At 61.8% G+C, this 57509-nt stretch carries 50 protein-coding genes, 2 tRNA genes and 2 pseudogenes (2 of these 54 only partly in view); 8 read left to right on the top strand and 46 right to left on the bottom strand.

The annotated features are described in order from the left end of the window. From ACTQ1Z_RS02995 to rpsO, 4 genes are all read right to left on the bottom strand, one after another. Positions 1–690: the 5' end (the start) of a DNA translocase FtsK gene (locus tag ACTQ1Z_RS02995; protein WP_441858598.1), read on the bottom strand. It extends 1923 nt beyond the left edge of the window; 690 of the gene's 2613 nt are visible here — the first part of the coding sequence; it begins with the start codon at positions 688–690; its stop codon lies beyond the left edge, outside the window. Positions 691–777: 87 nt separating this feature from the next. After that, entirely contained in the window at positions 778–2436 is a 1659-nt protein-coding gene (locus tag ACTQ1Z_RS02990) for a ribonuclease J (RefSeq protein ID WP_320678567.1), read from the bottom strand. Between the two features lie 203 nt (positions 2437–2639). Next, positions 2640–4862, bottom strand: coding sequence for a polyribonucleotide nucleotidyltransferase (locus ACTQ1Z_RS02985; RefSeq protein ID WP_320678569.1), 2223 nt, complete (start codon positions 4860–4862; stop codon positions 2640–2642). A 177-nt stretch (positions 4863–5039) separates the two neighbouring features. Beyond that, on the bottom strand, positions 5040–5315 hold the full coding sequence (rpsO, locus tag ACTQ1Z_RS02980) for a 30S ribosomal protein S15 (protein ID WP_343005152.1): 276 nt from the start codon (positions 5313–5315) through the stop codon (positions 5040–5042). A 276-nt stretch (positions 5316–5591) separates the two neighbouring features. Here rpsO and ACTQ1Z_RS02975 point away from each other — a divergent pair, with 276 nt between their 5' ends. After that, positions 5592–6155 carry a hypothetical protein gene (locus ACTQ1Z_RS02975; protein ID WP_441858595.1) on the top strand — a complete coding sequence of 188 codons (564 nt, stop codon included), beginning with the start codon at positions 5592–5594 and terminating at the stop codon, positions 6153–6155. A 93-nt stretch (positions 6156–6248) separates the two neighbouring features. Beyond that, positions 6249–7031, top strand: coding sequence for an SDR family NAD(P)-dependent oxidoreductase (locus ACTQ1Z_RS02970; RefSeq protein WP_441858593.1), 783 nt, complete (start codon positions 6249–6251; stop codon positions 7029–7031). A 47-nt stretch (positions 7032–7078) separates the two neighbouring features. Here the strand turns inward: ACTQ1Z_RS02970 and ACTQ1Z_RS02965 are convergent, their stop codons facing one another. From ACTQ1Z_RS02965 to ACTQ1Z_RS02925, 9 genes are all read right to left on the bottom strand, one after another. Then, entirely contained in the window at positions 7079–7996 is a 918-nt protein-coding gene (locus ACTQ1Z_RS02965) for a putative manganese transporter (RefSeq protein ID WP_441858591.1), read from the bottom strand. 197 nt (positions 7997–8193) lie between these two features. Beyond that, positions 8194–8943: a DNA repair protein RecO gene (gene recO, locus ACTQ1Z_RS02960; RefSeq protein ID WP_441858589.1), complete on the bottom strand. Its 750-nt coding sequence runs from the start codon at positions 8941–8943 to the stop codon at positions 8194–8196. 1 nt (position 8944) lies between these two features. After that, positions 8945–9850 (bottom strand): GTPase Era, encoded by a 906-nt coding sequence (gene era / locus ACTQ1Z_RS02955; protein ID WP_320680526.1) that lies wholly within the window; start codon positions 9848–9850, stop codon positions 8945–8947. A gap of 12 nt (positions 9851–9862) precedes the next feature. After that, positions 9863–10246: a diacylglycerol kinase family protein gene (locus ACTQ1Z_RS02950; protein WP_293834555.1), complete on the bottom strand. Its 384-nt coding sequence runs from the start codon at positions 10244–10246 to the stop codon at positions 9863–9865. Between the two features lies 1 nt (position 10247). Next, a complete protein-coding gene (ybeY, locus tag ACTQ1Z_RS02945; RefSeq protein WP_320680527.1) occupies positions 10248–10781 on the bottom strand; it encodes an rRNA maturation RNase YbeY in 534 nt (177 codons plus the stop codon). Continuing rightward, on the bottom strand, positions 10778–11752 hold the full coding sequence (locus ACTQ1Z_RS02940) for a PhoH family protein (RefSeq protein ID WP_441858586.1): 975 nt from the start codon (positions 11750–11752) through the stop codon (positions 10778–10780). The genes ybeY and ACTQ1Z_RS02940 overlap by 4 nt, the downstream gene beginning before the upstream one ends. 39 nt (positions 11753–11791) lie before the next feature. Beyond that, positions 11792–13024, bottom strand: coding sequence for a MiaB/RimO family radical SAM methylthiotransferase (locus ACTQ1Z_RS02935; protein ID WP_441858790.1), 1233 nt, complete (start codon positions 13022–13024; stop codon positions 11792–11794). Positions 13025–13056: 32 nt separating this feature from the next. After that, the gene (dnaJ, locus tag ACTQ1Z_RS02930; protein ID WP_441858584.1) at positions 13057–14238 is read right to left on the bottom strand and encodes a molecular chaperone DnaJ; all 1182 of its coding nucleotides are present in this window, start codon (positions 14236–14238) and stop codon (positions 13057–13059) included. A gap of 65 nt (positions 14239–14303) precedes the next feature. Continuing rightward, complete coding sequence (locus ACTQ1Z_RS02925) at positions 14304–15428, bottom strand: DnaJ domain-containing protein (protein ID WP_441858582.1); 1125 nt, start codon at positions 15426–15428, stop codon at positions 14304–14306. Positions 15429–15616: 188 nt separating this feature from the next. On the opposite strand from ACTQ1Z_RS02925, the gene ettA reads away from it, so the two are divergent. Then, the gene (gene ettA / locus ACTQ1Z_RS02920; protein WP_441858580.1) at positions 15617–17338 is read left to right on the top strand and encodes an energy-dependent translational throttle protein EttA; all 1722 of its coding nucleotides are present in this window, start codon (positions 15617–15619) and stop codon (positions 17336–17338) included. Next, positions 17253–19031, top strand: a complete 1779-nt coding sequence (locus tag ACTQ1Z_RS02915; protein WP_441858578.1) for a hypothetical protein — start codon at positions 17253–17255, stop codon at positions 19029–19031. Before ettA ends, ACTQ1Z_RS02915 begins: the two co-directional genes overlap by 86 nt. Here ACTQ1Z_RS02915 and ACTQ1Z_RS02910 read toward each other — a convergent pair. The 20 genes and pseudogenes from ACTQ1Z_RS02910 to pyrR all read right to left on the bottom strand — a co-directional run bounded on the left by ACTQ1Z_RS02910 (position 18997) and on the right by pyrR (position 40497). Next, positions 18997–21072: a sulfatase-like hydrolase/transferase gene (locus ACTQ1Z_RS02910; protein WP_441858576.1), complete on the bottom strand. Its 2076-nt coding sequence runs from the start codon at positions 21070–21072 to the stop codon at positions 18997–18999. The two genes, ACTQ1Z_RS02915 and ACTQ1Z_RS02910, sit on opposite strands and share 35 nt — an antisense overlap. Beyond that, positions 21059–23020, bottom strand: coding sequence for a membrane protein insertase YidC (yidC, locus tag ACTQ1Z_RS02905; RefSeq protein ID WP_441858574.1), 1962 nt, complete (start codon positions 23018–23020; stop codon positions 21059–21061). The genes ACTQ1Z_RS02910 and yidC overlap by 14 nt, the downstream gene beginning before the upstream one ends. A gap of 156 nt (positions 23021–23176) precedes the next feature. Next, positions 23177–24406 carry a radical SAM family heme chaperone HemW gene (gene hemW, locus ACTQ1Z_RS02900; protein WP_441858572.1) on the bottom strand — a complete coding sequence of 410 codons (1230 nt, stop codon included), beginning with the start codon at positions 24404–24406 and terminating at the stop codon, positions 23177–23179. Then, positions 24403–25497, bottom strand: coding sequence for a tRNA dihydrouridine synthase (locus tag ACTQ1Z_RS02895; protein ID WP_441858570.1), 1095 nt, complete (start codon positions 25495–25497; stop codon positions 24403–24405). Before ACTQ1Z_RS02895 ends, hemW begins: the two co-directional genes overlap by 4 nt. Next, positions 25497–27305, bottom strand: a complete 1809-nt coding sequence (gene lepA, locus ACTQ1Z_RS02890) for a translation elongation factor 4 (RefSeq protein WP_320679364.1) — start codon at positions 27303–27305, stop codon at positions 25497–25499. The genes ACTQ1Z_RS02895 and lepA overlap by 1 nt, the downstream gene beginning before the upstream one ends. Before the next feature lie 125 nt (positions 27306–27430). Then, positions 27431–27694, bottom strand: coding sequence for a 30S ribosomal protein S20 (gene rpsT / locus ACTQ1Z_RS02885; RefSeq protein ID WP_293814128.1), 264 nt, complete (start codon positions 27692–27694; stop codon positions 27431–27433). Between the two features lie 234 nt (positions 27695–27928). Further along, positions 27929–28906 carry a DNA polymerase III subunit delta gene (gene holA, locus ACTQ1Z_RS02880; protein WP_441858567.1) on the bottom strand — a complete coding sequence of 326 codons (978 nt, stop codon included), beginning with the start codon at positions 28904–28906 and terminating at the stop codon, positions 27929–27931. A gap of 112 nt (positions 28907–29018) precedes the next feature. After that, positions 29019–29840 (bottom strand): ComEC/Rec2 family competence protein, encoded by an 822-nt coding sequence (locus tag ACTQ1Z_RS02875; protein ID WP_441858788.1) that lies wholly within the window; start codon positions 29838–29840, stop codon positions 29019–29021. 33 nt (positions 29841–29873) lie between these two features. Then, a pseudogene (locus tag ACTQ1Z_RS02870) lies at positions 29874–30731 on the bottom strand (ComEC/Rec2 family competence protein); the annotation flags it as partial. A 775-nt stretch (positions 30732–31506) separates the two neighbouring features. Further along, on the bottom strand, positions 31507–32133 hold the full coding sequence (locus ACTQ1Z_RS02865; protein WP_441858565.1) for a helix-hairpin-helix domain-containing protein: 627 nt from the start codon (positions 32131–32133) through the stop codon (positions 31507–31509). Positions 32134–32417: 284 nt separating this feature from the next. Continuing rightward, complete coding sequence (gene thiI, locus ACTQ1Z_RS02860; RefSeq protein WP_320680296.1) at positions 32418–33707, bottom strand: tRNA uracil 4-sulfurtransferase ThiI; 1290 nt, start codon at positions 33705–33707, stop codon at positions 32418–32420. A 4-nt stretch (positions 33708–33711) separates the two neighbouring features. After that, on the bottom strand, positions 33712–33999 hold the full coding sequence (locus ACTQ1Z_RS02855) for a DNA-directed RNA polymerase subunit omega (RefSeq protein WP_441858563.1): 288 nt from the start codon (positions 33997–33999) through the stop codon (positions 33712–33714). Between the two features lie 12 nt (positions 34000–34011). Further along, on the bottom strand, positions 34012–34578 hold the full coding sequence (gene gmk, locus ACTQ1Z_RS02850) for a guanylate kinase (protein WP_320680295.1): 567 nt from the start codon (positions 34576–34578) through the stop codon (positions 34012–34014). Beyond that, positions 34578–34886: an integration host factor, actinobacterial type gene (gene mihF, locus ACTQ1Z_RS02845; protein WP_293814121.1), complete on the bottom strand. Its 309-nt coding sequence runs from the start codon at positions 34884–34886 to the stop codon at positions 34578–34580. The genes gmk and mihF overlap by 1 nt, the downstream gene beginning before the upstream one ends. 202 nt (positions 34887–35088) lie before the next feature. Beyond that, positions 35089–35817 carry an orotidine-5'-phosphate decarboxylase gene (pyrF, locus tag ACTQ1Z_RS02840; protein WP_320680293.1) on the bottom strand — a complete coding sequence of 243 codons (729 nt, stop codon included), beginning with the start codon at positions 35815–35817 and terminating at the stop codon, positions 35089–35091. Positions 35818–35892: 75 nt separating this feature from the next. Next, entirely contained in the window at positions 35893–36819 is a 927-nt protein-coding gene (locus ACTQ1Z_RS02835) for a dihydroorotate dehydrogenase (RefSeq protein WP_320680292.1), read from the bottom strand. Then, positions 36813–37607 (bottom strand): dihydroorotate dehydrogenase electron transfer subunit, encoded by a 795-nt coding sequence (locus ACTQ1Z_RS02830; RefSeq protein ID WP_441858560.1) that lies wholly within the window; start codon positions 37605–37607, stop codon positions 36813–36815. The genes ACTQ1Z_RS02835 and ACTQ1Z_RS02830 overlap by 7 nt, the downstream gene beginning before the upstream one ends. A 91-nt stretch (positions 37608–37698) precedes the next feature. Continuing rightward, positions 37699–38988: a dihydroorotase gene (locus tag ACTQ1Z_RS02825; RefSeq protein ID WP_441858558.1), complete on the bottom strand. Its 1290-nt coding sequence runs from the start codon at positions 38986–38988 to the stop codon at positions 37699–37701. After that, positions 38975–39907 (bottom strand): aspartate carbamoyltransferase catalytic subunit, encoded by a 933-nt coding sequence (locus ACTQ1Z_RS02820; protein ID WP_441858556.1) that lies wholly within the window; start codon positions 39905–39907, stop codon positions 38975–38977. Before ACTQ1Z_RS02820 ends, ACTQ1Z_RS02825 begins: the two co-directional genes overlap by 14 nt. Continuing rightward, complete coding sequence (pyrR, locus tag ACTQ1Z_RS02815; protein WP_441858554.1) at positions 39907–40497, bottom strand: bifunctional pyr operon transcriptional regulator/uracil phosphoribosyltransferase PyrR; 591 nt, start codon at positions 40495–40497, stop codon at positions 39907–39909. Before pyrR ends, ACTQ1Z_RS02820 begins: the two co-directional genes overlap by 1 nt. A 225-nt stretch (positions 40498–40722) precedes the next feature. Here pyrR and ACTQ1Z_RS02810 point away from each other — a divergent pair, with 225 nt between their 5' ends. Next, a complete protein-coding gene (locus ACTQ1Z_RS02810; RefSeq protein WP_441858552.1) occupies positions 40723–42567 on the top strand; it encodes a glycosyltransferase in 1845 nt (614 codons plus the stop codon). A gap of 226 nt (positions 42568–42793) precedes the next feature. Here ACTQ1Z_RS02810 and ACTQ1Z_RS02805 read toward each other — a convergent pair whose 3' ends face one another. From ACTQ1Z_RS02805 to ACTQ1Z_RS02790, 4 genes are all read right to left on the bottom strand, one after another. After that, positions 42794–43744, bottom strand: a complete 951-nt coding sequence (locus ACTQ1Z_RS02805; RefSeq protein WP_320680286.1) for a glycosyltransferase — start codon at positions 43742–43744, stop codon at positions 42794–42796. Further along, positions 43744–44511 (bottom strand): ABC transporter ATP-binding protein, encoded by a 768-nt coding sequence (locus tag ACTQ1Z_RS02800; protein ID WP_320680284.1) that lies wholly within the window; start codon positions 44509–44511, stop codon positions 43744–43746. Before ACTQ1Z_RS02800 ends, ACTQ1Z_RS02805 begins: the two co-directional genes overlap by 1 nt. A 30-nt stretch (positions 44512–44541) precedes the next feature. Next, positions 44542–45387: an ABC transporter permease gene (locus tag ACTQ1Z_RS02795; RefSeq protein WP_414153565.1), complete on the bottom strand. Its 846-nt coding sequence runs from the start codon at positions 45385–45387 to the stop codon at positions 44542–44544. Positions 45388–45483: 96 nt separating this feature from the next. Continuing rightward, positions 45484–46683, bottom strand: a complete 1200-nt coding sequence (locus ACTQ1Z_RS02790) for an EpsG family protein (protein ID WP_441858549.1) — start codon at positions 46681–46683, stop codon at positions 45484–45486. A gap of 228 nt (positions 46684–46911) precedes the next feature. On the opposite strand from ACTQ1Z_RS02790, the gene ACTQ1Z_RS02785 reads away from it, so the two are divergent. Both ACTQ1Z_RS02785 and ACTQ1Z_RS02780 read left to right on the top strand, forming a co-directional pair. Beyond that, positions 46912–46986, top strand: a tRNA-Asn gene (locus ACTQ1Z_RS02785). A gap of 171 nt (positions 46987–47157) precedes the next feature. Beyond that, positions 47158–47934 carry a radical SAM protein gene (locus tag ACTQ1Z_RS02780; protein WP_441858547.1) on the top strand — a complete coding sequence of 259 codons (777 nt, stop codon included), beginning with the start codon at positions 47158–47160 and terminating at the stop codon, positions 47932–47934. A gap of 72 nt (positions 47935–48006) precedes the next feature. Here the strand turns inward: ACTQ1Z_RS02780 and ACTQ1Z_RS02775 are convergent, their stop codons facing one another. From ACTQ1Z_RS02775 to mscL, 4 genes are all read right to left on the bottom strand, one after another. Beyond that, entirely contained in the window at positions 48007–48540 is a 534-nt protein-coding gene (locus ACTQ1Z_RS02775) for a hypothetical protein (RefSeq protein WP_441858545.1), read from the bottom strand. A 44-nt stretch (positions 48541–48584) separates the two neighbouring features. Then, positions 48585–50444, bottom strand: coding sequence for an ABC transporter ATP-binding protein (locus ACTQ1Z_RS02770; RefSeq protein WP_441858543.1), 1860 nt, complete (start codon positions 50442–50444; stop codon positions 48585–48587). Further along, on the bottom strand, positions 50445–52205 hold the full coding sequence (locus ACTQ1Z_RS02765) for an ABC transporter ATP-binding protein (protein WP_441858541.1): 1761 nt from the start codon (positions 52203–52205) through the stop codon (positions 50445–50447). It lies immediately after the preceding gene. A gap of 131 nt (positions 52206–52336) precedes the next feature. After that, positions 52337–52774 (bottom strand): large conductance mechanosensitive channel protein MscL, encoded by a 438-nt coding sequence (gene mscL / locus ACTQ1Z_RS02760; protein ID WP_441858539.1) that lies wholly within the window; start codon positions 52772–52774, stop codon positions 52337–52339. Between the two features lie 231 nt (positions 52775–53005). Between mscL and ACTQ1Z_RS02755 the strand changes: the two genes are divergently transcribed. Next, positions 53006–53224, top strand: coding sequence for a hypothetical protein (locus ACTQ1Z_RS02755; RefSeq protein WP_320680272.1), 219 nt, complete (start codon positions 53006–53008; stop codon positions 53222–53224). 229 nt (positions 53225–53453) lie between these two features. On the opposite strand, the gene ACTQ1Z_RS02750 is transcribed toward ACTQ1Z_RS02755, so the two are convergent. From ACTQ1Z_RS02750 to dnaG, 5 genes and pseudogenes are all read right to left on the bottom strand, one after another. Continuing rightward, positions 53454–53521 (bottom strand) — tRNA-Gln (locus ACTQ1Z_RS02750). 64 nt (positions 53522–53585) lie between these two features. Further along, positions 53586–54079 (bottom strand): annotated as a pseudogene (locus ACTQ1Z_RS02745) (VG15 protein). Then, the gene (locus tag ACTQ1Z_RS02740; protein ID WP_441858537.1) at positions 54079–54282 is read right to left on the bottom strand and encodes a hypothetical protein; all 204 of its coding nucleotides are present in this window, start codon (positions 54280–54282) and stop codon (positions 54079–54081) included. Before ACTQ1Z_RS02740 ends, ACTQ1Z_RS02745 begins: the two are co-directional and overlap by 1 nt. A 289-nt stretch (positions 54283–54571) precedes the next feature. Then, complete coding sequence (gene rpoD, locus ACTQ1Z_RS02735; RefSeq protein WP_414153564.1) at positions 54572–55903, bottom strand: RNA polymerase sigma factor RpoD; 1332 nt, start codon at positions 55901–55903, stop codon at positions 54572–54574. A gap of 88 nt (positions 55904–55991) precedes the next feature. After that, on the bottom strand, positions 55992–57509 hold the 3' portion of the coding sequence (gene dnaG / locus ACTQ1Z_RS02730) for a DNA primase (RefSeq protein ID WP_441858535.1). Its footprint extends 381 nt past the window's final position; 1518 of the gene's 1899 nt are visible here — the last part of the coding sequence; the start codon falls outside the window, past its right edge; it ends in the stop codon at positions 55992–55994.

Raw genomic sequence — 57509 nt, 5'->3', positions numbered from 1 at the left:
AGGGGAGGATGAGCCGCGACGCAGGACGGACGTCTTGCGAGAACCGATGAACGATGTCGCAGGCTCTTCCGCAGGCGGCACCTCAGGCTCAGGAGAGACTTCCCACGGTTCGTCCTCGACCCAGGATGCCTGAGCCTGATTCGCGCGCTCGGTGCGACGACGAGTCGCTCCCCTCTCACGAGCTGCGACGAACTTATCGGCAGCAATTCCCATGGAGCGCTGGATACGAAGGGCGAGCTTCGAGATAGAGAAGCCGCACACCACGAGGCCGCAGATGGCGAGTCCCACGAGGAGGACCATGCCAACGACCTGCCCCATAAACGTAAGCAGGACCCAAGCGACACCCGACCCGACATAGCCGCCATATGCAATGGCAACGTCAGCGGAAAGGACCGCATCCGCGCTCGCGGCGGCACCGGGAGAGAGGATGGACAGCATCGAAAGAACCGAGAGCACGACCATTGCGAGGCCAGCGGCCACGCGCGCGACGATTGAGGAATCCGTAGGGAGGAACATCGTTACGGCAAAGAGGATGAGCGCGATCGGCACGAGAAGCGCACCCTCGCCAAAGCCAAGGCGCAGACCCTCCGCCACGGCACGAGTGAGGATCGCATCGCTCGTGGAGACGAGCGCGGCGATCATCGCGACCGCGACGACAATGATGATGACGCCGACGAGGTCGTTTGCCATACCGGAAGAGGCGCCCGCCGAAGCGGGCCCCCTCTGCGAGCTTCTGTTCTGTTGTGCGTTTGAGCTGCGTTTCGCGGGCATGCGGGGCTAGACCTCCATGACGACCGGAATGATCATCGGGCGAGTGTGGGTCTTGGACCAGAGGTAATTCGTGAGCGAGTTGCGGACAGCCTTGCGAAGGACGTCGACAGAAGGGCTGCCCTGGTTGTTCTTATCAACCGTGGAGCGAACAAGGTCCTCGATTCCGGCAAGGAGCTCGTCATCGCTCGAGAACGAGACGCCGCGGCTGGAGACATCGACATCAGCGACCTTGAGAGAGCGGCTCTTGAGCATGACGACGCAGGTGACAATTCCATCCTGGGCGAGCTTCTGACGGTCGCGAAGAACGACGGGGTCAGTATCACCGATACGAAGGCCGTCAACGTAGATTATGCCGGAATCGACGCTGGGGCCAAGCGTGACCTTGCCATCGCGCATCTGGAGAGAGTCGCCGTTGTCGAGCAGCCAGATGTTCTCGCGGGGAACACCTACGGATTCCGCGAGCTTCGCGTGAGCGCGAAGGTGGACGGCCTCGCCGTGGACCGGCATGAAGTTGCGCGGATGCACCATGGCGAGCATGAGCTTAAGCTCCTCCTGGCGACCGTGGCCAGAAACGTGCACGACGGCGTTTGACTTATCGAACACCTCGCAGCCGATCTTGGACAGCGAGTTGATAATGCCCTGAACGCTCTTCTCGTTACCGGGAACGGGCGTGGCGGAGATGATGACGGTGTCGCCTTCGCAGATGGAGAGGCTCTTGTGCTCGCCATTCGCCATGCGGGCGAGCGCAGAGAGGGGCTCGCCCTGGCTACCGGTGCAGAGAACGACGATCTTGTCATCGGGGATATCGCGGAGCTCGAACGCATCCAGGATGTCCTCGTCCGCAATCTTGAGATAGCCGAGCTGGCGGGCGATCTTGGTGTTAGTCACCATGGAACGACCGGTCACGACGACCTTGCGGCCGACCGCAGTGGCGGCATCGCAGACCTGCTGGAGACGGTGGATGTGGCTGGAGAAGCTCGCGACGAAAACGCGACCGGGGGCGTTCTTGATAATGTGCCTGAGCGCGGCGCCCACCGTGGCCTCGCTGGGGGTGAAGCCAGGGATGTTGGCGTTCGTGGAATCAGAAAGCAGCAGGTCGACGCCCTGCTTAGCAAACTTGTTGATGGCGTTGTAGTTGGGCGTGACGCCATCGATGGGAGTCTGGTCAAGCTTGAAGTCGCCCGTGTGCATGACGGTGCCGGCAGGCGTCTTGATATAGAGACCGAGCGCGCCGGGGATCGAGTGCGTCATCGCGAAGAACTGGAGCGTAAAGCAGCCGAGACTGATGCTGGAGCCATCAGTGACCTCACGGAACTTCGGGCTCTTGATGTTGTGCTCGGCGAGCTTGCCCTCGATCATGCCAAGCGTGAGCTTGCTCGAGAAGATGGGCACCTTGCGCGTGAGGTCCATAAGGAGGTACGGGAGCGCACCCGTGTGGTCCTCGTGGCCGTGAGTGATAACGATGCCGCGGAGCTTCTCCTCGTTCTCGAGGACATAGGTGTAGTCAGGAAGGACGAGGTCGATTCCAGGCTGATCATCATCGGGGAACATAAGGCCAGCATCGACGAGGACCATGTCATCGCCGCACTCGAACGCCGTCATGTTCTTTCCGATGCCATCAAGGCCGCCAAGCGGGATGATCTTGAGCGTCGGGGTCTTTGACATATGTGAGGAATTCCTCCTTGGTCTATGGACTGAAAAGGTATAGCGGCGAAGCCGCGTCTTCATGAGTGTGGGGAGAAGGCGTCGAACGCGCCTCCTGCAACCAAGTAATTATAACAGCGAAGGGAGGGTCCCAGAAGAGGACCCTCCCTTCACATGCGGTGTCAACCAGGAATTAATCCGTCTAACGTCCGCAATTCATACGATTAGCCCTCGTGGTGACGACGCGGTGCGCGACCGGCGTTACCGTTGTCGCCGGGGTGACGGCGCGGCTTGCGCTCGCCTCTCTCCTCGCGCTTGCACTCGTGGTGGGAAGCGGGCTTGGAGCCAGCGGGAGCCTCGGGCTTGTCGATGCGATCAAGGCTGATCTTGCCCTTCTCGTCGACCTCGAGGACGCGGACCTTGACCTCGTCGCCGACGGAGAGGACGTCCTCGACCTTGTCAACGCGACCCTGGGCAACGCGAGAGATGTGAAGCAAGCCGTCCTTGCCGGGAAGTAGCTCGACGAAGGCGCCGAAGGGCTGGATGCCGACGACGCGGCCCACGTACTCCTCGCCCACCTCGGGGACCTTGACGATGGCCTTGATGCGGGCGGCGGCATCCTCGGCAGCACCATCAGTGCCAGCGATGAAGACGTTGCCGTCCTCCTGGATGTCGATCGTGGCGCCCGTGTCGTCCTGGATACCGCGGATGACCTTGCCACCAGAGCCGATGACGTCACGGATCTTGTCGGTCGGGATCTGGATGGTGATGATCTGCGGAGCGGTGTCCTTCGGGGTCTCGCGAGGAGCGGGGATCTCGTCGAGCATGGCCTTCAGGATGAAGGCGCGGCCCTCGTGAGCCTGGTGCAGGGCCTGGGTCAGGATCTCAGGCGTGAGGCCGGTGGCCTTGTTGTCCATCTGCATGGCGGTGATACCGCGCTCGGTGCCGGTCACCTTGAAGTCCATGTCGCCGAGGAAGTCCTCGAGGCCCTGGATGTCAGACAGGACGACGGTCTTGCCCTCCTCCTGGATGAGGCCCATGGCGATGCCGGAGACGGGGCGCTTCAGGGGCACGCCGGCGTCCATGAGGGCGAGCGTGGAGCCGCAGGTAGACGCCATCGAGGAAGAGCCGTTGGACTCCATGACCTCGGAGACGACGCGAATGGTGTAGGGGAACTCCTCCTCGGAGGGGATCACCGGGAGAAGCGCGCGCTCGGCGAGGTTGCCGTGGCCGATCTCGCGACGCTTCGGGCTGCCCATGCGGCCGGTCTCACCAGTGCAGTAAGGCGGGAAGTTGTAGTGGTGGATGTAACGCTTGCCGTCGACCGGCTCGATGGTGTCAAGGCGCTGCCACTCGTTGAGCATGCCGAGGGTGCAGACGGACAGGACCTGGGTCTGACCGCGCTGGAAGAGGCCGGAGCCGTGAACCAGCGGCAGGTAGTCGGGCTTCACCATGAGCGGACGAATCTCGTCTGCGGCACGGCCGTCGACGCGCTCGCCGGTCTCGACGACCATGATGCGCATGGCGTGCTTCTCGAGGCTCTTGAGCTCGACGGGGATCTCGCGGCTGTACTCGGCCTGCTCCTCGGGCGTGAACTCGTCCTTGATGGCGGCCTTGAGCTGCTCGACCTTACCAATGCGGGAGAGCTTGTCGGCGTCCTTGAGGGCGGCGCTCATCTCGTCATAGTGGGCAAAGACCTTGTCGTGGACGTAGGCGACAGGCTCGTCATAGACGTACTCGCGCTTGACGATCGGGCCGTTGGTCTCCTCGTACTTGGCGAAGAACTTCTCCTGCTCCTCGCAGAAGGCGGCAATGGCCTCCTGGCCGAAGGCCATGGCGGCGAGCATATCGTCCTCGGAGATCTCGTCGGCGGAAGCCTCGAGCATGGAGATGTAGGTGGTGGAACCAGCGAGCTCGAGGTCGAGGTCGGAGGCGTCGCGCTCCTCGTAGGTCGGGTTCACGATGAACTCGCCCGTCTCGGGGTTACGGCCGATGCGCACGCAGGCCAGCGGGCCCTCGAAGGGCACGCCACCCACAGTGAAGGCGGAGCTAGCGGCCATGACGCACATGGTGTCGACCGGGTTGATCTGGTCAGCCACGAGAGAGGTGGCGACGACCTGGACCTCGTTGCGGAAGCCGGCCGGGAAGGACGGACGCAGCGGACGGTCGATCATGCGAGCGGTGAGGGTGGCCTTCTCGGACGGACGGGCCTCGCGCTTGAGGTAGCCGCCGGGGATGCGACCCACGGCGTACATCTTCTCGATGAAGTCAACCGTGAGCGGGAAGAAGTCGTAATCCTTGCGCTCCTTGGAGACGACGGCGGTGACGAGCACCGTCGAGTCACCCTGCTTGACGAGAACGGCACCCGTGGCCTGCTTCGCAAGCTCGCCGGTCTCAAGCACGTAGTGCTTGCCGTAGAGGTCAAACTCGTGTGTAACCTTTGCCATTTCTTTCCCTTATCTCCGCCTGCCACGTTGCAGACGGGCCGTCTGCGGACTCCAAGAACGAGTGGATCCCATTCTCGCTTGGTCTGGCGCGGCAACGTCGCGCAAGCCCGCCGTGCCCAGACCCTTGGGCACACGATATGAAAAGGGGCGCCTGAGGCGCCCCGTAGGTCCCGCTAATTAGATGTTGTCGCGGATGCCAAGCTTGGCGATGAGCTCACGGTACTCGTTAATGTCGTTCTTCTTGATGTAGGAGAGGAGACGACGACGCTTACCGACGAGCATGAGGAGGCCACGACGGGTGTGGAAGTCCTTCTTGTGGGACTTCATGTGCTCGGTGAGCTCACGGATGCGATCGGTGAGGATGGCGGCCTGAACGGCGGCGGAACCGGAGTCCTGCTCGTTCTTGCCATACTGCTTGATAAGCTCGGCCTTGCGCTCCTTGGAGATGGTCATGATGACACCTTTCTCTCTCGTTCGCCCTAAACTGGGATCGACGCCGGTGTGAGCGTTCGTCCAAGTGAGGGGTACTTACAAACCTGTAGAAGATTAGCACAGATACGGCGTGAGCACGACAAGAACACAAGTTAGAGCCGCTAAGAGAGAGGGTAACAGGCCACCCCCGTCTCGGCTTTCCGCCGGAACGAGCGATCCAACGGCGATGCGCCGCACCAAGTGCCGCTCAGAAGCGCAGTTATACTGTAATACTTCAAAGACGAGGAGGAGAGAACCATGGTAGATGTCGCTCGCTCACGCTTGCCAAAGCGAATCGCGCTTGTCACCGTTGGCGAAACGCGCACCCTCCCCTCTTTGATGGCAAATGACTTCGAGGATGCCCTGGGCGCGTACTCGGAGATTGGCGGGACAAGACCTCCCACAGTCCTGCACTCTCTCGAGGGTGAACCAGCGGTCGACGCCGTGGTCATCATATTCTCAGCCAGCGACACGCAATTGGCAGAAGACTTGCTTGCCAACCTCGAGAGCACGTGCCTTGTCTATGCCCTGGCGTCTAATGACGCCGAAGACGCCGAGAACGCGCTCAAGGCCCTTGACGCCCTTAAAGACGCGTGCAATAAGCAGGGCCTCTCTTGGATGGGCGGCCTCGCCGTTCCTTGCCGCGTGTGGTATGAGGCGCACATGGCCAAGCCCCGCATGGGAAGCGCACGGCGGCCTTTGTCCGAGGCGACGGATGACATCGTCCTTGCCCTCAGGTGTGGGAATTATGCCGGCGTATCGGTCGTGAAAGCGCCTCTAAGGGCTAGGATTTCCACTCCCAAGACGCCTGCTCACGGCTAGGCGCGTTTCCTAAGCGGCACTAGTCGATGCCCCAATCTGTCCCTCATAATGAAAAGACAGGCTGGGGCATCTATTCATTGGGAGTGATTCATCATGAGCGAAGCAGCCAAGTGGGCGCTCATCACGGGAGCAACGGGCGGGCTCGGCCACGAAATGGCAAGGCAGCTCGCAGCCAAAGGCTGGTCTCTCGTCCTCCATGGTCGCAACGCTGACGCCCTCATGGCCCTCGCCGGCGAGACGGCTCGCGAAGGAGCCATCGTTCGCACGGTAACCGCAGACCTCGCAACACCCGATGGCCCGGCCACACTCGTCGCCGAGGTGGACGCTCTTGGAATCGAGATCGAGCTGCTGGTGAACAATGCGGGGCTTGGCTATACGGCCCAGTTCGTCGAGAGTGACCTTGAGCGCCAACGCAAGCTCGTTCAGCTCGACGTCATAGCTCCGCTCGAGCTTTGCCATGCATTTGGCTCGCGCATGGCAGCGCACGGTCACGGCCAAATCATGAACGTCGCCTCCGTTGCAGGCGTCATGCCCGGACCTGGTATGAGCACATACTTCGCTTCGAAGGCCTTCGTACTCTCGCTCTCAGAGGCGCTTCATGAGGAGCTCTCCCCCAGGGGCGTGCAGGTCATGGCGCTTTGCCCCGGCCCGGTCAACACCCGATTTTGGGAAGTCGCGGAGAATGGGGCCACTCGCGCCCAGGCGCTATTCCTCACCCCCGAAGAGGTGTGCCGCATCGCCCTCGTTTCGCTCGCGCGCGGAAGGGCCGCCTGCGCCCCCGGGCTCCTGTCGAAGATCTGCTACGGATTCGGCCGTGTTGCCCCGTATATCGTGAGCAGGAAAGCGGCAGCGGCCCTTACCGGAAAGCGTGGTTAGAGGCTCAACCAAAGGGCAATTCGCGCGCGACCCATTCGCAAGCATCCCTACAAACCAAGGCCGAGAATAACGAGGCCCGACACGACGCCGATTGCGTAGAGCAAACCGAGGATCGCGGCGTTCTGTCGGGCATCCTCATTCGTGCTGAAAAGCACGAGGTAGCCGGCACCGCCAGCAACGAGCGTGCCCGCCATCATGGGCGCAAGCCCAAGAGCCCCGTCGAGATACAGCTGAGTGACGATGACACTCGCAGCGCAGTTGGGCACCATGCCAACGAGTGCGGAGCAGAACACCGCTAGCACGGCGTTGCTAGAGAGAAACGCGCTGATAGCGTCCTCCCCTACCCACTCAATAAGACCACCAAGAACAAGTGTGACGACGAAGATGAACGCGACCACCTGAGCCGTACGGTAAGCGGAGTTGATAAGCACCCATACGACAGCCTGGCCGCGAGTGAGGGGTTCGCCGCAGCCGCAATCGCAGGTGTATTGCGACGGATCGAAGTCATCCCCTTCGCTATTCTCCGCCTCGAACGATTCGGGCTCAGCAAGCTCTCCCCTGCCAAGGAGATGCAAGACTCCATCAACCGCAAAGCCAGCGACAAGGCCGATCGCCGCCTTACTAAGAAGGATACGGCCGAGGACAGCAGGGTCAACATGCTCGGCCACGAGCAGCGGCAGCATCTCGTCTGACGTCGACAGGATGACGGCAACAAGCGTGCCGAGCGTGACGAAACGGTCCGCGTAGAGCATGGCGCCAACGGCAGAGAATCCGCACTGGGGAATGACGCCGAGAACAGCGCCTATGGCAGGCCCGGCATGACCGGCACGCTGAATCGCGGAGGCAGCCTTGTCGCCAGCGAACAGCTCGAGAAGGCTAATGACGACGTACGTCACGAAAAGAAAAGGAATGAGGACGAGAGTGTCCTTCACGGCATCAAGCAGAACGTCGAGCACGAACTCCATTAATTAAAGCCCCTAATCCAGTAGGATTCAATTACGGATGGGCATGATAGACCCGTCAATATCTGAATGACTGCGCATATTTTTCACCGTGGAGAAGCGGTGACGAAGATATTGCGAAACGATAACGCGCGAGTTAGATAACTCTGTCGAATCAGTAACGTGCGCCCACGAGCGAGAGCAGGTCGTCAAACAAACGACTAGACGGAGAGCATAAACTCGAACGCCCGCAAACGGGACTCGAGGTGCGTTGCAGCCCATCTATGGCAAATGGCGAGCAACAGGGAGGAAGTCTGCACGTCGACAGGCACCTCGAGCAGCTGATCGAACGTGCTGCCCACGAGAGCCGCAAGCCAGCCAAGGGTGGCGGCATCCACCGGCTCCGCTCCTTCAATACTGCGCGCGCAGCTCTCACAGAGCGCCCCGCCTGCAGCGCAAGAAAATCGAGTCACCGCGGCGTCGCCACAAGCGACACACTCGTCAAAAACCGGCCTCCAGCCCTGGTGGGAGAGAACCTTGAGCGCATAGGCCCCTACTACGAGGTCGAGATGCGCTTGATCGGCGGCTTGTTCACACGCAAGTAGGGCTCGAGAGCAAATGGGGGCCAAGAACGGATCATGAGCGTCGGGAAAGCTCGTGAGCTTGGCGACCTCGCACACGACGCTCGCCGCACTCACGCGCTCTAGATCGCCGCGAAGGGCTTGATGCGGATTCGTAAGTTGTGCCTCGGCCACAACATCGAGGTTGCGACCCTGCGCGAGAAGCAAATCAAGCTCACAGAACAGCTGGACTCGTGCCGCGAGCTTGCCCCCGGGCTTGCGCGCGCCCTTCGCAACCGCGCGCCCCTGGGAGCCATCGTGCTCGAGAAGAGTGAGGATAAGATCGCTCTCCCCCAGCTTGGTCCTGTCGATAACTATGGCAGAGGTGTGCCTGGAACGACCTCGTGGCACGCTATTCCGCCGCCTCATAGCCTAGGCGGCGGATCTCGTTCTGGTCGCGGCGCCACTGCGGACGCACCTGCACGCGGAGCTCGAGGAACACCTTGCCGCCGAGCAGGCGCTCGATGTCGGGACGTGCAGTCATGCCGATCTTCTTAATCATCGAACCGCCCTTGCCGACGATGATGCCCTTCTGGCCATCGCGCTCGACAAGGATCGTGGCTGAGACGCTCGCGTGCCCATCCTTCTTCCAAACGATGTCGTTACAAACGACGGCAACGGAGTGCGGAACCTCATCCCTGCAGTTAAGCAGGACTTTCTCACGAATAAACTCGCTGACGAGGTCCTCCTCCGTGGCGTCCGAATCCATGCCCTCCGGGAACCACTTCGGCCCTTCGGGCAGTTTGTCGCTCACGAGACGGAGGAATGCGTCGACGTTAAAGCCCTCCGTGGCACTCGTCACGATGACGTCATCGAAATGCGCGAGCTTCTCAGCGGCCTCCAGCTGAGCCGCCATCTGCTCGGGCTTGGTGAGATCGGCCTTGGTGAGAACGAGGATCTTTGGCGCTCGGGCATGGTCGACATGCGCGCCAACCCACTCGTCACCAGTGCCGACGGGCTTGGTGCTATCAACAAGCATCGCGACGACGTCTACATCGGAGAGCTCGCCGAGCGCCGCACGGTTGAGCTCCTTGCCAAGGGCATCCTTCGGCTTGTGGAGGCCCGGGGTATCCACTATCACGATCTGGCTATCAGGCGTGTTGACAACGGCGCGAAGACGCTTGCGCGTGGTCTGCGCGACGGGGCTGGTGATGGCGAGCCTCTCGCCCATGCAGGCATTGAGCAGCGTGGACTTGCCAGCGTTGGGGCGACCGACGAGGGCGACAAAGCCACTACGGAATGGTTTGTTCTCAGACATGGGAATCACTCTCTAGAAGAACTTCTCGATTGCGGCGGACCCAAGAACGACAAGCCCCGCAATACCGACAAACAGGCATAAAATCCAAACCGCGGCAGCGGCGATATCCTTCGCGCGCCCGGCAAGCGGATGATACTCGGGACTCACGAGGTCAACGATGGTCTCGATGGCGGTGTTGAGCAGCTCGGCGCACAGCACGGCTCCGCAACACAAAAGAATGACGCCCCACCGTACGGGGTCAATCTCCAGGAACAGGCCACATACGACGGCGAAAGCGAAGCCTCCCAGCATGACCTTTATGTTGCGCTCGCTCGTGACAGCAAAACGAAAGCCCTGGAGGGCAAAGCCAAAGCTTCGCCAGAAGGTAGGGTGGTTGCGCTTTGACCCCGGAATCATGCTAGCCCTCCGAATTCTCAGGTGCCGAAGGGAGCGGGGTGTCGTCCGCATGGCGCGTGGTCGCGACGTGCCCGAGGTCGCGCCCGCACGCAAGAGCAAGGAGCCCGTCCTCGCGAGCCTCCATAACGCGAGCGTCCCCCTCTTCGATGTGATCATAGCCGAGAAGGTGAAGGAGCGAATGAATCGCCATGAGACGCGTCTCGTCCTCAGCCGAAGTGCCAAACTTCACAGACTGGGCCGCAAGGACGGCGGGAGCCATGGCGATATCGCCAAGCTCGCAGGGCTCTCCCGGAACAAGGTCTGGGTCATCCGGGCGTTCGCACTCAAGCGAGATGACGTCGGTCGGCGACTCAACGCCACGCCACTCTGCGTTGAGTTCCTGCATCGACTCCTCGCCCACGACACTCACGGAGACGGAGCAAGGCCGATCGATTCCCTCCTCATCGAGCACGAGGTTGAAGACTCGCTCGAGCTCTTCGCTCGAAATGGCAAGCTCGCTGCCGTCCTCCACGAACAGGGCAATGTCGACGCTCATGCAAGGCCTCCCTGTATACGAGACGAACGTGCCTCGGCGGCCTCATATGCTTCGACGATACGCGCGACGAGAGCGTGACGCACGATATCCGCGCGGCCAAGGTCAACGAACGCTATGTCCTCCACGCCTTCGAGGGCACGACGCGCACTCGTAAGGCCGCTGGGACCGTTGAGGTCGCGTTGAGACGCATCGCCGGTTACGACGAACTTACTGCGGAAGCCCATGCGCGTAAGGAACATCTTCATCTGCTCGGGCGTTGTGTTCTGGGCCTCATCAAGAATGACGAAGGCATCATTAAGCGTGCGGCCGCGCATGTATGCGAGCGGCGCTATCTCAATAACCCCCTGCTCGATGAGGGCGTTTCCCTTCTCCATGTCCGTCATGTCGAAGAGCGCGTCATAGAGCGGTCGAACGTAGGGGTCGAGCTTCTCCTGGAGGGTTCCCGGAAGGTAGCCGAGGGACTCCCCCGCCTCGACGACGGGACGGCAGAGCACGATACGGCCAACCTCACGACGCTTAAGCGCAGCCACGGCCATGGCCATGGCCAGGTAGGTCTTGCCCGTGCCAGCGGGACCAAGAGCGAACGTAAGCGTGTTCCTGCGGACGGCCTCGATATAACGACGCTGTCCTGCAGTCTTTGGCCTGAGGACACGGCCGCGATAGGTTAGGAGAATGTCATCGGCAAACGACGATTCCGTCTCGCCGGACGTTCGAGACCGCGAAAGGAGAAGGTCAACCTCGTCTGGGGAGGGTGTCTCCCCCAGAGAGACCATCTGGATAAGCTGCGAGAATATCGAAATAACGCGATTGGCCTCGACGGGCTCGCCCATGACGGAGACTTGATTGCCTCGCACCGTGATCGTTGCGTCCGTCATGGCCTCGATCCTGCGGAGGAGTGAGTCAGCAGGGCCCATGAGGGCTGTCATGTCGACGGAATCAGGAATGGTGAGTCTAACGAGAGACGGCTCCATGCTCCTCCTTTTTGTGCGTAGTCATCATCTAATGATACGTCACGACCTGGCGTCGAGAAGACCGGCGGGCGTAAGCCCACTTGGGACGACGCTAATAAGCTCGCCAAGGTGACCCTCGTCGACGACCACATCGACAAGCCCGCCCGTGACGCCGCGAGCATCATGCTCAACAAGAACAAGCTGCTCAGAACCTACGAGCGACTCGGCATACGAGCGACGAGACGCAGCCGCGCACTCGCGCATGAGACGTCCGCGCTCGGCACTCACAACGGGATCGACCTGACCATCCATACTCGCAGCCACGGTTCCCGGACGACGAGAGTAACGGAACACGTGCATCTTCGAGAAAGCGATCCTCTCGCAGGTGGCAAGGCTTTCAGAGAACTCCTCATCCGTCTCGCCAGGGAAGGCAACGATGAGATCGCAAGCGACGGCAACTCCAGGAAGCGCGGTGCGAGCGCGCTCGACGACCTCCTCGTACTCCGCAACCGTATAGGGTCTACCCATACGGGACAGCGTGGCGTCGCACCCGCTCTGGAGCGGGATGTGGAGGAATGGCGCGATCCTGCCCTCGCTGTTCGCCATTACGCGGAGAAGCTCGTCCGTGACACCCGCAGGTTCAATAGAGGAAAGGCGCAAACGGGCAACCTCGGTCTCTTCAAGGATGCGCACGAGAAGACCGGCGAGGTCGAGACCCTCGAACTCATAACGCCCGAGGTCAATGCCCGTAAGCACGATTTCTCGAGCACCGTCTTCGATGAGGCTGCGAACACCCGAGAGCACTTCGTCAGGCGAGACGGACCTTGCCGCTCCGCGAGCCTTCCAGACAATGCAGTAGGTGCAACGGTTGTCGCAGCCATCCTGAATCTTGAGACCCGGACGCATGCGGCCCGTAGGAGTCACGGAAGAGCCGTGAGAGCGCATGGCGCCAAGACCTCCCGAAGCGCAATCGACGCCAAGCTCGCTCAGGACTCGACCGGCGACAAGGGCCTTGTCTGCCTCGACGATGACGTTGGCGGCAAGAGCCTCGAGCTCGGGAGCAAAGAGGCTTGCCACGCATCCCGTGGCAAGCACGATTGGCTCCTGAGGAAGGCCGGCGGCATGGCGAACCGCCTTGCGAGCCTTTGCCTCGGCCTCGCCAGTCACCGCACAGGTATTGATGACAATGGCGTCCGCATCGTCCTCTTTGACGAGCTCGCAGCCGGCAGCCTCGAGTTCGCGCGCAATCGCATCGAGCTCGACGCGATTCACTCGACAGCCAAGGTTCGACATCGCCACGCGCGCTCGCGAGGAGCCGTTCCGCGTCACTTGCCGTGCCTTTCGCCGGACGCCTTCTTCGCAGACGCCGCGCGACCCGGACGCTTGCCGAAGAAGCCCTCATGGGAAGCCGTCTTGTCAGAGACGCGCTCGCCACGCGAAGCGGCGATGGCCCGCAAGGAATCAAGGTCCGCCTTCGAGAGATCCTGCGGCACGACGATGTTGACCACGACGACGAGGCTGCCCCTCTCGGAGCTGCCTTGACGCGGCATGCCGTAGCCCTCGACCTCGATGTGCTGTGCATGCTGACAGCCGGCAGGCACCTTTACCTCAACGGTCTCGCCCTCGAGAATACCCTCCACCTCGAGCGTGCAGCCACACATGGCCTCGAGCGCGGAGACGTCCTCGACGCAGAAGAGGTCATCGCCCTGGCGCTCGAAACGCTCATCCTCGCGAACTTCGATACGAACGACGAGGTCTCCAGAACGATCACCACGGATTCCAGCCTCGCCATATCCCTCGACCTTGAGGGACTGGCCGGAATGGACGCCAGCGGGGACATCGATCTTTACGGTCTCGTGATTGGGCGTGCGACCCTGTCCGCCACAGGTCTCGCAGGGGTGGTCGATGACCTTACCCGTGCCATGGCACTCCGGGCACTCGCTCTGGGTCTGCATCTGGCCGAGGATGGTGCGCTGGACGGTCACAACGCGACCGGTTCCGTGGCAGCGGGAGCACGTGGTGACCTTGCCACCTTCCGCGGCGCCGGTGCCATTGCAATCGTCACAAGGAGCAAGGCGATCGTAGGTGATGGTCTTGGTGACACCACGAGCCGCGTCCGCGAGGCTGACGCGAAGCGTGATGCCCATGTCGCGGCCCGCGGTACGAGCCGCCCTCCCGCCACCAGCAGAGGCTCCTCCCCCAAAGAACGAGGAGAAGATGTCATCCATGCCGAAGCCGCCGAAGATATCAGAGACGTCCGCGTAGCCACCACCGAAGCCGGCGGGGCCATCCGGGTCCCCGTAGCGGTCATAGTTAGCGCGCTTCTGCTCGTCAGAGAGGACGGAGTACGCCTCGTTGACCTCCTTGAAGCGCTCCTCCGCATCCGGGGCATCGTTTACGTCCGGGTGGAGGGTGCGTGCCTTCTTGATGTAGGCCCGCTTAATGGCTCGCGCGTCAGCGTCATGGTCAACGCCGAGGACCTCGTAATAATCAATCTTAGCTTCCACGCTCGTAATACTCGCTTCCCAACTCACTTGATCGAACCGAAGGCGGCACGCGCCGCCGAAGAAAACTAGCCAAGCCTCGCGGCGCCCGTATAGCCTGCGGTCCCAAGACCGCTCATGCACGAGACCATAAAGCTCATGAAGATGGCGACCGTCGCACCGTTTACGGCACCATTTACCAGATAGCTGACAGCGTTCTTCCACCAGCGGGAACCATGGTGCAGAAAGCCGCCGGACTTCAAGATCAGCCAGATGCCGATGCCACACAGAGGCAGCGAGAACACGACGGCAACCTCGACGAGCACCTTGACCGTGAGGCCGAGGATGATGAACGGCAACGCAAAGCCGATCATCTGGAAGCCCTGGGCCGCGCGAGGGCTGAGACGCTCGCTGGGCACGCCAACGCGGCAAACGAAGTCGCCGGACGAGAAGCCATTCGTGCCAGCGTTGCCCATGCCGCTCACGCGAACGGTGTCGCCGTCGTGGCTACCTGCGGGGATATCGATGACGACCTCGCTCGCAGAGAGGACGCGGCCGGAACCGCCGCAGGAGTCGCACGGATCCGCAACGACCTTACCCGACCCCTCGCACTCCGGGCAGACCATGTTCATGACGCCGATGCCAAAGAGGCTCGCGAGGTCCACCGAGATGTGGCCCGAGCCACCGCAAGTGGGACACGTCCTCGCGTGGTCAGTGTGCACGGAGCCCATGCCGTGACAGACCTCGCACGCGACGTAGCGCTGATAGGTAACGCCCTTGCGGCAGCCCTCCTTGGCCTGTTTGTCGTCGATGTCAAGCTGATAAACGACATCGCCGCCAGCCTGGGGATTGTAAGCGCGGCTGCGCGAACGAGCTGAGCGCTGCGAGCCAAACCCGCCGCCGAACGGGAAGCCCCAGAAGCCGCCCATGCCCCCAAAGGGGTCGCCCTGGGCACTGGGCGAGCCATAACCGCCGGAAGCGGCGAAGGGGTTGCCGGACTGCATGGCGTCATAACGGCGGCGCTTGTCGGGGTCAGAGAGCACGGCGTAGGCCTCGGAGACCTCCTTGAACTTCTCCTCGGCGTCAGGCTCCTTGTTGATATCAGGGTGAAGCTTGCGAGCCTTCTGCTGGAAGGCCTTACGAATCTGTTCCTCGGTCGCATCATGATCGACGCCGAGGATGGCGTAGTAGTCTTTATCGTTCATCGAGGCCATGGACTCGTGGTCTCCCGTCTCGTAGGCCCATCCCGGACTTTCCGGAAACACTAACGTTCAACATTCTACCCAAACATCACGGCAGCTCACAGACGATGCACGCATCTTCTGATAGTCTTGAAGCGTTTATGGCATAGCGCGGCGCGGCCGCACCCGAAACCAAGCCACCGCTACCAGGAGGTATCCAGATGGCAGAGTTCATTTATCAGATGTTCGAGGCTCGCAAGAGCGTCGGCGACAAGGTCATTCTCGATGACGTCACGCTCAGCTTCTTCCCCGGCGCCAAGATCGGCGTCGTGGGTCCCAACGGCATGGGCAAGTCCACGCTGCTCAAGGTCATGGCCGGCAGGACCGAGCTCACCAACGGCGACGCACGCCTCACCCCGGGCTACACCGTGGGCCTGCTCGAGCAGGAGCCCCCGCTCGACGAGAACAAGACCGTCATCGAGAACGTCCGCCTCGCCTTTGGAGACACCCTCGCCAAGATCGAGCGCTTCAATCAGATCAGCGTCGAGATGGCCGATCCCGATGCGGACTTCGACGCCCTCATGACCGAGATGGGCAAGCTCCAGGACGAGATTGACGCCGTGAACGGCTGGGACCTCGACTCCCAACTCACCCAGGCTATGGACGCCCTGCAGTGCCCGGATCCGGACATGCCGGTAAACGTGCTTTCCGGCGGCGAGCGTAGGCGCGTCGCCCTCTGCCGCCTGCTGCTCGAGGCCCCAGACCTGCTCCTTCTCGACGAGCCCACGAACCACCTCGACGCCGAGAGCGTCCTTTGGCTCGAGAAGTTCCTCAAGAACTATCCTGGCGCCGTCCTCGCCGTCACCCACGATCGCTACTTCCTCGATAACGTCGCCGAGTGGATCTGCGAGGTCGATCGCGGGCAGCTCTACCCCTACAAGGGCAACTACTCCACCTACCTCGAGACCAAGGCGGCTCGCCTCGAGGCCCAGGGCCAGAAGGAGGCTAAACTCGCCACGCGCCTCAAGAACGAGCTCGAGTGGGTTCGCAGCAGCCCTAAGGCCCGCCAGGCCAAGAACAAGGCACGTCTCGAGCGCTACGAGCAGATGGAGGCCGAGGCCCGCTCCGGCCGCACCGTCAGCGTGACTGACATCCGCATCCCCACCGGACCCCGCCTGGGCACGAAGGTTCTCGTCGCGGAGCACCTCTCAAAGAGCTTCGGCGACCGTGTCCTTATCGACGACCTCACCTTCGAGCTGCCGCGTAACGGCATCGTCGGCGTCATCGGCCCCAACGGCGTTGGCAAGTCCACGCTCTTCAAGATGATTGTGGGCGCCGCTGTGGCCGCTGGCGACAGCTCGCTCGCAAGCTCTGCCACCGAGGAGGCCACGAGCGGCTCCATCACGCTCGGCGAGACGGTCAAGCTCTCCTATGTCGATCAGATGCGCTCCGGCATTGATGGCGACAAGAACGTCTGGGAGGTTGTCTCAGGCGGCAACGACTTCATCATCGTGGGCAAGGACGAGATCAACTCCCGCGCCTATGTCTCCGCGTTTGGCTTCAAGGGCCCGGACCAGCAGAAGGCTGCCGGCGTCCTCTCCGGCGGCGAGCGTAACCGCCTGAACCTCGCCCTCACGCTCAAGCAGGGCGGCAACCTCCTGCTCCTCGACGAGCCCACGAACGACCTCGACACCGAGACCTTGGAGAGCCTCGAGGAGGCCCTGCTCGCCTTCCCCGGCTGCTCGGTCATCACCTCGCACGACCGTTGGTTCCTCGACCGAGTTGCCACTCACATCTTGGCTTGGGAGGGCACCGACGAGGAGCCTGGCCGCTGGCACTGGTTCGAGGGTAACTTCGATGACTACCAGCGCGACCGCGTGCGTCGTCTTGGCGAGGAGGCTTCCAAGCCCCACCGCATCCACAGGAAGCTCACCAGGGACTAGGCAAATCAGCATGGAAGGCAAGAGAGACCAGAGAAACATAAAGAGAGGCCGTTTCGCCTGGTTCCTCTCGCTAGGGTGTGTGCTTGTTGGCGCGATTAGCCTGCTGCTCGCGGTGGGCTCTCTCGTCATGACCGTCATGGGACCACTTGGAGCCATCGTCGGCGAGCGCGTTGCCTTCAACACGCCCCTGCAGCCAAAATGGGCAATAGAGATCGCAGGGAGCGCCCTTGTCACCATCGCCTATGCGTCTGCGTGCCTGGCTCTTGTCAGGCACGCAGACAAAGTGAGTGAGCGAGGGCTCATCTGCGCATTGTCTCTCATAGCACTGGTCTTTTGCACCTGGTGGATCTTGGACAACGCGACCGCCTACAACGGGTTCTCGGACTCAAGGCAGCTCACCCAATATGCCGAAGAGCTCGCAAAAGGCCAGTACTCTTCGTTCTTGCCCCGGGCAGACGCCTATGCAAATAGGCTTCCGGGAGACATGTACCTGTCCAACTATCCTTTCCAGTCTGGCATCCTGCTCATACTGGAGGGGTTCTTCAGGCTGTTCGGTACACGTGCCATCATGGCCTTCCAGTTCGCCAATGCGATCTCGTCCATCGCGACCTCGCTCGTAGTAATCGAAATGGCGAGGACCTCAGGCATGGATAAGCCCGCGCGGCTCGTCGTGGAGCTCTTGGCACTCACGTTCGCGGCGCCTCTCCTCTTCTGCGTGTTTCCCTACGGCAATGCATTGGGCCTCTGCCTATGCATGCTCGCGATGCTCCTATGGATGAAGTCTCAGTGCTCGAGCGGAGGAAAGGCAATCGCCCAACTCGTGTCAGGTGGATTGCTCCTCCTTGTCGGGCTCATCGCAAAGTCGACCTATATCCTGGTGGCGATCAGCTTTGTCATCGTCTTCGCCGTCGACTCGGCAAGGAAATCCCAATGGTGGCGCATCCCCGCGACCATCGTCCTGCTCCTACTGGCATCGCACCTCGCCGGCTCGATTCCCGTGTCGATTATGGAGTCAAGGTTGGGGGTCACGTTCCCAGACAACCAACCGAAGACGATGTGGATCGCGATGGGCCTCCGCCCGGACGGAGTCCTCGGAGAGGGCATGCCCGGATGGTGGAACACGTTCGCGCTCGACAGCCAGGTCAGAAACGAGGGCGATGTCGCGGCTCAAGAGCACGATGCAGAAGACTCGATTCGAGATTCTCTTGGCCACTTTGCGGAAGACCCAGCCTACGCCGCCTGGTTCTTCTCGAAAAAGGCTGCCTCCGAGTGGCTCGACCCAACATTCCAATCGCTCTACATCGCCTCAATCGGAACGATGAGGCCGGATGCCGCGCCGCAAGGCACCAATGCCCCGGACGGCCGCTACGATGCATGGGACGTCAGCTTCGCCCATGGTTGGATATGCAGGGCTCTTCTCGTCGTCATGGACGGTTTCCAGACGCTTATCTACGCTGGCGCGGCAGTCGGAGCGTTCTCGCTTGCAAAGAAGTCTAGAGAAGGAGGGCAGAGCGCCCTAGAATACGCTCTGCCCTGCACGTTCTTCGTTGGCTTCTCGGTCTACCTGCTCTGGGAGGCAAAGGGCATGTATGCCATGCCCTTCTTCCTCTGCCTAATCCCGCTGGCAGCACGAGGAATCATCTGCGTCGGAGAGGTCCTTACAAGTCGCCTTGCATCCAAACCTTGCCCGTAAGGGACCAGTTGGAGAAGTCGAGGGCGTCGCCGTTGATGACCCACTCGTTCATCTGGGTCTCTTGCACGCCGTCATAGATCTCATCAACGAAATAGCGCGGGCGATCGGCGTTTTCGGGGATATCGAAATACGTTGTCCCCTCGCCGTAGGCAGATCCGTCGCCACCCATCGCCTGAAGAACGGTCGGCTGGAAGTCGATGTGGCTCACGGGGGCCTCGGAGACCTTGAGGGGGCCGGTGGCTCTGGCGGGCTTCACCAGGCAGATGGGCGAGATGGGGTTGGTCAGGCCGTCTGCCCGCTTGTTGACGGGAGAGCCGTGGATGCCCGAGTTCCAGTATCCGTGGTCTGCGGTGACGATGATGGTGGTGTCATCATAGGCGCCGAGCCTCTTGAGCTCGTCGAAATACCACTGGAGGATCGTGAAGGTGCCGCGGGTCTGACGGACCATGTCCGTGCCGCCCTCGGGCTGGTTCATCTCCTCGTCATACGTGAAGGGTACGTGGGCGCCGTTGAGGTGGATGAACTTGAAAGAACCGTCGGACTCCGTGTCCTCGGAGACGGTAAGGCCGCGCTCGCAAAGCTCGCGGTAGTACGCGCCGTCGTCGAGAACGTACGGAGAGGACGCATCGCTCTCGGGACCCGTCCCGGAGGCCGAGCCACCAAGAACCGCCTGGTTCATGTCGTCCGTGTAATACCAGAATGCGGGCTTCGCGACCCATGGCGCGTTGCGATAGAGGGCAACCTTGTAAAGGATTAAGACCGTACCGAGGGCGTCAACCCTTCTGTCGCTCGAAGACTTGATGTTGACCGTTTGATCGCCGACGATCTGCTTGTCGCTGTAGAGGCAATCGGCGTAGAGCGACACCGAGTAATTCTGCGCACGCATGTCCGAGACGAAACTGCTGCGCGTGAAGCGCGTGTCGATGTAGTGCTGGTAGTCCTCGCCGCCCTGGAGCATCTGGCCGGAGACGAGGAAGGGGACGCCATAGGCCGTGGGGATCATGGAACCGACGGAGTTCCTGAAGTAGGTGAAGCCCTCATATCCCTCGAGGGTGTCGGGATACTGCTCGAGAACGCAGTCGAACTCCTGTGTGTCGACGGTGTCGATGCAAAAGACCACGACGTTGCTCTTGCCGGAGACCTCGAACAGGCCAGCCTTCGTGACCATGTAGTCCGAGGGCGTGCCGAAGACCGCGTGCTTGATGGGACGGGCGATGGAGATGCCCTGGACCAGGATGAGGACGACGGCGACGGAGGCGAGCGAGAGGCGGCCGAGCGCCGGGGCCCTCACGACGACCGCAACGGCTACGGCGACGAGGGTGCCCCAGACGATGACGCCGATAATCATCTTCGACGAGAAGCTCGCCCAGGCGACCTCGCGGCCGTCCGCCACCGGCAGGCCGCCGTTCAGGAGGAGCGCCTGTACGAAACCCGCGACGCCAAGCGCGAACACGATGGCGACGAGCACGTCATAGGCCTTACCGCGCGCGCAAGAGATCGCGAGGGCGATGACGCTCCCGATGACGAAGGCCGACCCCACGAGCAGGGCCCACACGTCGCGGATCGTGAAGAAGAGGCTGTCCGTGTTGCCGTCGACGAGCTCGAAGGAGGGGGCGACGAAGAGCGTGAACATGAAGAAGGCCATCGCGAGCAGCGCGACGGCAAAGCGCTTGGGCCAGGTGAGCGGGGCGCCGTCAAAGGCCCCGCCAGTCGGCTCCCTGAGCGTCGTGGGGGCAGACATCGCATAGTCCGGGAGAGAGGTGGCGTCTACCTCGCTCACGCGCGTCTCGACGGTCTTCCCGGCATTCTCGTCGACCTTGAGCATCCTCAGAACGACACGACGCAGACGCCTCCAGGCAACGCCAATCACAGCAGATAGCGCGACGGCGACACCAGCAAGCGCCTGGATCGTATAGGTCATGACACTCGGGTCCACATAGGCATACGCGGGAGTCGCGAGCGACGCAAACACCAATCCCGCCCCAAAGGCGAAGAAGAGAAGGTCAAAGCAAAAGACGGCAAGCCTCTTAGAGGTCCTCATCTCGCTCCTCCCGGGCATCGCGGGCGTCCTCTTCCTTAGCCTCAACGTCCTCGCCGGCGCGTGCATCCTGGCGCTCGAGGATCTTGTCGAGCAGGTAACGGCCGGCTGCCTCGCCGCCATGGCCGAGGTTGAAGATCATACGGGAGCGAACCTCCTCGATGCGGTCATGCCAGGCGTCGGGGTTAGCGATCATCTCCGCGATGATGTCAGGCAGCTTCGAGAGGTCATTCGGGGAGACGGAGCGACCAACCTCGTTGCGCAGCGAGATGTCCGTCGGCTCGATGCCGAGCTCCTGCCAATCCGGGTTGCTCACCTTCATAGGGGTGTCAATAAACACACTGGGCTTGAGCGTCACGAGCGAGAACTCGCAAAAGACGCTCGACCAGTCAGTCATGAGAACGTCAGCCTCAAGAATCGACTCGCTGGAAGAGAAGTCCTGCTCGAAGTAAAGGTCCTCAGCAGGAACATCCGCATAACGGGCCTGGAGGGCCTCCCAGCGAGCACGGAATCGCTTCGTGTACTCGGGGTGAGGGCGCACCACGACGCGCCAACCACGACCAAGCAGCGGGCGAATGACGTCGTCGGCACAGAGATCGAGGATGTTATCCTCCTGCCAAGACGGGGCGATGAGGATGCTCGGACGAGACTTCGCCTCGTGATCACGTGCCTGGTAGGCGGCAATCTGACGATCGAGCAGGTCATAGCCGATCTCGGGAAGCTCCTTGGCGGGCAGGTTGCGGAGCTTCTCCGCGGCACGAACCTCGTCACGCTGATGCGGGCCCACGCAAAGAAGAGCGTCGTAGTTGTCATATGCCTCGCGTCGAGCAGTGAGGATCGTCGAGGTCATATGGTGGAACATAAACGCGTAGAAGGCATCCTTCTTCACGTAGGAGCGCTTGATGTAGAAGTTATCGAGGTCCTCGAGCGTCATGACCACGACGTCCGCGTCCATCTTCATCATGAGGGTGATGAGGCGTTTCTCGCCGATGTAATACGGGAGAACGCGCGGATGGCTCTTCGCGTACTCGAAGACCTGATCGTCCGGGTCTCCGGTGACGTAGTGGATGCAGACATCAGAGTTCGAGAGAAGCCACTCGATGGCACCTTGGAAGTAACGCCAGAAGCCGCTGCGCTCGGAATAAAAGACGACGTGCTTGCCCACGATAGAGAAGAATCGCTTGTAATCCGCCTTCTCGCGCTTGGCGAGCGGGTCGGGCTTCCACCAGGGGCCCTTCTTCTTGGAGAGGTTGTTAAGCTCCGCGAGCTCGGCCTTAGAGGCAGCGAGATCCTCGTAGTCGACGTACTTCGCCGGACGGATGATGAGGTTGCACGCGGCCTGGACCACGACGGACAGTAGGTTGGAGCACACCCAGTAGAAGGCCATGCCCGCAGCGACGTAAATGCCCAAGAAGAACGAGAGCGCGATAGACAGGCCATTGGTCGAGTTCTTCTCGGCGGTGGACTGCTCGCGCTGGAGCGGGTTGATGTGGTTGGAGGCCACGCCCATGACGACGGCGGAAAGCGTCGCGAGGATGGGCATGATCCAGGAAGTTCCGCCGTCCTCCATGGGAACGAGGCCGAGGAACTCGGTACCAGCGGCACCCGAATCCGTGATGGCATGGATCACGTCCACGAGGCCGAACAGGATGATGACCTGCACGGCAAGAGGAATGAGCGAGAGCAGCGGGTGGTAGTGATACTCGCGGTTGAGCTCGCTCTGGCGCTCGCCGATCTGCTCCTGATCGCCGAAGTACTTCACCTTCACGCGGTTGAGGGCAGGCATCATGCGCACCATGATGATGGAGTTCCACTGGCACCAAAGCGACAGCGGCATGAGGACCACCTTCACAATGAGCGTGAAAAGGAGGATGGTGAGCCACCAGTTCTGCGTGAGGTCATAGCACGGACGCATGACGGCCATGAAGATGTCTGTGATCCACGAAAGCACGGCTATCTCCCAATTCGATGCCGGAATACCGGCAGCTTTTGACAACTTAATCAGAATAGCCGTTTATATTGTCCCAGGTTGTTCACGTGTTTACTCAAATCGGGCAGCGTGAACCGCAGCAATAGTCCTCAACATTAGGGACGCAGAGGACGACATCTAGCCTTCGCTCGCAAGGTTCCAAAGGGGACCATATAGCTCGTTGCCGAGCAACCACCCTTTTTTGGTCGGAACGAGCGAGCCACAATCGGCCGCAACGAGGAAACCGTTGCCGATAAGGGCGGAGAAGCACTCCCCCACACGGTCTTCTCCAAGAACATGACGGGCGCGCGCCTGAAGCGCGGTGGGGATTCCGTCAGTCATCCTCGCGGCTAGCATGAGGTCCTCGGCCATGGCCTCGGTCTCGGTCATCTGCTCGACTTCAAAGCTAAGCTCGGCAAGGGAACGCGCCCGTGCGTATGCGCGAACGTCATCCGACGACGTGAGCCTGAAGCGCCAGGCGCCATCCGAAGGAGCCGGAAGGGAGGACACCACAGCTCGAAGGGCTTCGTATTCGGGCAGGCTCAGCATGCTAGCCGCGGAGACTCCGAGGCCAAGGTACGGGACGCCCGTCCAATAGGCGATGTTGTGCTGGCAACGCTTCCCGGGCTGGGCGTAGCTCGCAACCTCATATCGCGAATATCCAGCGGACTCGAGGACGTCGAGCGCAGCCTCCATATCATCTGCCTCTGTATCGTCCGAGGGCCAGGGAACCTCGCCAGACTCGCACATTCGCTCGAGCGGCGTGCCGGCTTCGATCATGAGCGGGTAGCAGCTCACATGCCCGACGCCAAGCTCGACTGCCTGCGCGAGGGACTTGTGCCAGGACTCCGGAGTCTGGAAGGGAATTCCGCACATAAGGTCAAGGGACACGTCGAGACCCGAAGCCACGGCGGCGGCCACGCGATCAGAGGCAAGCCCGGCCGTATGCACGCGACCAAGGCCCCGGAGCTCGCGGTCATCAAAGCTCTGGATGCCGATAGAGACGCGCGTCGCCCCAGAGGCGACAGTGGCACCGAGGACTTCGACAGTCAAAGACTCGGGGTTTGCCTCAAAGCTCAGCTCGCAAACGGACGAAACCGAACGAACGGCCGAAACGAGCGAAGAGAGGCTCTTGGCACCAAGCATCGTCGGCGTGCCACCGCCCAGGTAGGCGGTCTGGCACTCCGCAAGAAATCCGAGCTCGCGGGCCTCTTCTACCAGGTTCTCGAGCGAGGACGCATAGGCCGCCATAAGCGGGTCATCATGACGGGTCGCCGCCGTCGAGAAATCGCAATAGCGGCAACGCCTCACGCAGAAGGGGACATGGAGATAGAGCGCGCCTACGCCGGCAGAGGGACGTGGCGTCACAGCGTTGCCTCGAGCTCGTCGGCGAGGGCAAGGTAGTCCGCGACGTCACGGCAGTGCATCGCCCTCTCGCGCCACGCCGCGGCTTCGGGAACGCCGCGGAGATACCATCCGGCCAGGCTGCGAGCGCGGGCCATATGCGCGCCCGTCGCAACGAGTAACCGGACATGAAGCCTGAAGGCGGCGAGCCGCATCCTAGGCTTGACCTCGGTCTCGCCCTCTCCTGCAAGCACGCGGCGAGCGTTGCCGAAAATCCAAGGGTCGCCATAGCTTCCGCGTGCCACGAAGCAGGCAGCAGCACCCGTATCAGACAGCAGGCGAGCGGCGCGAGCGGCGTCTAACGCGTCACCAGAAGCGATGACGGGTACGCTCACCGCGTCAACGACCTCCGCTATCGCGGCAGGATCTGACTCGCCGCGATACATCTGGGACGCCACGCGCCCGTGGACGGCAATGGCGGACGCACCAGCCGCCTCCATAGCGCGAGCAAAGTCAGGACCCACAATCTTGCCGGGCGTGCGACCAACGCGGATCTTGACGGTAACCGGAACGTCGAGAGAATCGACAAGCGTGCGAACGATCTTTGCGGCGAGCTCGGGCTCATCAAGAAGCGCAGAGCCAGCTCCCCCCTTTGTCACCTTGGGGACGGGGCAGGCCATGTTAACGTCGACGAGCGCGAGGCGATCGCCGACACGCTCGGCCACCAGAGGCGCCGCCTCGCGGAAGTGCTCCGGGTCAGCGCCGAAGAGCTGCACGGCAAGATCCGGCTCGGCCTGGTTGGGCTCAACGAGCTGCCAGGTCTTCTCGCTCTTATAGTGGATACCCGTCACGGAGACCATCTCGGTGTACGCGATGGCGGCGCCACCCGCGCGTGACATGATCCTATAGGCAGAATCCGTGACACTCGCCATGGGAGCCATGAGAAACGGGTTGGCGGAAAGCCGGTCCGCAAGGGAACCGGCCTCGCTGCCGGCAAAAGGAGCGGGCGGCCAGGACAGGCCCGCGGAAGCGGCGCCCTCCTCCATGACGCGAGCAGCGGCATCGCTCATCGCGAGCGCGCGCTGCTCGTCCGTGCGAACTGAAGAACGTGCCACTATTCGTCCACCTTGAGAATCGCCATGAAGGCCTCCTGCGGCACGTCGACCGAGCCGATGGCCTTCATGCGCTTCTTGCCCTCCTTCTGCTTCTCGAGAAGCTTGCGCTTACGCGAGATGTCGCCGCCGTAGCACTTGGCGAGGACGTCCTTGCGCATCGCCCTGACGGTAGAGCGCGCGATGATCTTGTTGCCGATGGCACCCTGGATAGGCACCTCGAACTGCTGGCGCGGGATGATCTCCTTAAGCTTGTCGCAGAGACCGCGAGCGAGCGTATAGGCCTTGTCCTTGTGGACAATGAACGACAGTGCGTCGACCTCGTCGCCGGACAGCAGGATGTCGAGCTTCACGAGGTCGCTCGGGCGATACTCGGAGAACTCGTAGTCAAGCGAGGCATAGCCCTTCGTGCGACTCTTGAGCTGGTCGAAGAAGTCGAGGATGAGCTCCGCGAGGGGCATGTCGAACTGCATCTCGACGGACTTCTGCGTGAGGTGGACCATGTTCGTCGTGACACCGCGGTGTTCGATGGCAAGCTGCATGACCGCGCCCGTGAACTCAGGCGGGCAGATGATCTTCGCCTTGAGGTAGGGTTCCTCGATGTGATCAATGCAGGTGACGTCAGGGAGGTCCTGGGGGCTGCGGACGCCCACCATCTCGCCGTCAGTCTTGTACACGTGATAGTCGACCGAGGGGCTCGTCGCGATGAGGTCGAGGTTGAACTCTCGCTCGAGACGCTCCTTGACGACCTCCATATGGAGGAGACCGAGGAAGCCAACGCGGAAACCAAAGCCAAGGGCCACAGAGGTCTCGGGCGTCCAGACGAGTGACGGATCATTGACGTGGAGCTTCTCGAGGGCGTCGCGAAGGTTCTCGTACTCTTTGTTGTCCACCGGGAAGAGTCCGGTGTAGACCATGGGCTTCGCCTCGCGATAGCCCGGCATGGGGGCGTCGCAGGGCCTCTCGGCAAGCGTGATGGTGTCGCCGACACGCACGGCCTCGGGGTCCTTGAGACCCGTGACGACGAAGCCGACCTCGCCCACGCCAAGCTCGCCGACGAGGGTCTCGGCGGGACGCTTGACGCCCACGCCATCAGCCAAGAAGCGCTCTCCGCCCTGCATCATGAGGAGGTCGTCGCCCTTGGCGATGTGACCGTCGAACACGCGCACGGTGGCAACAACGCCACGGTACTCGTCAAAGTAGGAGTCGAGAATCAGCGCCTTAAGCGGAGCGTTGTAGTCTCCCTTGGGAGGTGAGATAAGAAAGACAATCGACTCGAGAAGGTCATGGATGCCCTCGCCCGTCTTGCCAGATACGCAAACGGCGTCATCGGCAGGAATGGCGAGTTCATCCTCAATCTCCTCCTTGACCTCCTCCGGATGGGCGCTCGGGAGGTCAATCTTGTTGATCGCAGGAACGATATCGAGGTTGGCGTTCATGGCGAGGCTGGCATTGGAGACCGTCTGTGCCTCGACGCCCTGGGTGGAGTCGACGACGAGAACGGCACCCTCGCACGCGGCAAGGGAACGCGAGACCTCATAGGTGAAGTCGACGTGACCAGGAGTGTCGATAAGGTTGAACTGGTAGGTCTCGCCATCATCCGCGTCATACATCACGCGAACGGCGTTGCTCTTGATCGTGATGCCGCGCTCGCGCTCGATATCCATCGTATCGAGAAGCTGCGACTCCATGTCGCGCTCCTCAACCGTACGAGTGAGCTCGAGGATACGGTCCGAGATGGTGGACTTGCCATGGTCGATGTGAGCGACGATGGAGAAGTTCCTGATGTGGGATGTGTCTGTAGTAGTCATGTGGACGATGATACCGCATGCGCGCGAAAAGCAGCGGGAAGAGACCCTGCCAAGCGAATCTCGCACAAAAGAAGCCCCGCCGGCCAGCACGCCGACGGGGCTTCTACAAATCAATGAAACAGAAGTTACTTGATGGTGTTCACGAGCTTCTGGACGCCAGACTTACGCTGGGCAGCCTGGTTCTTGTGGATGATACCCTTGGAAGCGGCCTTGTCGAGCAAACGACCAGCCTTGTTGGCCTCAGCCTGAGCGAGCTCGGCGTCCTTAGCCTCAACGGCAGCGCGAACGCGCTTGACAGCCGTCTTGAGCTCAGAGCGGACGGCCTTGTTGCGCATACGAGCCTTCTCGGCGGTGATGATGCGCTTCTTCTGCGACTTGATGTTAGCCACGTGCAGATCCTTTCAATTTCTTCTATGTGAGGCCCCTGTTGGCAAGTGGAGTGGGGTTCCACAAGCCGGACACGGCAAGGTCAACCCCACCACTATAGCAAAACTACAAGGACTTGTGGCCGAAACAAGAGGAATCACAAGTTTCTGACGAGAATTAGTGGCCAGAAAGCCGCCGCGATGCCAGCCGGAGGCAATGCCGAGCCTTCCCGCATCAGCGAAGCACGAGCCCCGGCGTCAACGAAGCACGAGCCCCGGCGTCGTCATCGCAAGCAGGAGGCGCTCGAAGGCGGCGTCAGAGTCCGCGCTGCCCTTGAGCGCTCGCTCGCACGACGCCGCCTCAGAGAGGAGAGCCTCCAACTCGCCGGGAGCAAATCGAGACGCCCAGCGAGAGTGGTTCTTCACCTGCCAAGGAGCACGCCCGAGCTCGCCCGAAAGCGACGAGCCGGCGCCACGCGACGCGAGGGATTTCGCGCATATGAGCTCGCGAATGCGCCCAACGAGAACGGAGTGGAGAAACACAAGGGATGGGTTATCCATAAGGCGATACATGCGCAGGGCGCGAGCAGCGTCGCGCTCGCAGGCCGCGTCGGCGAACGCCCAGGGGCTAACCTCGGCAGTCTGCGCGACATTCGCCTCGACGTCAGCGAGCGTGATACGACCGCTGGCACGGAGAAGCTCAGCTAGCGTCGCAACCTGGTTATCGAGGGCGACGGTCGCCTCGCCGACGCGATTGACGAGCTCCTCCGCAGCAGCGTTGTCCATGGACATACCATGACCGGCGGCGAGCTTGACGACATAGGGAGGAAGCTCCCACCGCTTGAGCGGGGAACAGTCGATAACCGACTTCGCGCCCACCTTGGCGACCGCCTTGTACAGGCGCGTGTTCTTGGCGAGCTTCTCGGCGTCGAGGCAGAGGACGCAGGAAGGATTGGGGTTAGCGAGGTAGCTAACGACCGCTTCCGAGACGGCCTTAACGAGTTTATCCGCCTCGTGGACGATGACGAGGCGGAAGTCCGCACAGAAGGGCATCGTCTCGAGCGAAGACACGAGGACCATCGGGTCTTCGATCTGCGAGCCCTGGAGCTCGTCAAGGTTGAAATCCGCCATGTCAGACGGCACGCGAGAGCGTAGTCTCCGCACGGCGGTGTCACGCTTGAGCTCGTCAGCGCCAACGACGAGGTATGCGGCAAGCAACGCTGCCCCTTCAGCCATCTCTCCCCCAAACCGTTTTGTTTTCCGTGTCTGATTGTAGCCGCTTGATGCGATTCGCCCACCCCAACGCAACGCGAGATGTCGCCACGTAGCGCGCGGCCACCCGCCAATGTCACCTCTGACACACAACGCGAGGAGGCGCGTCATCGGGCGAGGGCTCGACTCGAACGTCCCCGTGCTCAATCGTGCAGAGAAACGTAGCGCCCGCAGACTCGAGGGTCTCTATGCACTCAGGTGTTGGATGCCCATAGGAATTGCCCTCCCCCGCACTTGCCACCGCGAACTCGGGACTCAAGAACAGGGCCTGATCGAGCGAGATTGAGACTCGAGACCCATGATGCCCAACCTTTAGGACATCGATATCGCCAACGTTGTTCTGATACTCCCCCAGCTGCTCTTGCTCGGCGTCACCCGTGAGCAGCATCTCTAACGAGCGACCGCCGCCATTATAAGAGAGGACGAAGCAAAGGGAGTCCTCGTTCTCCGATCCGTCTGTCGGGCCATGGGGCCAAACGCACCTCAACGAATAGGAGCCGAGGCACAGGACATCCCCATCCGATATCTCGCCGGGAGCAACCCCTGTAAGGTCTCGCACCGAGCCTTCGAGGTCATCCGGCAGGTTTCCGGAAGCTCCCTCGCCCACATATACCGCATCGGCCCCTATGAGGCCGACGAGGTCGTCGACGCCTCCGTAATGATCGTCATGAAGGTGCGTGATGACCACGGCATCAAGGTGATACACGTGGTTCCTCGCGAGGGCCGAGGAAAGGCTCCCCTCGAGGCCGCAATCGACGAGGATCGCGTGGGGACCTTGGCGAATGAGGATGGCATCCCCCTGGCCAACATCGAGAATCGTGACGCTAGGGCCCACAAGCACGCAGGTAAGCAATATATAGGTGCCGACAACGACCGTCGCAGCCGATATCGTTCCCAAGAGGGCATGCCGGGAAGGTTTAGGCCATGCAACCAGCATGACAGCCATGACAACCAGGGGCGCATACTCGGCCCACGCCGGCAAGCAAACAGGAATACAAGCGAGGGGCAGTTTTCCCAAGCCTCGAACGAACCAAATGACAATCTCGCAGAGCGTCGCATTCAGACTCAATACCAAGCTTCCGAGAAACGGTAGCCATGAAATCGCAACTCCCGCAAGGCCAAGCGACACAAGCGGGGTGAACAAAGGCCCGATCAACACGTTTGCGAGGGTCGAGACGAGTGATAGGCGTCCGAACGTCATCGCGCAAGTCCCCGCAGTCGCCAGCTGACAGACGAGAGAGGCGGCAATCGCGGAGCGCAGCGAGCGAAGTAACGCTCTCCCCCGCCTTCTGAGTCGATAGGGAATCCTGATTCCGCCCTTACGTAGGACCGGCACCAAGGAAAAGCGAGCGAGAAGGGCATCCGCATAAGAGCCGAACAAGGCAAGTGCGATAACGGACGAGACCGACAGCCTGAACCCAAGGTCACAAGAGCAATAGGGGTCCAAAGTGCACATCGCGAGGCATGCGACGGCGACGCCAGATGGGGAATGAGACCTCCTGCCTAGCAGCCTCCCACACCGAGACGCAAGCAACATCACCCAGGCGCGCACGGCACTTGACGGGCAAGCACAGAAAACGACGTAGGCAGCACTCGACGCAAGCACGGAGAAAACCCGAGCACGAAGGCCCACGCCCGCAAGGCCCAGCAGGGTCTCAACACCACTGGCCATTACCGCGAGGTGAGCACCGGACACCGCGATGAGATGAGATAACCCAACGGACGCGAACGCGTCATCAAGGCCTCGCTCCTTGAGGTCCGCTCTCGAACCCGCCACCAGGCCAGCCATGAGGGCACGGCCATCGCCAGAAGACGGGTCAATGGCACGAAGGGCCCATGAGCGAAGGGACGCAAGAACCCCTTCTACTCCGGTCGCCGGCACCACCTTCGTGACTCGAATCATCTTTACCTTGCCGCATAGCCCCTGGGACCTACTTGTCCGACCCCAATCATCATCGCCATTTGCCGAGAAGCGCCCAACGCCAGTCACTGTAGAGCCAAACTCGACCTTATCGGGAAGCGTGAGCCAGACTTTGGCGCGACCGCCATCTCCCATCACGGCCTCGGCACGGCACAGCCATCCGTTCTGGCCGCTCGTGCGATCAGACTGAACGACAAATTCGCACGCACTTACACTCGTGCCCTCAAGCGCAGAAGCAGCATCATCCACGCGAGCAAGCGCCCAGGCGCCCTCGAGTCCGCCAGCGACAACCGCGACCGAAAGCGCCAATGCTCCCGCAGCCAAGGACCATGATGCCCCAGCAAGCCGAATGGCCACCAAGGCGAGAAGGGAGACAATCGACGTGAATAGGAGCAAAAGCCTCATCACCGAGACGTCTTGCAAGGCCAGCGCCTGCGAGCCCGCAAACGCAAGGGCGGCGACGAGGACGAGAGGCACATAGGGGCGTTCCGGATAGGGCGGAAGGCCATTCTCCTCAACTGGGCAAGTCGACACTGGCCCAGCATCCTCGCGCGCACGAGAGGCATCGTCCTCAAGGCTAGGCCCACTCTTGTCACGGCCCCACGTAAGCGCCCGATCGCGCGATGAGGTCTCCAAAAGCCGCCTAAACACGGATTTGATCCTTGAGCTTGGAGAACTTCCCCTCGCCTATGCCGCTAACGCGCATAAGGTCCTCGGGGCTCGCGAAGGGACCGTTGCGTTCGCGGTCCTCTACGATTGCCGCCGCTGTGGAGGGACCGATGCCGGGAAGCGAGTCAAGCTCTTCCGCCGTCGCCGTATTGATGTTTATCACTCCGGACGAAGAGGCGCCGCCATCGGACCCCGAGGCAGGTCCCGAAGAAGCCTGCCCCGACGCTATCGCCTCCCCCTGCCTCGGCACATGAATCTTTTCCCCATCGGAAAGCACGGCCGCAAGGTTGAGCGCAGAGGTATCCGCATCCCCAGCGAGGCCACCAGCGGCTATGACGGCGTCATTCACGCGCGGAAGCGACCCCGTTAGCTCATAGACCCCCGGGGCCACAACTGCCCCGTCGATGTGGACGAAGATGGAAGCAGCGACTGACTCGGGTGTCGAAGCGGCAGAGGAAGTCTCCGTAGTTGTCGCAGCAGCAGTGGATGGCGCGTTCTCGCGCTCGATCACGACACCACCGCGGGAGCCTCCGAGAGCGGCGACGACAAAGAGAGCAAGAGAGGCCACCGCGACGAAACCCGCCGCCAACGCGAGCTTCATCTTCCCCCGGGGGCCATAAGGCCGCCTGGTTTTCTTTCGAATGAGTTGAGCCATGTAATCGCCTCCCACTCAATCGTGGAGGTAACTAGGCCCAAAGAGCGCCGCGAGGGCAAGAAAGTCCCGCACGCTCAAACCCAAATCAAACGCAGGCCTAACAGGATTTTGCAAATACATGCCAAACCGCGTCAAACAAACAAGAAAGCACGAGGTAAAAGAAGCGCCGGCACTCATGGTGTCGGCGCTTCAAATGAGCAAAAACTTTTTTGTCCCCATATGAGAAGAGGCTACTCGTTCACAGGCTCTTCGCTCTTTGCGGCTGAACCCTCGGTCTCGCCAGGCCACTCGGCGGGAGCGAGCTCACGGTGCCTCGCCCTCAGCTCACGCGGGGGACGATACGAAGCACAGGTGTTGAAGTCCACGTACTCGATGTTCTTCATCAGATACTCGACCATCGCCTCGTGGTCAAAGGTCTCCCACGCCTCGCGAACCATGCGGAGGTTCGCATGAGTCTCAGGACGACGCGGCATGAAGAGCGTGCAGCAATCGGGAGCGGTCTGCGCGCTGATGTCATACGTGCCGATCTTCTGGGCTCGATCGATGATCTCGATCTTGTCCGTGCCAATCAGCGGGCGGAAGACCGGAATCGTGGCGACGTCATTCGTGGCAGTGATGTTCTCGAGGGTCTGAGAGGCGACCTGGCCAAGAGACTCGCCCGTGACCAGAGCCTTCGCACCCTCAAGCTCGGCCACGCGCTGCGCGACCTCGAACATGAGGCGACGATACATGATGACGCGGAGCGCCTGCGGCGCCTTGAGCGATATCTCGCGCTGGCACTCGCCAAAGGGCACCACGTAGAGGCGGCCGATGATACCAGCAGGCTCAAGCGCGCGGACGATATCCTGCGTGAGCCACTCGGACTCATCGCTCGTCATCGGACGGCCGGAGAAGTGCACGGGCACGCAGATCGCGCCGCGACGGCCAACCATCCACGTGGCAACGGGAGAGTCGAAGCCGCTCGAGAGCAGCGTAACGACCTTGCCCGCGGTGCCTACAGGAAGACCACCCGCGCCGCGCTGTGAGGCGGCGTCCGCATACACGTAAACGTCAGACTGAACGACGTGGACGTTCACCGTGACATCAGGCTGGTGCATCTGAACGCGGAGGTCCGGAAAGGCCTCGCACAGGGCGGCTCCAACCTGGCGGTTGAGGTCGATGCTGTGGATTGGATAATCGGTGTTAGAGCGGCGACCGTGGACCTTGAAAGACTCGCAGCCCTTGCAGGCACGAAGGCTCTCGATAGCCGCGGCGTTGTACTCCTCAGGGTCACGGGCGCAGCGCCACGCGACGGATACGCGAGCGACACCAGGCACGGCGGCGACCATGCCGGGGATATCCTCGGGCATGCCACCATCTTCGAAGCTCACGCGAACGTACCCCGCAAGGCGCTCGACATGAGCCGAACGCCCCTTAAGGGCACGCTTGAGGTTGGTGATGAGCTGGCGCTCAAAGATAGAGCGGTTCTTACCCTTGAGGCCAATCTCGTGATAATGAACGAGGCAGACGCGATCAGCCACGGCGCTACTCGGCAATCGTGACGTTCGTGTCCTTGATGGCCTTGTCGAAGTCGTCCTGGACGTAACCGAGCTTACCGTCAGCAAGCTCATTCATGGCAATGGAGGTGGTGTCCTCACCGGAGACCATGGTGGTGATGTCGTCGACGTCCTGGATGGCAACGACGCGAAGGTGCTGGCCGCGAAGCATGTTGTTGATGTCGCAAGCGCGCTTCGACGCGACGGAGCAAAGCAGGAACGGGTTGTGCTCGGTCTTCTCGAGCAGGGTGTCGATTTCAGGCTTGATCACAGACATTGCTGAACTTCCTCAATTCATCTCGTGCGATTCGAGCACTTGGAGCAACTCCGAAGTGGCTCTCTCAAGGTCATCGTTGACGATTCGCTCGTCATAGCGCGGGGCGAGCTCAAGCTCGCCGGCCGCATCCGCAAGACGCAGGCGAAGGGACTCTTCACTCTCCGTCTCGCGACCGCGGAGACGCTGTTCGAGGACCTCCATGGAAGGAGGCTCGATGAAGACGAGGACGGCATCGGGAAAGACCTTGCGAACGTTGAGTGCGCCTTGAACGTCGATCTCGAGGATGACGGACTTACCGGCGCTCAGGTTACGGTCAACCTCGGAGGCAAGCGTGCCATAACGGTTCCCGTGGACGTTAGCCCACTCGAGGAACTCCCCGGCCTCGACACGACGGTCGAAGTCATCGTTGGTGAGGAAGTGGTAGGAAACCCCGTCGACCTCACCTGGACGTGGCTGTCTCGTTGTGGCCGAGACCGTCAGGCCCAGGTCCGGGCGCTGTTCCCTCACAAGAGAAACCAGCGTGCCCTTCCCTACGCCTGACGGTCCGGAAACTACGAACAGCTTAGGTGTGCGCGACACTACTTGGAGAGAATCTCGAGGAGGGCCTCACGCTGACGGGCACCAAGGCCCTGAACGCGACGGTTGTCAGCGACAGCGATCTCGTCCATGATCTTGGCGGCCTTGGCCTTGCCGTAGCCCGGAAGGGACTCAATGAGAGCGCGGACGGGCATGCGCTTGGCGGCCTCGTCCTCGGAGTTCAGGACAGACTCGAGGGTGACCTCGCCGTTCTTGATCTTCTCACGGAGCTCGGCGCGAGCGTGGCGGGCCTCGGCGGCCTTCTTAAGGTTCTGAGCGCGCTGCTCGTCGGAAAGCGTAGGGAGAGCCATATTTCCTCCAAATGTAAGTACTTCTCAACACAAGTTCCGAAGGGGCTTCGGGTGCCCCGCAAATCGGCTGTATGACACTATGGCAATGTAGCAGCCACTTTGCAAGAACTTTCACGCATTTACCCGCGTTTTATACCTCACTGCCCCACAAAAAGGCACCTTGGATACAAATACGCCGATTAGTGTCAGGACTCAGCGGGTTTTAGCGTGCCTCAATCTCCGCGACGATCGACTCGAAGGCGGCGACCGGATCCTCTGCCTGGGTAATCGGCCTGCCGACGACAATGTGGCTCGCGCCGGCATTGACGGCAGCGGCAGGGGTCGCGACGCGGCTCTGGTCACCCAGAGCGGCTCCAGCCGGGCGAACGCCCGGGGTCACGATAAGTGCGTCCGGGCCAAGAAGCTCGCGCATCTCGCGCGCCTCCATGGGCGAGCACACGATGCCGTCGAGGCCAGAGTCAACGGCGAGCTTCGCGAGGGCCGCAGCCTGCTCGGGAATCGGGCGCGTCACGCCAACCTTAGCCAGCTCCTCGGCGTCCATGCTGGTAAGCACAGTGATGGCGATCACATAGGGCTTGTGGCCAAACTCGACAAGGGACTGCTCGGCGGCCTCGTGACAGGCAACGAGCATCTTCTCGGAACCAGAGCCGTGAACCGTAACCAGATCCGCGCCAGAGTGGGCAGCGCTCATCACGGCGCCGCGAACCTGATGCGGGATGTCATGGAACTTGGAGTCGACAAAGATCTTGAAACCGCGGTCGCGGAGCTCCTTGACGAGCGGTAGGCCGCCGTCATAGATGAGCGTAATGCCAACCTTGAGCCAGGTGGCATGGCCCTCGAGCTTGTCAGCGAGGGCACGAGCCTCCTCAGGCCCGCAATCGAGCGCAACCATCACGCGGTCGCGAGCGGAGAGATCGTCAAAGCGGCCCATGAGGCCTCCTTCCGGGCGAGTCGCCCATCGAAAAAGGGGCGACCATAGAGGTCGCCCCAGAGAATCAAAGACCGACTAGCCCTCGAAGGCGCCAATAAGCTCGGAGATGCTGGAAACGCCCTGCGACTCAGCCCACTCGGTGAGCTCGCCGAGGATGCGAGGAGCCGCCATCGGATCGACGAGGTTAGCCATGCCGACGGACACGCTCGTGGCGCCAGCGAGGATGAACTCGGCGGCATCGGCACCGGTCATGACGCCACCAACGCCCACGATGGGGAGGCTCACGGCATTGTGAACCTCCCACACCATGCGAACCGCGATGGGGTGAAGGGCGGGGCCGCTCATGCCGCCAGTGGGGCGGCTGAGCTTGCTCCTGCGCGTGTTGACGTCAATGGCCATGCCGGGGATGGAGTTGATGACCGTAAGGGCATCCGCACCCTCGGCCTCGAGTGCCTTCGCGACATCGACGACGCGAGCGGGAGCCATCTTGACAAGAAGGGGCTTCTTCGTATGCGGACGAACGGCACGGATAACCCCTGCGGCACCCTCGGGCGTGGAGCCCATAGCGCAGCCACCTGCGGCGATGTTGGGGCAAGAGATGTTAATCTCGAGGCCGGCGGCAAACGGGGCGAGCTCCTCGAAGAGCTCGACGGCGGCGACGTACTCGTCAACGGAGTGGCCCGCAACCTGGCAGATGACCGCAGTGCCCTTGTCGGAAAGCTCCTGGAGGTACTCGCCGGAACCCTCGATGAGACCGCGGACGCCGGGGTTCTGGAGACCCACGGAGTTCATCATGCCGCTCGTGACCTCGGTCATGCGCGGGGCGGGGTTACCGGGCCAGGCCTCGGCGGCACAGCCCTTGGTGGTGATCGCACCGAGCTGGCTCACGTCATAGAAACTCTCGAACTGCCAGCCGTAGCCATAGGTGCCGCTCGCGGTGTTGATCGGGTTCTTGAGCTTGATGCCAGCGAGATCGACGGACATATCGACGTTGCTCACCATGCCACCACCTTCGAGTCGAAGACGGGACCTGCCATGCAGGCGCCCACCATGCCGTAGACGGTCTCGACGTTGCACGTGTTGCAAGCGCCAAAGCCGCAGGTCATCATGCGCTCGACGGAGACCTCGCACTTGACGCCAGCAGCCTCGGCGATAGCCGCAACGGCGCGCATCATGGGCTCGGGTCCGCAAGTGAAGACGAGGTCATACGCACCCGTGGCGAGCATAGGCTCGACCTCGGCCGTCACGAACCCCTTCGTACCAGCCGTGCCATCGTCAGTCGTGAGACGGACCTCACCGCACAGCGGCTCGAGCTCGTCGGTCCCACAGATCTTGGCGGCAGTGAGGGCGCCCACGACGGCGTCAACCTCGGCACCATTGTCAGCGGCGAAGCGAGCAGCGGCGATGACGGGCGTGATGCCGATGCCGCCCGCGGCGACGAGGACCCTCTTCGTGCCCTTGTCCATCTTCCAGCCGTGGCCGCCGGGGCCAAGCACCGTAGAGGTAGAGCCAGCACCCATGGCGGAAAGCCTGCGCGTGCCATCACCCACGACCGCATAGTACGTGGTCACAGTGCCGGCCTCGGCATCAGCGGAGGAATACGAGAGAGGGATGCGGATGAGCTGGCGGGTATCGCCGGGGACCTCGAAGCTCATGAACTGACCGGGCTCGAGGGCTGCTGCCAGACGCGGGGCCTCGATCGTGAGGCGATAGACGCCCTCGGCCACAGGCTCGTTCGAGACGACGGTGAAGTCGTGGATGCGAGCCGGCGACGGAGTGGGATAGGCCATGTCTCTCCTTTCGGGCAATGGGCCGCACGAGACGGCCGAATGATACGCGACGGCGCCCCGAGAGAAGCCTCCCGGGGCGCACGAGATGAAACTAGGCGAGCTTGCAGTTCTTCAGGACGTGCTTGCCGGCAACGACGGTGTCCGTCGCGCGACCGGTGAGCTTGGCGCCCATGAAGGCGGAGTTGTGCTGCTTGCCGCAGAACAGCTCCGGCGTGACCTCGAGCTTGATGGTCGGGTCGATAAGGGTGAGGTCCGCGGGGGAACCGGCCTCGACCTTAACGGCCTCGAGGCGGGCGACCTTGCGCGGGTTCACGCACATGACCTCGACGAGGCGCTGCCAGCTCATCTTACCGGTGGAGACAAGGTTGGTGAGCATGAGCGGGAGGCTCGTCTCAAGGCCGACGACGCCGAAGGGAGCGATCTCGAACTCGCACTCCTTCTCGTGGAGGGCGTGCGGCGCGTGGTCCGTGACGACGCAGTCGAGCGTACCGTCGCAGATGCCCTCGCGGAGAGCCGCGGTGTCGGCAGGGGTGCGCAGCGGCGGGTTCATCTTGAGGTTGGTGTTGTAGGTCTCGTCGAGAAGCTCCTCGTCGAGGAAGAGGTGGTGCGGGCAGACCTCAGCCGTGACAGGCAGCCCCTCGGCCTTGGCGGCACGGACGAGCTCGGCGCCACGAGCGGTGGAGATGTGGCAGATGTGGAGAGCGCAGCCCGTGAGACGGCAGAGCTCGATGTCGCGAGCGATCTCGATCTCCTCGCCGGCGGCAGGCCAGCCAGCGATGCCGAGACGGGTGCTCACGCGGCCCTCGTTGACCATGCCGTGCTCGGTCAGGGACCTGACCTCGCAGTGGCAGGCGACGGCACGGTCGAACTGACGGACGTAGTCCATCACGGTGCGGAGCATGCCGGCGCTCTGGACGCCGTGGCCGTCATCGGAGAACATGCAGGCGCCCTCGGCGACCATATCGCCAATCTCGGCCAGGGCCTCGCCGTTTTCGCCACGGGTGCAGGCACCGATGGGGCGGACGTGCACGAGGCCGGCGGCATCGCCCTTGGCGATCTGGTAGCGCACGCCCTCGCCCGTGTCGACGACCGGGTCAGTGTTGGGCATCGTGGCCACATCCGTGAAGCCACCGGCAGCGGCGGCAGCGGAGCCCGTCTCGATGGTCTCCTTGTACTCGAAGCCGGGGTCGCGGAAGTGAACGTGGATATCGGTCAGGCCCGGGACGAGGTACTTGCCCGTGCCATCGATGACCTCGGCGCCCTCGGGGGCCTTGATGTTCGCGCCCACGCGGGCGATGCGAGCGCCCTCGACGAGGACGTCGGTAACGGTGTCGAGGCCGACCTGCGGATCGACGACGTGAGCACCCTTAATCAGCAGCATTCTCTTCTCCTCCAAGCAGCAGGTACATCTCGGCCATACGGGTGTAGAGGCCCGCGGCGACCTGTCGGGTCACGAACGAGTTCTGGGCGTCGGCGGGGATCGAGTCGATCTCCATGCCGCGGTTCATCGGGCCCGGGTGCATGACGAGGGCGTTCTCCTTCATGCGGGCGTGGCGCTCGGCATTGAGGCCCCAGAGACGGTTGTACTCGCGCTTCGAGGGGATCGTGGCGCCCTCCATGCGCTCGAGCTGAACGCGGAGCATATACACGACGTCGGCGTCCTCGATGACGGAGTCGAAGTCATAGGTCTCCTCGGCACCGAAGACCTCGGGGTCGGGAAGCTGGAACGTCGGGGGACCAACGAGCGTGACCTTGGCGCCCATGGTGCGCAGGGCGGGAGCGAGGGAACCGACGACACGGCTGTGGAGCAGGTCGCCGACGATGGCGACCTTAAGCCCCTCGAGCTTGCCAAAGTGCTCGCGCATCGTGTAGAGGTCGAGCAGGGCCTGGGAGGGGTGGGCGTGCTTGCCGTCGCCGGCGTTGATGACGCGGGCGTCGGTGTAGTGCGTGATGAGCTCGGCGGTGCCGGCGTTGCGCGCGCGGCAGACGAACATGTCGACGCCGTAGGAGTTGAGCGTCTTGATGGTGTCCTCAAGGCACTCGCCCTTGGAGACGGAGGAGCTGGAGCCCTGGACGTTCAGGGAGTCCGCGGAGAGGCGCTTCTCGGCGATTTCGAACGAGGAGCGCGTACGGGTGGAGGCCTCAAGGAAGAGGTTCACGATCGTGCGACCGCGCAGAGCGGGCACCTTCTTGATCGTGCGGTGGTTAATCTCCTCCATGGAACGGGCCGTATCGAGGATCTGCGTCATGTCATCGGCAGTGAGGTCCGTCGTGTTGATGAGGTTGCGAACGGAAAGCACTATGCACCGACCTCCTTATTTGCGATTGCGGCCTTCTCGGCCTCGATGTCCCAAATCTCGACCGCATCGCGGCCGTCAAGCGACTCAACGAAGACGCGGACGTCCTCCTCGTGGGAGCTCGGGACGTTCTTGCCGACGTAATCCGCGCGAATGGGAAGCTCGCGGTGGCCGCGGTCGACCATGACGGCGAGCTGAATGGTCCTGGGCCTGCCAAGGTCCATGAGGGCATCGAGCGCGGAGCGCACGGTACGTCCCGAGAAGAGAACGTCGTCGACGAGGATGATGTCCCTGTGGTCGACGTCAAAGTTGATCTGAGTCTCGTGAATGACGGGTGCGAGGCGACGGGTCACGTCATCTCGATAGAAGCTGATGTCGAGCTTGCCCACCGGCGGGCGGATACCCTCGATGGACTCGATCTCAGACGCGAGGAGATCTGCGATGTTGGCACCGCGGCGGACGATACCCACGATCGCGAGGTTCTCCGCCCCCTCATTGTTCTCGATGACCTCATGCGCGATGCGGGTAAGGGCTCTGCCCATCGCCGCAGCGTCCATGATGGTCGCCTTGGGTCCCAGTCCCTGCTGTTCCATGTGGCTCCCTTCACAAAAAAAGACGCCTATGCCTGTTGCGGCACGGGACGTCATCCAAGGGTCTCGCATGAGGCTGGGAAACTCGCCAGCTTGTTCCTTGCCGGTGTCCCGCACCGTCTTAAAGGTTGTGATAACTATACTACTGATTACTAACTACTGGGCGAGAAACGCCCTTCACCGAATCGCCAAACGGTCGACTAAGCAACTGAGAAACCAGGAGCGCCCATGATCGAGCACAAGCTCTCTAACGTCCTTCTCAAGCCCGCGGAGCACCTCGCGGGACACGACGAGCTCTATGCCTTCTGCGCGAGCCCCCTCGACTACGACGAGGAGGCGGCTGCGCTCAGGCTCGCAGAGCCCGCTGACTTCATGACCTTCCTGAACGCGTGCTCCGCCTCGAAGTGGGCCAAGTACTGCGACATTACCACCGTGACGCTCAGGCTCGAGCTCTCCGGCGATGCCTGCGAGGTCATCATCAAGGGCATGCCCGAGGGCGCCAAGGCTGACTCCGAGAACACCATCGAGCTTGACCGAATCACCGTCGAGCCCGAGGCGGGCAAGGTCGCAAGCGTCTGCGCCACGTTCGATTGCTCGGGCATGGACCTCGTCGCGTTCGAGCTCCTTCCCTCCGGCACGACCCTCCTCCACACCGGCGCCTATTACGCCGAGGTCGACGAGGGGCGAATCCACCCGGTGCGGATCGCGCTTTCCACGACGACCTTCAAGAAGGAGCACTACATCGTCCCCAACATCGAGCTCATGCGCGACGCCATTCGCTCGGACGATGGCCCCATCCACGACGCCTTCCACATGTTCGTGGTCGATAACGGCTCGACGCTCGATGCCGAGGCCCTCTCTGACGACCTCGTGACCGTCATCCCCAACGCCAACGTCGGTGGCGCGGGAGGCTTTGCCCGCGGCATGATCGCCGCAATGGACTCCCCTGCCGAGTTTACCCACGTCATCCTCATGGACGACGACGTCCACGTCTTCCCCGAAAGCATCAAGCGCACCTACAACCTCCTCGCCCTCGCGAACGAGAAGTACGCCCACGCCTTCGTGAACGGCGCCATGCTTTCCGTCGAGCAGCCCGAGAGGCTCTTCGAGGACGTGAGCCATGTCCTACGCAGCGGGGTCTATCACAAGGTGAAGCCGGACCTCTTCATCGACCGCCTCGACCAGGTCGTCGAGAATGAGAGGATCGACGTCGAGGTGGAGAACGCCTACGGCGCATGGTGGTTCTCGTGCATCCCCGTCGCCAACATCCGCGAGAAGGGACTGCCCGTCCCCGTCTTTGTGCGCTGCGATGACGTCGAGTACGGCCTGCGTTCCAACCCCACGTACATGACGATGAACGGCATCTGCGTCTGGCACGAGAGCTTCGAGGGACGCCCCCGCGCCTCCGTCGATTGTTATCAGTACGTGCGCAACTTCCTCGTCATGGCTGCTTGCGACGGACACGTCAACACCGAGCTCTTCATGGCCCGCGTCTGGCGAAACGTTCTGCTTCGCCGCCGCGACCTCGAGTACGGAGCCGCCGAGCTTCTCCTCCAGGGCGTGGAAGACTACCTGCGCGGCCCGCAGTGGCTCATGGAGGCCGACGGTAGCGCCCTCATGCGCGAGAACGCCAAGCTCAACGACAAGTTAGTGCCTCTCGCCGAAATCGACCCAGAGATACTCTCCGAGGGCAACATTCGCGAGGTCACCCTCGAGAAGCACCATGGTCTCACGCTCGCGGGCAAGCTCTTGAAGACCATTCCGTATGACAAGCACCTGCTGCCGGACGCCCTCCTCAAGAAGGCACCGGGCCACCTCATGGTCAGCGGACCCACCCTCTACAGCCGCGACACCCTTGCTCGCGAGACCATCGTCGTCCTCGACATCACGGGCGAGAAGGCCTGCGTCCGTCGCATGGACCGTGCGCGCAACGCTCAGATCAAGCAGCGCGTCCGCGAGCTCAAGCAGCGCTGGCATCTCGAGCACGAGCGCGTGGCGGCAGACTACCAGGCAGCCTTCCCGACCATGATCAGCCAAGAGTTCTGGCGACACTACCTCGGCATGGAAGAGTAGGAACGCCGGCATCCTACGGAGGGACGCCCGGGGTCCTTCGACCATCCAGGTGCAAAAAGCGCACCCCGTCACAATGACTGTTGACGGGGCGCGCATCTATTTGGGAAATGACCAGACCCTCCGAGACCGCTAGAACACCGGGGCACGAAGGCTGCCGGAACACCTGGACACATGGCGATGGACTCCACGCCACCAGCTCGATCTAGCAACCAGCCAAAGGGAGAGGCTAACGCTTCTCCGGCCTCTTCACGTACTCAATTTCAGGATGGAACCTCAAGCCCTCAAACGTTCCACCCAGCACGGCCCTGGCGCGCTCGAGTTTGCGACCCTTCGCCTCGGTCGCGATGCGCCAGAGGTGGTTGAGGTCTCGCGCGGCGACATACGCGTAGCCGGCAGGGCCCTCGCCGCGATAGAGCACGATGTCGTTTCGATACGCAAGGCGGAAGCGCGCGATGCGCTCCCCGGAGTCGATGGCAACGTTGCCGGCTCCGTTGACCTTGCACTTGTGCGTGACCACGCTCGTGCCCACGACATAGCAGGGATACTTCCTCGAGACGCGGCGCGTGAACTCCCAGTCGTCAGTCCAGATGAAGAAGTCTTTGATGGGGAGGCCAAGCTCCGCGACGACGTCCGCCGGCACGAACAGCGAGACGAAGGACGCGAGCGTACAGGGCTGCAGCTCGGGGGTGAAATCCTCGATCGTGTGATGCAGCGGGTGCCTCTGGCGGTTCATGGAGCAAGGGGTGCCGTCAGTCCAGAGGCAGACGCTCGTGAGATAGCCGTACTCCCCGTTCAGGCCCTCGCCCGCAATGAGGAACTCACGCAGGGTGTCAGGATGGGTCATGCAGTCGTCGTCCATGACCCAGACGTAGTCGTGGCCAAGCTCGACGGCCTTGCGCATGCCATAGTTGAACCCACCGGCACCGCCGAGGTTCTCACCCGTGTTGAAGTAGGTGATCTTCCCGGACTCAGCGAGGGCGGCCAACGCCTCCTCGGTGCCATCCGTGCTCGCGTTGTCGACGACAATGACGGAAAGGCCGTAGCGCTCGCCAAGTGCGCCAAGGTCCTGCTTGCAAAGGCAATCGAGGCACTCGAGCAGCAGGTCCTTGCGGTTATACGTCACAACGACGGCGACGACGCTCTTGCGGTTCCCGGGGTTAGCGCAGACGGAGGCCATTAGTTGTACTGCCTCCTGTAGGCCTTGCAGACCTCATCCGTGTCGCCGATCATGCGCTGCTCGCCCTTCTCGATCCAGACGCAACGCGTGCAGAGTCGCTCGACCTGCTCGAGGGAATGGCTCACGAAGAGAACCGTGACGTTGCCGCTCTCGATGAACTGGCGAATGCGCTTCTCGCACTTCTCCTGGAAGAAGACATCGCCGACGGAGAGGGTCTCGTCGACGATGAGGACATCCGGCTCGACGACGGTCGCGATTGCGAACGCGATACGCGCGACCATGCCGCTGGAGTAGTTCTTGAGCGGCATGTCCATGAAGTCGCGAAGCTCTGCGAAGTCGACGATGTCATCGAGGTGGGCGTCGATGAACTCCTTGGTATAGCCGAGGAGGGCGCCGTTGAGGTAGATGTTCTCGCGTGCGGTGAGCTCGATGTCAAAGCCCGCGCCAAGCTCGATGAGCGGGGCGATGTTGCCATGAACGGTGACCTTGCCCTCGCTGGGCTCGAGCACGCCGGCGATGATCTTGAGCATCGTCGACTTGCCAGAGCCGTTGGTGCCAACGAGGCCGAGGACCTCACCCTTCTTGACCTTGAAGCTGACGTGCTTGAGGGCGTGGAACTCCTCGAAGAACAGCTCGTGTTTCACGAGCTTGATGAAGTACTCCTTGAGGTTGTCGAGGCGCTCGCTCGCCATGTTGAAGATCATGGTGACGTCGTCTACCTCAATAGCGTAGTCCTCGCCCGGGGTGATGTCGGTCTTAGAAGCCATACGTATGAGCCAATCTCTCGCGTGCGAGACTTAGATGTAGAGGATGAACTTGCGCTCGAGCTTATGGAAGACCACCCAGCCAAGCGCAATCGCGATGACGGCCCAAATGGCGCACATGGCGACGGTGATGAGCTCGGGCGGCTGGCCGTTGAGGAGAATCATGCGCATGAACGTCACGTAGTTATACATGGGGTTCGCGAGCATGATGACGCGCATGAACGCGTACGGAACCTGGGCGATCATGCTGACAGGCCAGAACAGCGGCGTCACGTAGCTCCAAGCGAGGATGACGACACCCCACAGGTGGATGACGTCACGGAAGAAGACCGCAAGCGAAGAGAGCAGCATGCTCATGCCGATGCAGAAGCCCATGAGCAGAACGAGGAGCACCGGGAGCAGGATGATGGTCCAGCTGACCCACACGCCCTCCCACAGCATGACGATGAAGACGGCGATCATCGAGAACGCGAAGTTGACGAGCGAGAAGAGAACTCGCTCGACCGGGAACACCGTCTTGTTAATACGCACCTTCTTGAGCAGGGGCGCGGCATCGAGGATCGAGGTGACGCCCTGGTTGGTGGAGTCCGCGAAGATCGTCCAAATGACGTTGCCGAGGATGAGGTAGAGCGGGTAGTGCTCCATGTTGTCATAGCGCAGGAAGAACGAGAACACGAGCGACATGACAACCATCATGAGCAGCGGGTTAAGGACGCTCCACACGACTCCGAGCACGCTGCGGCGATACTTGCGCTTGAAGTCCTTGCCGACGAGCTGCGCGAGGATGAACTTCTCCTTAGCGCGGTCAGACTTGGCGAACGCCTCAGACGCCGGAACGGTTGCCGTGGCTGTAGTGGTTTGCTCTTGGGACAAAGCCATCTCCTTGACGATGTTTGGCCCTTCGTGGGGCCCGTCTTGTCAGCGCCTCGCAAACACCGAGGCACAACGTAACTAGTAAATGATAGCAAGGGAGCCCTACGAGAGAAGGCCCGCCGCTGCACGCTCACCAAACACGGACACATAGGGCACGACCCCATACTGGCCGCCGACAACGACCTGTACGTACGTCGCCGCTGCCCAGGCGACAAGAACGAGGGCCATCGCAGCCGCACGCAGGCGCTTGTCCTCGATGCGCACGATCGTATGAGGCATGAGGAGGATGAGCATGGGCGCGAAGTAGCGCGCGACGCGGTCGACGATGAATGGGAGAAATGCAGCCGAGACGTAAAGAGCGAATGCCAGGGTCGCGCACACGACAAGCGCAGACTCGAGACCGGGGCCGGCAAGCTGAACTCGAGAGTCGCCCCTCCCAGGCGCCCCGCTCGCCCCATCGGAACCCGCTGCCTTCGCGCGAGCCAGCAAGGCGACCACGAACGGGAACGCCCACGTGAGGCCGAACGTGATCATGGCGTTGGCGCGTGGGCGGGGTCCCACGTAAACGCTGCTCGAGGGGTCGAGATAGAGGCCGAACCTCGTCTGGGCGAACATGACGCGCGCAACGGAGATCCCCACGAGGGCAAGCGCGACGCAACCTGCGAGAAGAAACACCGTGCGCGTCGGCGTCATTCTGAGGCGGAGCAACGGCCAAAGGGCAAGACACATGAGACAGCTCAGATGCATGAGGCTTCCCAGGACGACCCAGACGGCATAGTGCGCGAAGGCGCGCGAGGCGCTCATGTCGCGCTTCCCCACCCACTCGAGGCCGTTCATCACACACGCAATGGCGAACCACTGGCGCGCGATGTTGAGAGACTCGAAGTAGAAGCCTGCGACGAGAAACAGGGCGAGGGACAGGACGGGATCGGGCGACAACCTGCGGCAGGCTCGTATCACGAGCACATACGTGGCCGCGGACAAGAAGGCGAACATCCACTGGGGGTTATCCGTAAACAGGTTGAGGATGCGGATGAGGGCATAGAAGCCGGGATCCATACCGGATGCGGGCGGCTGGTTGGCGTAGAGGTGATACAGCTGCCAGTAGCCGAGATAACCGGCAGACTCCATCGATGCGCTGTAGTCGACGCCGATGTCATATCGAAGGGACGCCGGAATGGTGAGGGCCAAGAACGCGACGAACCACAGCAGGTTTGAGACCTTGGGGTTCTCCTCCCGCAGCCCCTCGGCAGATAGTGCTGCCAGCATGGCAACCGCAGCTGTAAGCAAATAGACGAGCATGAATCCCCCGAGAGTCGCAACTTGACATCTCTGACAACAATTCTTTGCAAGTTCAATTTACCCCAACAGGCCGTTTACCCGCGAAAACGCTACGGTCAACGACTTCTGGGGACACAAATAACCCTAGCACACCAAAATTTGTCAAAATTTCTGGTTGCACTCGCCCACAGCTTCTGTATACTAATCCTTGTTCGCACGGAGCAAAGCACGCGCTCCTGACAACTGAATTCCTCGATAGCTCAATGGTAGAGCCCGCGGCTGTTAACCGCGTTGTTGTAGGTTCGAGTCCTACTCGAGGAGCCAGACTTGAATGGCCTCGCTGAATTGCAGCGAGGCTTTTTTGTTATACATGCACCTCGCCTCACCCCCCACTGGACGGAATTCGCGCGGCAGCCTTCCCACGCCGCTCATCCGGGCGCTCGCCTCCTCCTCAATGCGATAATGGTCCCACGCAACCAACCCGAGGAGCGACGCATGGCAACGTTTCTGAATGACAGCCCCGTTTTTGGACCCGTCAGGAGTCGCCGCCTCGGCCTCTCCCTCGGCGTCAACATGATGCCTGCCTCTGGCAAGATCTGCTCGTTCGATTGTCTCTACTGCGAGAATGGCTTTAATTCCGAGCGCCGTTGCGACGGGAGGCACAATAGCGCCTCTGCGGTACTCCTGGCGCTCGAGGCCAAGCTCCGCGAAATGTCTGCCCAGGGCGAGCTGCCGGATGTCATCACGTTTGCCGGCAACGGAGAGCCAACGGGGGCACCGGAGTTCCCCGAGGCAATCGCAGGCGCAGTCAAGCTAAGGAACGAGCTCGCGCCCATGGCGAAGATCGCGGTTCTCTCTAACGGGACCTTCGCCGACAGGCCCGCCGTCCATGATGCGTTGATGCTCGTCGATGACAACATCCTCAAGCTCGACACGGTCGACCCCGCCTATATCGAGCTTCTCGACAGGCCCGTGGGCAGCTACGATATCGAGCACCAGATCGAGACCTTTGCGAGCTTTAATGGCCACGTCATCGTGCAGACGATGTTCCTGGCTGGTGAGTATGGGGACAAGAAGCTCGACAACACCGGCGACGAGTATGTGACGCCGTGGTTGACGGCGCTCGACCGCATCCGCCCGCAGGAGGCGACCATCTACACCGTCGCGCGGGAGACGCCGGCTCCGGACCTCAGGAAGGCCACCCCGGACGTGCTAGACGCAATCGCGCGACGCGTCGAGGCCCTCGGCATCCCCTGCCAGGTGAGCTATTAGGCGCGGCAAAGCAAGGGCCACCGGCTGAAGTCGGTGGCCCTTTTCACATACCGGAGTGACGGTGCGAACCTTCTATATGCAGAGCTTTACGAGGGAGCTCTTGAGCCCGTCGAGCGTGTCCCACGAGCCGTCAGGTGCCTTCTGGACATAGACGTCCGCCTCGGACTGCACGGGCTCGGCATCCTCCACGCACTGCATGAGGACCGCACCCGCCTCCGAGTCGCTCATCCCACACGAGCGCGCGGCGAACTCCTTGGCGATATCCGCTACCGAGCGGCAAGTAAGCGTCACGTGAACCGTGGCAGAGGACCCCGTCATCGTCACGTCGCCAACCTCGTAATCAAAATTTTGGAGATACGTGGAGATCAGCTCGTCATCGGATATGCCCATGTCTTCGAGTTGGCTCCCCACATAGGAGTTAAGCGTCTCCTTCGCAAGGTCCACGGCTTCTCCAGAGCCGGACTTGAGCTGCTCGAGCCCGTCCGTCACGCCATCGGCAATGGCGGCCTTGGACTCGGCATCGCCGGAATCGCCGCATCCCACAAGACCAATGGCAAAAATGATCCCAACGATTGCGGCTATAACAGCGAACTTATCCTTACGCATGGCGACACCCCACAGACACTCGAAACATCGAAGTTTGCTCTATCCTACTCTTCTCGGGCAAACTGACTCTCGTAAAGACTCGAGTAGAAGCCATGAAGGCTCAGAAGCTCCTCATGCGTACCGCGCTCGATGATGCGGCCGTCGCACATGACAAGGATGCAATCGGCATTGCGAATCGTACTCAACCTATGGGCAACGACGAAGCTCGTGCGGCCATGCATGAGCTCGTCGAACGCCGCCTGCACTTGGAGCTCCGTGCGCGTATCGATGCTCGAAGTCGCCTCGTCGAGCAAAAGAATCGCGGGATCCGTCAGCATGACGCGGGCGATGCAGAGCAGCTGGCGCTGGCCCTGGGAGAAGGAGCCACCGTCCTCGCCAATAATCGTGTCATATCCCTGGGGAAGCTGACGGATGAACTTGTCCGCATGGGCACGGCGCGCCGCCTCCTCGACTTGCTCGCGCGTCGCATCAGGGCGCCCATAGGCGATGTTGTCATGAACGGTTCCGGCGAAGAGCCAGCTATCCTGCAAGACCATGCCGAACGATCGACGCAGGCTCGCTCGCGTGTACTCGTCCGAAGAGCGTCCGTCCACCGCGATGGTTCCGGAGTTCACGTCATAGAAGCGCAGCAGCAGGTTGATAAGCGTCGTCTTGCCGCAGCCCGTGGGGCCGACGAGGGCAATACGCTCGCCCGAAGTCGCGTGGATGCAGATGTCCTTGAGGAGCTCACGGTCGGGCACATAGGAGAAGTCCACGTGGTCGAAGCTGACCTCGCCTCGAGGCTGGTCGAGCTCGACGGCCGCCTCGGCATCCGGAGTCTCCTCGGTGGCGTCAAGCAGCGCGAACACACGGCGTGCAGACGCGTAGGCGGTCTGAATCTGGGCGATGACGCCCGTAATCTCGTTGAAGGGCTTCGTGTACTGGTTGGCGTAGCTCAGAAACGTCTGGACCTCGCCAACGGTAAGGCGTGCGGGGGCACCCGTGATGACACTCAGGCATCCCACCACAGCAACTACCGCGTAGATGATGTTGTTGATGAAACGAGTGCCGGGATTCGAGAGCGAACTCATGAACTGGGCATGCTCGCCGGACGTGTAGAGGCGCTTGTTAATCTCATCGAAGCGCTTGCATGCCTCTGGCCCAAATGCGAACGCGTCGACAAGGCGCTGCTCGCCGACATACTGCTCGACATGGGCGCCAAGCTCGCCTTGGATGCGCTGCTGATCCGCGAAGCTCTTGTCGGAGAGGCGCGTAATGAGCCAGGCGGCGCCTACGGACAGCGGCGTCACAAGAACCACGACGAGCGCCATGGGCACGGAAGTCGCGAGCATGAAGCCAAGCGTGCCGAAAATGGTCACGACACCACTCAGAAGCTGGTTGGTTCCCTGCAGAAGGCCATCGCCGACCTGGTCAACGTCATTGACCACGCGGCTAATGAGGTCGCCGTGAGGATGCGAGTCGATGAAGGAGAGTGGCATGAGGTCGAGCTTGTCGGACGCGGCGTTCCTCAGGTCGCGGACTGTCTCGTACGAGAGGCGATTGACGCAGTATCCCTGGACCCACTGGAGCGCCGAGGCGACAATGACGACGAGTGCGAGCTCGCGGACGATCGGCATGAGCAGGGAAAAGTCGACTGCACCCGCGCGGACCATGCAATCGATGCCGCGCCCGATGAGGATGGGTACGTAAAGCTGCAGCGTCACGCCCGCGATCGCGCTCAAGAGGGATGCGATCAGCAGCCCCCTGTAAGGCCCGACGTAGGCCAGGAGCCTTCGCGTCACCTCAAGCGTGGACATGCTGGAGGAAGATCCGCCGGTATCACCATTGGGGCCGCCAAGGGAGTCCTTACCGGCAACGTTCGCGGTGACGGTCGCTACGGAACCGGTCGAAGCATAGGGATTCATCTAGTTCGCCTCCCCCTTAAGCTGGGAATCGCAAATCTCGCGGTAGAGGCCGCATGTTTCAAGGAGCTGCTCGTGTGTGCCAAGGCCGGCGAGGGCGCCATGATCGAGGACGCAAATGACGTCGGCGGAACGGACCGCAGAGACGCGCTGGGAGACGATGACCGTCGTAAGCGGCGGCTTGCCAGCAGCGGCATCGCACCTGCCAAGCTCCCTGACGGCATGGCGCAGAGCGGCATCCGTCCTCATGTCGAGCGCCGAGGCTGAGTCATCCATCACGAGGATGCTAGGTGACCCCACAAAGGCGCGGGCAATGGTCAGGCGCTGACGCTGGCCTCCTGAGAAGTTCTTGCCGCCCGCCTCGACCGCGCTATCGAGGCCCTGGGGCATGGCTTTCACGAAGTCTGCCGCCTGCGCGACCTCAAGAGCCTCCCAGAGTTCGTCATCTGAGGCGCCGGAGTCCCTCCAGAGCAGGTTTGAACGAATCGTACCCGCGACGAGCGACGCGCGTTGTGGAACGAGAGCGACCTCGTGGCGCAGGCTCGAAAGAGGCCAAGACCGAACGTCTTCGCCCATAACGCTGGCGGCACCTGCGCTTGAATCGTACAAGCGGGAGATGAGGGATACAAGCGTGGACTTGCCCGAGCCGGTACCGCCGATGACGCCCAAGGTCATGCCGGGATAGAGTGCCAGCGTGACATCGCTGAGGGCGGGCGCGCCGCTTCCGTAGGAGAAGGTCACGTGGTCAAACGCGAGCGCGGGGACATCCGTGGAACACGCGGGCTTCTCCCAGGCCTGGCCTGCGACATCGCGAACGGAGGGCTCCGTCGCGAAAACCTCGTTGATGCGTGCCGCGGAGGCACTCGCACGCGTGAAGACGACAACGAGATTGGCAACGTAGACGATCGAAAGGAGCGTCTGGGTCATGTAGTTCACAAATGCCATGACCTGGCCCTGCGTAAGGCCACCGACGTTAACGGACTGACCGCCGAGAACGAGAATCACGCATACGGCGACGTTCATGATGAGGAAGGTGGCGGGATTGAGGATGGAAGAGAGGCTACCAACCGCGGTGGCTATACTCGCCTGCGCTTCCGTGGCCTCGCGGAAGCGCTTGCGCTCGTGGTCCTCCCTCACAAAGGACCTCACGACGCGGACGCCAGACAGGCCCTCCCTGCACACCAGGGCGATTCGATCAAGAGCCTTCTGCATATTCGAGAAGTACGGCACGCAGCGAGCCATAACCACCCAGAAGATGACGCCGATCAAAGGCGTGGACACCAGAAAGACGAGGCCGAGCCTGACGTCGATGAGCAATGCCGCGATCATGGACCCAACGGCGAGCAGCGGCCAACGGATGAGCTGGCGCACGCCGAGGGCAACGGCGACCTGGACTTGGTTGACGTCGTTGGTGATACGCGTGATGAGCGAGGGCGTGCCGAAACGGTCGAGCTCGGCGGAGGAGAGCTCGTTGACGTGCGCATAGAGCGCGCCGCGAACCTCGGTACCGATACCCTGTGAGCAAAGCGCCGCCATCTTCTGGCACACGAGGGTGAAGGCAAGGCCGACGACAGCCATGGCAACGAGAGCAACCCCGCTGACGATAACGGCGTGAACGTCGCCGGCAATGACGCCCTGGTCGATCATCCTCGCGATGACGAGGGGCGTGAGCAAGTCGAAGAACACCTCGATGAGCTTGCAAAGGGGCCCCAGCACGAAATAGCGCATGTAGGGACCGGAGAATCGCTTGAGGAGATCGAGCATAGCGAGTGAGCGCCTTTCGAATCGCGCAGGAACATCCCGCATAAAGAAGATTGGACGCGCAAACTAAACGCGTCCAATCATACTAAGCGTTCGCCGTAAGGAACTTGTAAACCGAGAGCCGACCCGAAGGGCTAGGCATCATCAGAGGAAGGCAGCTCGGAGCCGCAGTGCGGACAGCGAGTCGCGCCGGGTTTGTGCTCCTCGATGCAGAAGGGGCAGATAGGAGCCGGCGCGGCGGGCGGCTGCTCCTCGGTGCGGACGCGGCTCAGGGCAAGCCTCTGTGCCTCGTTGAATGCCTTGATGATCGCGAAGACGATCGCGGCGACGATGAGGAAGTTGATGATGGCTCCGAGGAACTTTCCGAAATCAATCTCCGTACCCGGAACGACGAGCCCGCCGATCTCGCCGACATTGCCACCGGCAATGAGCTTGATGAGCGGGTTGATGATGTCTTCCGTGAGCGAGGTGACGATGGCGGTAAACGCACCGCCGATGATGACGCCGATGGCCATGTCTATGACGTTGCCGCGGCTGATGAACTCCTGGAACTCTTTGACAAGCTTCTTCATGGGTGCCCCCGAGCGATGTAGTTGCAAACATCTGCATCAAGTATAACGAGCCAAGGCACAGGGTCTTACCGCGCGCTTATCGCCAGGCAAACCATAGGGGTACATGCTGTTTGGCGGCAGCAAAATCGGTGCGCCACGGCCTCGATCGAGGCCGAAACATAATGTCCGCAATGGCGGGTAGTATCTGAGATAGGGTATGAGTTTGACCTGGCGAGGCTAAGGAGGCTCACCATGCATGACGACTACGATGATGACTTCGACCTTGATGACTACCTGCACAAAAGCAAGTCAGAGAGAAAGTTTCCCTACGGCGGCATCATGATGACCCCATCCGAGCTTGAACGAGTCATGCGCGAAGAAGATCGCGAGAGGGAGCGCGAGCTCGAAGAGCGCAGGCGCCGCAACGCTCCCAAGTTCTTCGTGAGCATCAACTTCACCCGCGAGCTCTAGGCACCTCCGGGTCTATCTATACCGACAGGTCCAGAATTGCGACAGGCTCTTCGTGCAATGACGACTACCGGGGAGATTAGGAACCTGAGAGGAACATCGTCGCTGCATTCTTCGCCATGTTCGGCTCCTTCCCGCCCCCTGCGGGGAGTCTTTGCCCCATGCGGGGCGCTGTGGTCGCTCACGCGGGCTAGTATGAAAGAGGCCCCGTGCGGGGCCTCGTTTCCTAAGATGGCTTCCCGCCAAGCTGTCGAACCTCGGTCTCCGGAGCCAGAATCCGGCGTTCTGCCGTTGAGCTAATGGCGCGTGCTAGAATTTGGTTAGCGAAAGCCTCCATGGGTCTGCTAGAGACACTTGGGGGCTTTCACTTGTATAGATGCTCCAAACTTCCGTCGCTTTTTATGAAGAGCACCTCCGCGACGCCGTGCATAGCCATACGCCTCTTCGTCTCCCTTATCAGTACGTCGTCACTAGCGGCGTGCCTATATCTAAGGTTGAGAACGACCCGCGCGCCGCCGTGCCCCCTATCCCTGAATTGGTGAGAGGCCCTGCGAAGGTTCCTCTCGATGAATGAGAGACTCCCGCCGTCTCTGGCTGAGTCGCCGATTGGCTTGGGACTCTTGCCCTCCCACCACTCGACATTGATGCTCAGGTCGATGTCGGACGCGCCGTGCGTCTGGGTCTTTATACCGTTCTGCTCCAGGACGTGGTGTGTCCAGAGATCGTGCCCCTCGACGAGAAGGACGTACCTGTCTCCCTCGCAGTTCGGCACAATCTTGCAGTCGCAGTTCCGGTGGAACTTGCCCAGCGCGCTGGCCGACTCGAGCGTGTGGTACACGGACCCCTGCCGACGAGCATCAGGCACCACGCGCAGGTGTTCCTCCCGCTGGTGACGCGCGCGAACCTGACGCCCTTCCCATGTTGCGCGCCGCGTTCCTCATGATCGTCGTGTTGAGGCTCCTCGCCGCGTCATTAGCCACGAGCTCGGAGCACATCTCTACGAAGCCGTGAATGGCCCCGTCCTCGAGCCTCTCCGCCTGGTAGTACGCGACGCGGCTCACCGTTGCCCTGTCGTAGGTGACGCTGAGTACAGCGCAGTCCAGCGCTTTTCCCGCCTTGGCACTCGTGGGGTTGCTGTCCTGCGTGAGCAGCTCGGAGATGGGGATGGAGGCCGCGACGGCGAAGTCCGTCGCGAGGGTTCAGGCCACGCACACAGCGAAAGCCCCTCCGCGGCACGTGACCACGAAGAGGCTTTCTGGGTTCCTTCGGGAAGAGCTTAAAACCAGTTAGTCTAAGTTAGTCCAAGATTAACTAGCGTATATGGGCGTAGCTGGGCAGACGCAAACGCGGCTACTCCTCCATGTAGTCCTTGAGCTTGCCGGAGCGACTCGGGTGACGGAGCTTGGCGAGGGTCTTGCTCTCGATCTGGCGAATGCGCTCGCGCGTGACGCCAAACTCGCGGCCGACCTCTTCGAGGGTGCGCGGGTGGCCATCCTCGAGACCAAAGCGGAGCTTGATGACCTTACGCTCGCGATCCGCAAGACCATCGAGCACCTGTTCGAGCTGCTCGCGAAGCATCGAATCGCTCGCGGCCTCGGGAGGAGCGACAGCCTGGGAGTCCTCGATGAAGTCGCCGAGCTGGGAGTCCTCTTCCTCGCCAATGGGCGTCTCGAGGGAGACCGGCTCCTGGCTGATCTTCTGGATCTCGCGGATGCGCTCGGCGCTCATGCCCATCTCCTCGCCGATTTCCTCGGGAGTCGGGTCGCGACCGAGGTCCTGCAGGAGCTGACGCTGCACGCGAACGAGCTTGTTGATCGTCTCGACCATGTGGACCGGGATGCGGATCGTACGAGCCTGGTCGGCAATGGCACGGGTGATGGCCTGGCGGATCCACCACGTGGCATAGGTGGAGAACTTGAAGCCCTTCGTGTAGTCGAACTTCTCGACAGCACGGATGAGGCCGAGGTTGCCCTCCTGGATGAGGTCGAGGAAGAGCATGCCGCGACCAACGTAACGCTTGGCGATGGAAACGACGAGGCGGAGGTTCGCGGAGATGAGCGACTGCTTGGCCTCGAGACCCACCTGCTCGACACGATTGAGACGGCGGAGCTCGACGCGGGAAAGCTCGAGCTCTCCCCTCTCGTGGGCCTCAAGCTTCTCCGTAGCCTCAGTGCCGGCCTCGATCTTCATGGCGAGGTCGACCTCCTTGGCGGCAGTGAGAAGGTCCACCTTGCCGATCTCCTTGAGGTACATGCGGACGGGGTCGCCCGTGAGCATCACCGTGGCGGCGTCCTGACGGCGACGAGCCTTGAGGCTCGAGCCCTTCTTGGAGCGCTTGGGGGCGGCAGGAATCGCGGGGATCTTCTCGCGAGGCATATCGTCGTCATCGTCATCGAGGGAGCCGATACCGACGTTGTCATTGTCATCGTCGTCGCTAGACTCCTCGATATCAGAGTCCGGGTCGCTGTCGTCATCAGAGAGGACCTCGACGCCACGGGAACGAAGGGCCCCGTAGAGATCCTCGAGCTCGTCATCATCCACGTCGACGTCACGAAGAGCGACCTGAATCTCATCCTCGCTGACGGAACCGACGCCCTTGGCGCGGTCGACAAGCTGACCAAACACCCCCTCGAGATCGGCGGAGAGCTTGGTTTCCTTCTTTGCCTTCTTACTCGTTGCCACGGACTTCCTCTCGACATGGCCGTCGATGCACAGTTATTGCTATCTTACCCTGATATCGGGGTTTAACTCATAGAATTCCAGAGAATCGCTATTCAAGGGGCTGTGATGCCCGTAACTCACCCCGGCGCGCCCGGAGCTGCCCCAATTCCTGAAGCGCCTCGCGGGAGCGTGCCGGATCTGCGCCGCCGGCAAGGGACGCGGTGAGCATCGAAACCCTCCGGTCAATGGAACGAATCTCAGCCTCGTTGACGACGAACTCGACGTTAGTCTGCGTGTCCCACGCGCTCGTCGAGGAGAAGGAGCTCGCCGAGAGAATCTTCGGCGCGTCCGGACAGGCGCGCGTCGCGGCGGCAACGACGTCTGCGGGCGTGGTGCCCACCGGCGTCGCGAGCATCGACCAGGCAATCGCCTCATGGCGCGAATCAGCCCAGGCAAAGGTCGCGATGCGGTCCGCGTAACCACGGAACAGGTCGATGTTGTCCGCCATCATGGCGAGCAGGTTCCTCTCCGCCCGAATCTGCGTACGATCCTCGGCAGAGAGCGCGCCAAGAGAGACCGAAGGCTGCGGTTGCACCATGGGCTCCGGCTCTGGCACGTAGTCATAACCGTAGTCATCCGCGGGCGCATACGCTTCTCCATAGCCACCCGAGGGCACGTACTCATAGCCATAGTCATCGGCGGGAGCGTTCCCCGTCTCCTCCCCCTCAACGGGTGTGGAGCGAATCTTCTCCTTCGTCACCTCGACGTTGATGCCAAGCCTGCCGGCGACCTGCTGCGCATAGCCATCGAGGAGGTACGAGGATTTGAGAGGTGCGAGCACCTTCGCGATCTCCTCGAGCGCGGCGATCCTCAAGCCAGGACTCGAAAGGTCGAGCGTCTCGAGCTTCTTGTCGACAACGAACTCGATGAGGGGCCTCGCCTGGCGCAGCTGTTCCTCCATCGCCTCGCGGCCGTGAGCCTTCAAGAACTCGTCAGGGTCCTGGTTATCTGGAAGCACGACGCAGGTAAGCGACGCCTTCGTGCTCTCGACGTAACGAACAGCGGCCTCCGCCGCGTGTTGACCTGCTGCGTCGCCGTCGAACATGCAGACAATGGTCTTGGCAAAGCGCGAGAGCGTGCGGATGTGGTCTGCGGAGAGCGCGGTGCCGAGCGCCGCCACCGTGTTGGTGAAGCCGGCCTCGTGCATCGAGATGACGTCCATATAGCCCTCGGTCACGATGGCGAACCCACGCGCGGCGATGCTCTCCTTCGCATAATCGAAGGCAAACATGTGCTTGGACTTGTGGAACACGCTCGTCTCGCGCGTGTTGAGGTACTTGGGCTTGGCATCTCCCATCACGCGACCGCCAAAGCCGATGCAGCGGCCTTGCTCGTCGTGGATGGGAAACATCACGCGGTCAAAGAAGCGGTCTCGAAGACCGCCACCGCGAGAGACGCCCAGATCAGCGGCCTCGAGTTCGCCTCGCGAGAAGCCCGCCTGCTGGAGCTCGCGCACGACGGACACGGACGGGTCGGCATAGCCGAGATGCCAGCGAGAGCAGATGTCCGAGTTGAACCCACGACTCGCGAAGTAGGCACGCGCGGCGGCGGCGCCGTCACCCCTCCC

The organism is Parolsenella sp. LCP21S3_E11, from assembly GCF_052118165.1.
Taxonomy (GTDB): Bacteria; Actinomycetota; Coriobacteriia; order Coriobacteriales; family Atopobiaceae; genus Parolsenella.
This window is presented reverse-complemented; position numbering and strand designations above follow the sequence as displayed.

Excerpts from the sequence above, each read along its gene's own strand:
- ACTQ1Z_RS02990 (WP_320678567.1), bottom strand. The coding sequence starts at position 2,436 with ATGTCAAAGACCCCGACGCTCAAGATCATCCCGCTTGGCGGCCTTGAT.
- ACTQ1Z_RS02985 (WP_320678569.1), bottom strand. The coding sequence starts at position 4,862 with ATGGCAAAGGTTACACACGAGTTTGACCTCTACGGCAAGCACTACGTG.
- rpsO (WP_343005152.1), bottom strand. The coding sequence starts at position 5,315 with ATGACCATCTCCAAGGAGCGCAAGGCCGAGCTTATCAAGCAGTATGGC.
- ACTQ1Z_RS02975 (WP_441858595.1), top strand. The coding sequence starts at position 5,592 with ATGGTAGATGTCGCTCGCTCACGCTTGCCAAAGCGAATCGCGCTTGTC.
- ACTQ1Z_RS02970 (WP_441858593.1), top strand. The coding sequence starts at position 6,249 with ATGAGCGAAGCAGCCAAGTGGGCGCTCATCACGGGAGCAACGGGCGGG.
- ACTQ1Z_RS02965 (WP_441858591.1), bottom strand. The coding sequence starts at position 7,996 with ATGGAGTTCGTGCTCGACGTTCTGCTTGATGCCGTGAAGGACACTCTC.
- era (WP_320680526.1), bottom strand. The coding sequence starts at position 9,850 with ATGTCTGAGAACAAACCATTCCGTAGTGGCTTTGTCGCCCTCGTCGGT.
- ACTQ1Z_RS02950 (WP_293834555.1), bottom strand. The coding sequence starts at position 10,246 with ATGATTCCGGGGTCAAAGCGCAACCACCCTACCTTCTGGCGAAGCTTT.
- ybeY (WP_320680527.1), bottom strand. The coding sequence starts at position 10,781 with ATGAGCGTCGACATTGCCCTGTTCGTGGAGGACGGCAGCGAGCTTGCC.
- ACTQ1Z_RS02940 (WP_441858586.1), bottom strand. The coding sequence starts at position 11,752 with ATGGAGCCGTCTCTCGTTAGACTCACCATTCCTGATTCCGTCGACATG.
- ACTQ1Z_RS02935 (WP_441858790.1), bottom strand. The coding sequence starts at position 13,024 with ATGTCGAACCTTGGCTGTCGAGTGAATCGCGTCGAGCTCGATGCGATT.
- ACTQ1Z_RS02925 (WP_441858582.1), bottom strand. The coding sequence starts at position 15,428 with ATGGCCTCGATGAACGATAAAGACTACTACGCCATCCTCGGCGTCGAT.
- ettA (WP_441858580.1), top strand. The coding sequence starts at position 15,617 with ATGGCAGAGTTCATTTATCAGATGTTCGAGGCTCGCAAGAGCGTCGGC.
- ACTQ1Z_RS02915 (WP_441858578.1), top strand. The coding sequence starts at position 17,253 with ATGACTACCAGCGCGACCGCGTGCGTCGTCTTGGCGAGGAGGCTTCCA.
- ACTQ1Z_RS02910 (WP_441858576.1), bottom strand. The coding sequence starts at position 21,072 with ATGAGGACCTCTAAGAGGCTTGCCGTCTTTTGCTTTGACCTTCTCTTC.
- lepA (WP_320679364.1), bottom strand. The coding sequence starts at position 27,305 with ATGACTACTACAGACACATCCCACATCAGGAACTTCTCCATCGTCGCT.
- holA (WP_441858567.1), bottom strand. The coding sequence starts at position 28,906 with ATGGCTGAAGGGGCAGCGTTGCTTGCCGCATACCTCGTCGTTGGCGCT.
- ACTQ1Z_RS02865 (WP_441858565.1), bottom strand. The coding sequence starts at position 32,133 with ATGAAGCTCGCGTTGGCGGCGGGTTTCGTCGCGGTGGCCTCTCTTGCT.
- ACTQ1Z_RS02855 (WP_441858563.1), bottom strand. The coding sequence starts at position 33,999 with ATGTCTGTGATCAAGCCTGAAATCGACACCCTGCTCGAGAAGACCGAG.
- mihF (WP_293814121.1), bottom strand. The coding sequence starts at position 34,886 with ATGGCTCTCCCTACGCTTTCCGACGAGCAGCGCGCTCAGAACCTTAAG.
- pyrF (WP_320680293.1), bottom strand. The coding sequence starts at position 35,817 with ATGGGCCGCTTTGACGATCTCTCCGCTCGCGACCGCGTGATGGTTGCG.
- ACTQ1Z_RS02835 (WP_320680292.1), bottom strand. The coding sequence starts at position 36,819 with ATGGTGAGCAACGTCGATATGTCCGTCGATCTCGCTGGCATCAAGCTC.
- ACTQ1Z_RS02830 (WP_441858560.1), bottom strand. The coding sequence starts at position 37,607 with ATGGCCTATCCCACTCCGTCGCCGGCTCGCATCCACGACTTCACCGTC.
- ACTQ1Z_RS02825 (WP_441858558.1), bottom strand. The coding sequence starts at position 38,988 with ATGCTGCTGATTAAGGGTGCTCACGTCGTCGATCCGCAGGTCGGCCTC.
- pyrR (WP_441858554.1), bottom strand. The coding sequence starts at position 40,497 with ATGGAACAGCAGGGACTGGGACCCAAGGCGACCATCATGGACGCTGCG.
- ACTQ1Z_RS02810 (WP_441858552.1), top strand. The coding sequence starts at position 40,723 with ATGATCGAGCACAAGCTCTCTAACGTCCTTCTCAAGCCCGCGGAGCAC.
- ACTQ1Z_RS02805 (WP_320680286.1), bottom strand. The coding sequence starts at position 43,744 with ATGGCCTCCGTCTGCGCTAACCCCGGGAACCGCAAGAGCGTCGTCGCC.
- ACTQ1Z_RS02800 (WP_320680284.1), bottom strand. The coding sequence starts at position 44,511 with ATGGCTTCTAAGACCGACATCACCCCGGGCGAGGACTACGCTATTGAG.
- ACTQ1Z_RS02795 (WP_414153565.1), bottom strand. The coding sequence starts at position 45,387 with ATGGCTTTGTCCCAAGAGCAAACCACTACAGCCACGGCAACCGTTCCG.
- ACTQ1Z_RS02790 (WP_441858549.1), bottom strand. The coding sequence starts at position 46,683 with ATGCTCGTCTATTTGCTTACAGCTGCGGTTGCCATGCTGGCAGCACTA.
- ACTQ1Z_RS02780 (WP_441858547.1), top strand. The coding sequence starts at position 47,158 with ATGGCAACGTTTCTGAATGACAGCCCCGTTTTTGGACCCGTCAGGAGT.
- ACTQ1Z_RS02775 (WP_441858545.1), bottom strand. The coding sequence starts at position 48,540 with ATGCGTAAGGATAAGTTCGCTGTTATAGCCGCAATCGTTGGGATCATT.
- ACTQ1Z_RS02770 (WP_441858543.1), bottom strand. The coding sequence starts at position 50,444 with ATGAATCCCTATGCTTCGACCGGTTCCGTAGCGACCGTCACCGCGAAC.
- ACTQ1Z_RS02765 (WP_441858541.1), bottom strand. The coding sequence starts at position 52,205 with ATGCTCGATCTCCTCAAGCGATTCTCCGGTCCCTACATGCGCTATTTC.
- mscL (WP_441858539.1), bottom strand. The coding sequence starts at position 52,774 with ATGAAGAAGCTTGTCAAAGAGTTCCAGGAGTTCATCAGCCGCGGCAAC.
- ACTQ1Z_RS02755 (WP_320680272.1), top strand. The coding sequence starts at position 53,006 with ATGCATGACGACTACGATGATGACTTCGACCTTGATGACTACCTGCAC.